This window comes from Acidovorax bellezanensis (genome assembly GCF_025421555.1).
GTDB lineage: Bacteria > Pseudomonadota > Gammaproteobacteria > Burkholderiales > Burkholderiaceae_C > Comamonas > Comamonas bellezanensis.
The window spans coordinates 455,516-510,902 of sequence record NZ_JAODYH010000007.1; the positions used below are offsets into that span (position 1 = coordinate 455,516).

Here is a 55,387-nt window from a genome sequence, read left to right on the forward strand (position 1 = left end):
TGGCCGGCGATGCCGCGCTGTTCGCCCGCTTGACGACCATGGTCGACGTACAGGCGGCACTCGCCAGCAGCGGCGCCGAGGAATTCATCGCCGCGGATCAGGCCTTCCATCGCGCCATGTACGAAGCCGCGGGCGTGCCCGACCTGTACGAGCTGGTGCAGCGGCGCAGCGGCCATCTGGACCGACTGCGCCGGCTGGACCTGCCCTCGCCCGGCAACGCGGAGCGCGTGGTGCGCGACCACCGGCGTATCGTCCAAGCGCTGGCCAGCGGTGCGCCCGACGCGGCGCAGGCCGCACTGCGCACGCATCTCTCAGGCACCTTGAGCCGCGTTGCGGACATCCGGTTGCGGCACCCGGAATACATCACGCCGTGACGCGGCGGGTGATGGATGGGGAACAGCGACTCGGCTAGCCAGCCGCGGGCGCGCCGCCCCCTGGCCGCCCCTCAGTCCATTGCCAGGCCCACATAGTTCTCGGCCAGGGCGGTCGATGCGGCGCGCGAGTGCACCAGGTAGTCGAGCTCGGCCTCCTGCATCTTGTGCTCGAACGCGCCCGCCTCGGGGAACCTGTGCATCAGCGAGGTCATCCACCACGAGAAGCGCTCGGCTTTCCAGACACGGCGCAGGCTGACTTCCGAGTAGCGGTCTATGCCTTCGCTGCTGCGCTCCTGGTAGTACTGGGCAAAGGCACGCGACAGATAGCCCACGTCCGAAGCCGCGAGGTTCAGCCCCTTGGCGCCCGTGGGCGGAACGATATGGGCCGCATCGCCGGCGAGGAACATGCGGCCGAAGCGCATGGGCTCGGAGACAAAGCTGCGCAGCGGCGCAATGCTTTTTTCCAGCGACGCGCCAGTGACCAGATGGGCACGCGCCTCGGGGTCCAGGCGCACGCGCAGCTCGTCCCAGAACGCTTCGTCGCTCCAGTTTTCCACCTTGTCGGTCAAGGGCACTTGCAGGTAATAGCGGCTGCGCGTGGCGCTGCGCTGGCTGCACAGCGCAAAACCGCGCTCGGTATGGGCGTAGATCAGTTCGGGCGACACTGGCGGCACGTCGGCCAGCAGGCCCAGCCAACCAAAGGGATAGACTTTTTCGTAGTTGCGGATGCTGCCTTCGGGGATGCTGGCCCGGCAGGCGCCATGGAAGCCGTCGCAGCCGGCGATGAAGTCGCAGGCCAGCTCATACTGCTCGCCGTCCTTGACGTAGCGCACGCGCGGGCGCTCGCCGCCGAAGTCCAGCGGCGTCACGTCCACGGCGTTGTACACGGTGAGCAGGCCCGCGCGTTCGCGCGCCGCCATCAGGTCGCGCGTGACTTCGGTCTGGCCGTAGACCATCACGCGCTTGCCGCCCGTGAGTTCGTGCAAGTCGATGCGGTGGCGCCGGCCGCCAAACAGCAGCTCGATGCCGTCGTGCGGCAGGCCTTCGGCGCGCATGCGCTCACCGGCCTGGGCCTGCTCCAGCAAATCCACCGTGACCTGCTCGAGCACGCCGGCGCGGATGCGGCCCAGCACATAGTCGGCGCTTTGGCGCTCGAAAATGACGTTGTCTATGCCCGCCTGGTACAGCAGTTGTCCCAACAGCAGGCCTGCGGGGCCCGCGCCAATGATTGCCACTTGTGTGCGCATTTGTCTCTCCACTTTGGTTTTATTGACCGCAAGCGTAGAAGCCGAAGGCGCTGCGCGGTCAGGCGGCCCTCGACTTTTGCGCGATGATCGCGCAAACTGCGCGGTGATCGCACAAAATCGGGTGGATGAAAAAATGACGACTTCCGCAGCCGGGGCCTCGGCTCCACGCAGCATCGCTTCGGCGGACTACATCGCCGGCCTGGGCAAGGGCCTGGCCGTGCTGGAATGCTTCGACACCGAACGCCAGCGGCTCAACGCCACGCTGGCCGCGGCCCGCGCCGGCCTCACGCGGGCCGCGGCGCGCCGCCACCTGCTGACCCTGGCCTACCTGGGTTATCTGGAATCCGACGGCCAGCATTTCTGGCTCACGCCCAAAGTGCTGCGCCTGTCGGGCTGCTACCTGGCCAGCGCACGCCTGCCGCGCACCGTGCAACCCGTGCTCAACCGGCTCAGTGCCATGGCAGCGTTTTCGTTCTCCGCCGCCGTGCTGGAAGGCAGCGAAACCGTGATCGTCGCCCGCAGCACGGCCCACGACCACGCCCAGCAGCTGTTCGCCCACGGCCTGCACCTGGGCAGCCGCCTGCCCGCCCACGCCACCTCCACGGGACGCGTGCTGCTGGCCGACCTGCCCATCGAGGAGCTGGACGCCTGGCTGGCCTGCCGCACGTTGCACCGGCTGACGCTGCACACCGCCACCCAGCCCGACGAGCTGCGCGCGCGCATCGCCCAGGTGCGCGCACAGGACTATTGCATTGCCCAGGAAGAGCATGAACTGGGCGTGCAGGCGATTGCCGTGCCGCTGCGCAACAGCGCCGGACGCTGCGTGGCCGCGCTCAACGCCGTGACTTCGTCCCAGCGCCTGTCAGCCCAGGCGCTGGAGCGCAACCTGCTGCCGCTGCTGCGCGACGCGGCCCAGGAGCTGCGCCCCCTACTCTGACCGTTGCAGGGGCCGATCAAAACGACGTTTACCGCGGCGCGGCACGCAAATGTCAGCCGCCCGCCGCCGTGGGTTGGCGCAGGCCCGCTTCCAGACACAGGCCGCGCAGCAGCTCGGAGGTACGGCGGATCAGCGGCGTGCTTTTTTTCTTGGCCGACTGGGCCAGGCACAGGGTGCTGACGATGCCGGGCGATTCGATGGGGATGCAGGCCAGTTCGTCCTGGCTGTCCTGGCTGCTCAAGGCGCTGGCGGTGAGCGCGGCGTAGCCATAGCCGCCACGCACCAGGTCCAGAATGGCCGGCACGCTGGAGACTTCCCAGACCACGTTCAGCTTGACCTGCGACAGCGTGGCCTGGGCTTCCATCAGCTTGCGAAAGATCTGACCGCGCTGGGGCATGATCAATGGGTAGTCCGACAGCTCGTCGAAACGCACGGACGTCCGGCCTTGCAGGCTCGCCGGCCCGATCAGGCACAGCTGCTCTTCCAGCACCGGCGTGACTTCCACATGCGGCTGGGGCTCGGGGGTGTAGACCAGGGCCAGGTCCATGCGCCCCGTGGTCAGCCACTCGGCCATGTTGACCGAAAAGCCTTCGACCACCGCCAGCCCGGCTTTGGGCATCTCATGGCTGAACGCATCGATCAGCGGCAGCGTGAGCCGCCGCGCCAGGCTGGGCGGCAGGCCGACGACGATGCGCCCCACGGGCTCGTCGCGCTGGCTGCCCAGGTCTTCCTTGGCCAGGGCCACGCGCTGCAGGATGGCGTGGCCGTGCTCCAGCATGCGGCGCCCGGCGTCCGTCAGCGTCACGCCGCGGCCGGTGCGCAGCAGCAATGTTTCGCGCAGCTCCGTCTCCAGGGTGCGCACCTGGCGGCTCAACGCGGGCTGGGCAATGTCCAGAAGCAACGCGGCCTTGCTGAAGCTGCCGGTCTCGGCCACGTGCACAAAAGTTTCTATCTGCTGAAGATTCATGGAAAGTGCATGGTGTTGCCATGCTTTTTTGCTATAGCTGCTAGCGACGCACTAGTCTAGGCCAAGCCGGCAGCCCTGCCCACAATACTTGCAGAATCGACCTGCGCTGGGTGCGAAAAAATGGTCAGCGCGCAAGCCCGACCATAGGCCGCCCCCAGAATGCGGAACTACAGCGCCAGCAAGACGCGATACGCCGAATATCAGGAGACAACATGAGCAACGACATCCGCCACATGAACCGCCGCAACGCCGGCCTCGCCCTGGGCGCACTGGCGCTGGGTGCCATGGCCCCAGCCCGCGCACAGACGCCCGCGCCCTCCACCTGGCCCACCCGCCAAGTGCGCATCATCAACCCCTTCCCCGTCGGCGGCGGCCCGGATGGCACGTCGCGCCTCGTGGCCGACAAGCTTTCGCGCCTGTGGAACCAGCCGGTGATCGTGGAAAACCGTCCCGGTGGCAACGGCTTCATCGCCATCGACGCCTTCAAGCGCGGCGCCACGGACGGCACGGACATCATCCAGCTCGACAACGTCCACCTCGCGGCCTACCCGCATTTGTTCAAGAAGCTGCCCTACAACATCGACAAGGACTTCGAAGTCGTACTGCCGCTGTTCCGCACCTACTTCTTTGTCTGCGTGGCCACCGACAGCCCCTACAAGAACATGGCCGACCTGATCGCCGACGCCAAGGCGCGCCCGGGCAAGCTCAACTACGGCTCCTGGTCGGTGGGCAACCCCGTGCACCTGGGCTCGGCCCTGCTGGAATCGCTCACGGGCACCAAGATGGAACACGTGATCTACAAGGAAACCAGCCAGCTCTACACCAGCGTGGCCACGGGCGAGCTGTCGTTCGCACTGGGCTCCTCGGGCACGGCCGGGCCTCTGGCGCGCTCGGGCAAGGTGCGTTTTCTGGCCGTTCTGGCCCCCCAGCGCCTCAAAGGCTATGAGGACGTGCCCACGGTGGCCGAGTCGGGTGGCCCGGCCAACGCCCTGGTCACAGGCTGGAACGCCTTTGCCGTGCCCAAGAGCACGCCCGCGGCCGTGGTGGAAAAAATCCGCCGCGACACCATGAAAGTGCTGGCCGAGCCCGATGTGCAGCCCAAGTTCCAGACTTTCGGCTACGAGAACTACTTCCCCAACCCGCAGGAATTCAAGACCTTCATGGTCGAGGAAAACAAGCGCTTTGGCGATGTGATCCGCCGCGCGCATCTGGAGCTGTAAGCCCGAGCCGCGCAAAAAGCCGCTGCAGGTGACTGCAGCGGCTTTTTCACATGCCGCACAGCGCGCGTCTCACTGCAAGTAGTCAAGGGTGTAGTTGAAGCCGTCCGCGAAATGCTCGCCCAGCGTCAGGCCTATAGGGACAAGCTGCTGGCCCGTCGACTGCAAAACGGCTAGCTGCATCACATATTGCGCATCCGAGTAAGTGGTGCTTGTCGGGTCCTGTGGCACCTCATCAGTCCCCGGCACAGGCGAGTCACGCTCCTGCGTCGCACCACCGAACGAAATGCTGCCGTCACTCTCCTGATAAATGTTGGCGCGCTCATCGATGCTCAACGACCGCATTTCACTGGCGTCAGGCCTTTCTGAAGCAGCGGTCGTGGTGCGCACGGCGCCGCTGCGTGGCGCTTGGGCGAAATCCAGAAGCTCCGCACAGGCGTCATAGGTCTGATCCAGCGCCGAATCGACTATCTGGGTGGCCTGCAGCAAGGACTGTCGCAGGGCTTCGATATCGATGGTGATGCGCGTGGCATGCAAGGCCTCCGTGGCGGCCGCGAGTTCATACCTGGCGGAGTAGCTCGACCGCATACAGCTGTAGTAATGCTGGTTGGCAACCAGGCAAGCCATTTGCGATTCGAAGAGCTGCGCGGCCAGCGTGGCAGCCTCTTGCGGATCCCTGTCGACCGGGTGGGCATTGACAAAGGCATGCCAGGCACTGAAAGCGGAACCCTGGGCCAGCGTCCGTTCATTGAATGCTTCTTCTGCCTGGTAGACGGCCTCATACGCCCCAGTAGCCGCCGACGCCCGGTTGAGCGCAAACTGCATCGCCTCATCCAGATCGCTGCGTGCCGCATTCCAAGCGCCATGGGCATCCTCCAGCCCTGCTTCGGCATACCCTTGCTGGATAAGGTGAGCATGAAAGACTTGGCATGCGGATTCAATCGAATTGACAGCGGGCTTGACGACGGGATGGACGTGGGTGTTGACGGCGGTGGAGTTCATCGGTTCCTGTGACTCGAGGCATGGTGAATGGAAAAGCAGCGGGAATTCTTCGTTTCGGGCTGCTCGCTGGCAGCAGTTGCCTTGCTGCGCAGAAAACATCACCAAAACAAATGAAATCCATCTATCGATAGTTTTTGACTATTATACAGAAAACTGTTCCACACTGCCTTCACCTCACCAGCCCGCCCGGTCAAGCCGCGACGGTGAATTCCTCGGTATCGACTTCCTTTTGCCCCTGCAGCGCATAGCGGTGGCCGGCGATGGCCGAAGGCTGGAACAGGCGGTCCAGCGCTTCGAGCTGCTCAGCGGTCAGCTTCACCGACGCGCCGCGCAGGTCCTCGTCCAGATGCTTGCGCTGCGTGGTGCCCGGCAAGGCGATCACATGCTCGCCCTGGCGCAAGACCCAGGCGATGGCCAGCGTGGCCAGGCTGCAATCGGCCTGCTCGGCGATCTCGCGCATGGGGGCCAGCAGCCGCACATTGCGCGCGTAGTTCTCGGCCGAGAAACGCGGCATGGCCGAGCGCACGTCCTTTTCGCCCAGCGTGGCCGCATCCAGGATGCCGCCCAGAAAGCCGCGCCCCAGCGGGCTGAATGCCACGTAGGCGATGCCCAGCTCGGCGCAGCGCTGCAAGGTGCCCAGCTCGGCATTGCGCGACCACAGCGAATACTCGCTTTGCAGCGCCGTGATCGGGTGCTCGCGGTGCGCGCGGTCCAGCGTTTCGACCGAGACTTCCGACAGGCCCAGCGCGCGCACCTTGCCCTCCTGCAGCAGACGACCCATCTCGCCCACCGATTCCTCGATGGGCACGGACTTGTCCCAGCGGTGCAGGTAGTAGAGGTCGATCACGTCGGTGCCCAGGCGCTTGAGGCTGTCCTCGCAATTGCGCCGCAGCGTGGCAGGACGGCCGTCGATCACGCGGCGCGTCACGCCGTCGTCACCGACCACGCCCGCCATGCCGCCCTTGCTGCACAGCGTGATGCGATCACGGTGCGGGGCCAGCACCGGGCCGACCAGGCTTTCGTTGGCGCCGAAACCGTAGAGCGCGGCCGTGTCGAACAGCGTCACGCCCCGGTCCAGGGCATGGGCCAGCAACTCGCGGCCCTGCTCGGCGCTGGGCGGCGTGCCGTAGGCGTGGTTGAGGTTCATACAGCCCAGGCCGACGGAAGTCACGTCGAAAGAGCCGATTTTGCGTGTCTGCATGGGTCAATCCTTGAAAAGGCAAAGCCAGCGCATGCTGTTTCACATGCGCTGGCCATGGGGTGGCGGGGTCAGGCAAGCTTGCCCGAAACTTTAGCTCAATTGCTGTTCAAGTTGATGCAGCACCTGGTAGCAAGGCAGGACCTGGGCCACGCTGGCATTGGGCTCGCGGCCTTCGCGGATGGCGGCGAAGAATTCGCGGTCCTGCAGCTCGATGCCGTTCATGGACACCGCGACCTGGGACACGTCGATCTTCTCTTCCTTGCCCGTGAACAAGTCATCGTAGCGTGCCAGATAGGTGCCGGTGTCGCCGATGTAGCGGAAATAAGTGCCCAGAGGGCCGTCGTTGTTGAACGACAGGCTCAGCGTGCAGATCGCGCCGTTCGCGGCCTTGAGCTGGATGCTCATGTCCATGGCAATGCCCAGCACCGGATGGATAGGCCCCTGGATGGCATTGGCCTGCACGATGGGGCTGCCGGCCTGATAGGCGAACAGGTCCACGGTGTGGGCTGCGTGGTGCCACAGCAGGTGGTCGGTCCAGCTGCGTGCCTGGCCCAGGGCGTTGGTGTTGGTGCGGCGGAAGAAATAGGTCTGCACATCCATCTGCTGCAGATTCAGCTCGCCCGCGGCGATCTTGTGGTGCACCCACTGGTGGCTGGGGTTGAAACGGCGCGTGTGGCCGCACATCGCGACCAGGCCCGAGGCCTTCTGGACAGCGACCACGGCTTCGGCGTCGGCCAGGCTGTCGGCCATGGGGATCTCGACCTGCACATGCTTGCCGGCCTTGAGACACGCAATCGCCTGCGAGGCATGCATCTGCGTGGGCGTGCACAGGATCACGGCATCGACTTCCGGCAGCGCCAGGCTGTCAGCGAGGTCGGTGGTGACATGGGCTATGCCGTATTTGGCGGCGACTTCGCGCGTCTTTTCCAGGTCGCGGCTCACCAGGGAGACGACTTCCACGCCGTCAATGTTCTTGATGCCGTCGAGGTGCTTGATTCCGAAGGCGCCGGCGCCGGCCAGCGCCACTTTGATGGTCTTGCTCATTGGTTCTCCAGGATCAGGTGGCCCACGGCCGTGTTCGAAGCGGGCACATGGTAGAAGCGGTGCGCTACCTTGGGCACGGGTGCGGGGCTGTCGATGTCGCTCATCGCACCGCGCGCGATCAGCCACATCACCAGCTCTATGCCTTCCGAGCCGGCTTCGCGCACGTAGTCGATGTGGGGCATCGTGGCCAGGCCGTGGGGGTTGTCGACCAGGCGGTCGAGGAAGTTCAGGTCCCATTCCTGGTTGATCAGGCCGGCGCGCGCGCCCTGGAGCTGGTGGCTCATGCCGCCCGTGCCCCAGATGTGCACGTTCAGGTCTTTGTCATAGCTTTCCACGGCCTTGCGGATGGCGCGGCCCAGGTTGAAGCAGCGCTGGCCCGAAGGCACGGGGTATTGCACGACATTGACGGCAAACGGAATCACCGGACAGGGCCAGCCTTCCTCGGCCGTGGGCTGGCCGCACATCAGCGACAGCGGCACGGTGAGGCCGTGGTCCACATCCATCTTATTGACGATGGTCAGGTCGAAATCCTGCTGGATCACCGAATGGGCGATGTGCGAAGCCAGGTCCGGGTGGCCGATCACGGTGGGCACGGGGCGCGGGCCCCAGCCTTCGTCGGCCGGCGTGAAGCGATCCGCCGTGCCGATGGCGAAAGTCGGAATCATGTCCAGGCTGAACGCCGTCGCGTGGTCGTTGTAGACCAGGAAAATCACGTCGGGCTTGTTGTCCTTCATCCACTGCTTGGAAGGCTCATAGCCCTTGAACAGCGGCTGCCAGTATTCCTCCTGGGTCTTGCCCAGATCCAGGGCCGCGCCGATGGCGGGCACGTGCGAGGTGTAGACGGATGCGGTGATGCGGGCCATTCAGTTGCCCTCCTTCTTGGCGGAATTTCCTTGGGGCTGGCGGTGGGCCTGGGCGTCGCCGTCTTCACCGACGAAGCGGTTGCCGTTGGCCGAGCGGCCGCCGGCGAGCATCATGGCGCGGTACTCGTCTTCGCTCATGCCGGTCATGGAGCCGGCCATCTGCTGGAAGCTCTTGCCGTCGGTCGCGCCTATCTTGGCCAGGAAATAGATGTTGCCGCCTGTGCGCATGCACCAGTTGAGATCGCGGGCCAGCACGGCCTGCTTTTGCTCTTCGCTCATCGCCCACTCGTCGAGGTAGGCGCGTTCGTCGGCCTTGAAGCGCGCGCGGTTGTCGGCCTTCATCAACGACATGCAGAACTGGTTGAGCCAGTAGCCCTTGCGGGACTGCTCGGCGTCAAAAATGATGGTGCCGGGCACATCGGTATAGGGTTTGTCCAAAGCCATGATCAGGCCTCCTTGCGAGCTTCTTCGGGCCAATAGAGGCGCATGGGATTGTCCACCAGCATCTTGCGCTGCAGCTCGGCCGTGGGCGCGATGTGCGGGATGAAGTCCACCAGCAGGCCGTCGTCGGGCATATGGTCCTTGAGGTTGGGGTGGGGCCAGTCGGTGCCCCACAGCACGCGGTCCGGGAACTCCTCGACCACGCGGCGCGCGAACGGCACTACATCGCGGTAAGCGGCCTGCTCGCCGTTCAGCGCCTTGGGGCCGGTGACCGACAGGCGCTCGGGGCAGGACACCTTGCTCCAGACATTCGGGTGCTCACGCATGAACTGCAGGAACAGCTCGAACTCGGGGCCGTCAACCGGCTTGCTCACATCGGGCCGACCCATGTGGTCGACCACCACCGTGGTCGGCAGGCTGCTGAAGAAGTCCCACAGCTCGGGCAGGTCCACGGCCTCGAAATAAATCACCACGTGCCAGCCCAGCTTCTGGATGCGGCCGGCGATTTCCATCAGCTCGTCCTTGGGCGTGAAGTCCACCAGGCGCTTGACGAAATTAAAGCGCACGCCGCGCACACCGGCGGCATGCAAGGCCTGCAATTCCTCGTCGCTGACGCTGCGCTTGACGGTGGCCACGCCGCGCGCCTTGCCGCCCGCGGCCTGGCAGGCATCGACCATGGCGCTGTTGTCCGCGCCGTGGCAGGTGGCCTGCACGATCACGTTGCGGGCAAAGCCCAGGTGGTCGCGCAGGGCGAACAGCTGCTGCTTGCTGGCGTCGCACGGCGTGTACTTGCGTTCGGGCGCGAACGGGAACTCGTTGCCCGGGCCGAACACATGGCAGTGGGCATCGACGGCGCCCGCGGGCAGCTGGAATTGGGGCTTGGCCGGGCCGGTGTACCAGTCGAGCCAGCCCGGGGTCTTTTCAAAATTTGCCATCTTGTTCAGTCTTCTCAGTCGATATACCGCAGACCGGCTTTTTCCAGCGGTTCGCGCATCTTGTACATGTCCAGGCCCAGCACGCCCGAAGCCAGCTTAGCGCGCTTTTCGCCTTCGAAGCTTTCGCGCTTTTGCGCGGCGTCCAGCGTGACGGCTGCCTTGGCGCGCGGCACGCAGACCACGCCGTCGTCATCGGCGACGATCACATCGCCAGGCGTGACCCACATGCCCGCGCAGACCACGGGAATGTTGACCGAGCCCAGCGTGGCCTTGATCGTGCCCTTGGAGGAAATCGCGCGGCTCCAGACCGGGAAGTTCATTTCCTGCAGCGTCTTCACATCGCGCACGCCGGCGTCGATGATCAGCGCGCGTGCGCCCCGGGCCTGGAAGCTGGTCGCCAGCAGGTCGCCGAAGTAGCCGTCCGTGCACTCGGAAGTCACGGCCGCGACCACCACGTCGCCCGGCTGGATCTGCTCGGCCGCGACATGCATCATCCAGTTGTCGCCAGGCTGCAGCAGCACGGTGACCGCCGTGCCCGAGACCTGCTGGCCCGCATAGATGGGCCGCATATAGGGCTTGAGCAGGCCTACGCGGCCCATGGCTTCGTGCACCGTGGCCGAGCCCAAGGCTGCCAGCGCGTCGGCCACAGCCTTGTCGGCACGTTGAATATTGCGGTAAACCACACCGAGTTCGTACATAGGAATCTCCTGTTCGCTGGTGGCCTGCTTACAGGCCTTTTTTCTTGAGCGCGGCGTCCATGCGCGAGAACACGCGGCGGGCATTGCCTTCGTAGACCTGGAAACGCTCTTCGGCGTTCAGGTTGACCGTGTCTTCGATGTAGCGCTTGGTGTCGTCGTAGTAATGGCCCGTGGTCGGGTCGATGCCGCGCACGGCGCCAATCATCTCGCTGGCAAACAGAATGTTCTTGACCGGGATCACCTTGGTCAGCAAATCAATGCCTGGCTGGTGGTAGACGCAGGTGTCGAAGAAGATGTTGTTGAGCAGGTGCTCGTCGAGCAGCGGCTTCTTCAGCTCCTGCGCAAGGCCGCGGAAACGTCCCCAGTGGTAAGGCACGGCGCCGCCGCCATGGGGGATCAGAAACTTGAGCGTGGGGAAATCCTTGAACAGGTCGCTGGTCAGGCACTGCATGAAGGCCGTGGTGTCGGCGTTCAGGTAGTGCGCGCCCGTGGTGTGGAAGCAGCTGTTGCAGCTGGTGCTCACGTGGACCATGGCCGGAATGTCGTACTCGACCATCTTCTCGTAGATCGGGTACCAGCTGCGGTCGGACAGCGGCGGCGACGTCCAGTGGCCGCCCGATGGATCGGGGTTGAGGTTGATGCCCACGTTGCCGTATTGCTCGACGCACTTGACCAGCTCGGGAATGCAGGTCGCAGGGTCGACGCCCGGCGACTGGGGCAGCATGGCTGCGGGAATGAAGTGGTCGGGGAACAGTTCGCTGACGCGATAGCACAGCTCGTTGCAGATCGCGGCCCAGGTGGCCGAAGTCTCGAAGTCGCCGATGTGGTGGGCCATGAAGCTCGCGCGCGGGCTGAAGATGGTCAGGTCCGAGCCGCGTTCCTTCATCAGCTTGAGCTGGTTGTTCTCGATGGTGTCGCGGATCTCGTCGTCGCTGATCTTCAGCGCGCTGGCCGAAGGGGCCTGGCTCGGATCCTTGAGACCGGCGATCTGCAGGTCGCGCCAGGCGCCAAGAGCCGCCGGAGCCGTGGTGTAGTGGCCGTGTACGTCGATGATCATTGCGGTGCTTTCCTGAAAGTCACAAAAATTGAAAAGTGGGCGGCTATCGAAAAGATACGCTCAAGAACCGTCCCGGACTGCGTTCGGCAGCATCACTTCGCCGCGCCTCTACCACCGCACCGTGCGCAGCAGCGCGGCCTTGGTCACGGCGGCAGGCTGGGCCTGGGTCGAATGACCATTTGCATTGTCTCGTTCGGTGATTACTGCCTGATTTTCAACAATTGCGTGCCGCTGCACTAGGCGCATGGCCTGCTAGCAGCTATAGCCATCAGGCATAACCCGCAAGGCCCAGCCGTTGCATGTCATGGGCATCTTGCGCGGTATTTCCTACGCCATTTTTCTGGCGGCTCCCGCCGGACTTCCGAACCTGCGCGACCCGCTGCCCTCGCAACATGGTCTGCATGGGTGCGAGGTGCATCAAGCCAACGTGTGCGCAAGACCTGAAGACTGATCGGCTTGTCTGCTTCAGGCTGACTCCGGTCCTTCACGGTTTTTTCTCTGCAGGCAGCTTCCGACCCTAAGCAGAAATGCGGATGTGCATTAGAGACGTCTGCTTTACAGCGGATTGCAGCCGTTCATCAAGACCTGGCGGAGCCAAGCTAACGCAGGATCACGGTCTTTTCGAGCATGCCAAGCCTGTTGGTATGCCATCTTCGGCAGTTGCAGCTGACGAGGTGGGGCAAACTGCCGCAGATCTCTAAATGAGCGTACAGGCCCGACCGCTCGACGAGCAATGGTCAAAACCAGATCGGTTCCTGGCAGCAACTCTACCGCAGCGCTCCAGTGCGGCAGGGTCACGGCAATTCGCCTTTTCAGCCCCTTGGCCGCAAGTGCTCGTTCAATTTCATCGTTGGCATCAGGCTTCAACGCGAGCATGACATGAGGTCGCGCCAGCCATTCCTCTAGTGACAGGCTACCTTTTTCCCGAATGGTGGCTTTATCTGCGAGGCAGATGAAATCTTCTTCAAACAGTGTTTCAACCCGGATGTCCTGAGGAAGCTCAGGAAAGATGCCCAGCGCCAAGTCCAGTTCGCCATCGGCGAGCTGAACCAGCATCGCATCGCGGCTGGCCTGACTGATGGCGAAGTCAAACCCAGGCGCATGTTGGCGGGCATATCGCATCAGATCCGGCATCACCAAACGAGCGGCATAGTCAGATAGCGACAACCGGAACCGCCGCTGTGCATGCAGCGGATCGAACTGCGGTGTTCCCAGCAAGGTATTGAGGTTGGTCAATGCCTCGGAGAGTGGCTGCAACAGCGCATTGCCGCGTGTCGTTAGTTCCAGCTTTCCCTGCTTGCGCACTAGCAATGGGTCGTTGAAATGTTCACGCAGTTGAGCCAACGAATGGCTCACAGCTGGCTGGCTCTTATGCAGTCGCAGTGCTGCCCGAGTCACGTGCTTTTCCGTCAGCAAAGCATGCAGTGCCAGCAGGAGATTGAGGTCGATTCGGCGCAGCTCATCCATGCGACGAATAGTACACGTGCATACAAACGATTTCCATAATTAATTCATATGCGAGACCATTCAGGCATTGGTTTTTAACGCTTGAAGGAGTCGCAGATATGAACAGCAAGATGGCTTTGATGACGGTCGCCTCACTGGGCATAGCCTTGCTCGCAGGGGCCGTCCTGCCCTTTCAGGCCGCCGCAAATGCAAACGTGGGCAGAGCCCTTGGTCACCCATTTTGGGGTGCAACGACATCGTTGCTGATCAGCCTGGCCGTGATGGTGCCTTTGTTGGTTCTGGCTAAAGCACCTATGCCGAATTTCGCCAATGCGTTTCACGGTCCCTGGTGGCTGTGGATCGGCGGTGTCCTGGGTGCCATTTACGTGGCCAGCGCTACAGCGCTGATACCCAAGCTCGGTGCCGGCGGCTTTTTGGTGGCCGTGGTTGCAGGACAGATGGTTGCAGCCGTACTGGTGGACCACTTCGGCGTGATGGGACTTGAGCCCAAGCCCATCAACTTGATGCGCGTGCTGGGTGTGCTGCTGATTCTGGGTGGCGTGTTTCTGATCCAGGGCGGCGGAGCGAAGAAGCAAGTCGCCGCACCGATCCCCGTCACCTCCAGCGTGAGCCTGTCGTAAACACAACTATTGATTTACCCCCTGGCGCTTCTGCGCTGAACACTCCTCGAAAGGAAATGAAAATGCAAGAAAGCAATGCAAACAAACTGGGTCTGACTGCTGTGGTAGCGGCTGCCGCAATGAGTCTGGCACCTGCGGCCCACGCAGCGGACTTCGTCAAACTCCAGTTCAGCGATGGCCGTCCTGACGTACATGGTTTGGAGAACGTCAACGCAGTTCTGCGAGCAGTGGGCGTCCGCGCCAGCACCGTGGCCATCCCTGATGCAGTCAAGCCGATCTTGAAGGCCTCGCAAACTCTCGCCACCAGCGAAGCAGATCAAAAGACGCTGCTCAAAACCTTTCAGCTGAATCGTGCAGAGCTGTTGGAGCAGATCCGCCTGGCCGGACGTACCCCTGAGGTGGCCCGTGGCGGCCTGCTCGGCACCCGTGAAGGCGACACTGCGCCTTACCCCAAGGTCTATGACATGAAGGCCTTGACCCCAGACATGCAAACCTGGGCACTGAACCGCTACGGTCGTCTGCATGTGAATTCCTCTGACGCGGGTCCAGGCATCGATGAAGTCATGACGGTCGTCTCTGGTGGTCCCTTCACCTGGATGTACATCCTGCCCGATGCAACGGTGGCACGCCTGACCGTAGACCGCATCGCAGAAAACGGACCCGCTGTGCGCTTGAGCTACCCCGGCATGGGAACCCACGCAGGCTATATGGACCCAAAGGACGGTCTGATCGTGGCCTACGCCCATGGTCCTGAGAGCTTTGTGATTCGCTTTGACGAATCTACTGCGCCTCACGCCGAACTGCTCAACACCAACCCTTGGGTGGATTTCACTGGCCCTGTTCCCACGTTGCGTAAAAAGGTCAACTAATTCGACTCCAATCTGACGCGCTGCGATCCAGTGCGTCTTTTTTCTTTGGGAGACAGAAAATGATGAGACTCAAATCCTTGCTTGCAACTGCTCTTGCAGCATTTGCGTTTGTGGCCAGTGGCATGGCCCCTGCCTATGCAGCCGACGTGGTGCGAATGAAATTCAGCGATGGGCGTAGCGATTTGGTCGGCATTGAAAACGTCAATGCGGTTCTTCGAACCGTAGGCGTAAGGGCCAGCCAAGTAGACATTCCGCAGGAAGCAAAGCCTGTGCTGCGTGCCATCAAAGGCCGCACCTTTACTGACCAGGAAAAAGCACAGCTTTTAAAGAGCTTCTCGCTCAACCGAGCACAGCTATTGGAGCAGGTGCGTCTGGCAGGCCGGCAGCCCGCTGCTCCACGCGGGGGATACCTGGAGATTGAGGCGGTGGATGCGGGCATGTACCCGAACGTGAATGACCTGAAGACCTTGACCCCTTCGGTTCTGGCCCAAGTGAATCAGCGATTTGGCCGGCTTCATGTGAACACCTGGGAAGATGGGATGGGTATTGACGAGACCATGACAGTGATCGCCGGCGGTCCCTTCACCTGGTTCTTCGCCCTGCCAAATGGCGTGGTGACCCGGGTAACGGCTGACGCCGTTGGGCCGGATGACAAAGCGTTTCGAATCAGCTACCCCGGCCTGACGATTCATGGCGGCTTCATGCCTGTGGACGGTGTGGCAGTGGGTATTGCACATGGTCCCAAGAAATTCGTGATTCGCCACGAGGAGTCGAGTGTGTCGAACGCTCAGCTCCTGGGCACCAATCCATGGATTGACTACCGAGGCGACATGCCTCGCCTAAACGACAAAGTGAAGTAATCGACGCGCATGCAGCCCAGAAATCAGAGAAAGCGGCTTTCATGAGCACGCTATTCACCCCAATCCAAATTTGCCGCAATGAAGTGAAAAACCGTTTGGCCATGGCTCCCATGGCTCCCATGGCTCCCATGACTCGCAGCCGTGCGAACCGTGACGGTACTCAAACCTAATTGATGGGCCAGGAATACTTCCAACGTGCAGGCATCGGCTTAATCCGAACTTGATGGCTGCTCTCCGCCTTGAAGCGGTCAGTCTCAGAATTACACTGACTGGCCTTTTCTGGCCGAAAACGCCAGTTCGTGGCTCGGCCAGGAAGCAGCCACCCGGCGAGCGAGTCGTTGCTACCCAAGGTCAGTTTCCGAGGAGCATGCCGAAGTCACACTATCGGCGGCGGAAGCGGAAGTTCAATGCGGGCCGTTCTGAGATGGCCGGGACGAAGTAACTGAATCCAGCAGGCTGCGCACCGCCCTCCGCCGAGCTTCAGGACATGAATGTAGATCATGGCAGTGGCCGTGTTGGCTCGTACCAGCAGCTCTTACTGCATGCGAATGTCGCGACCTTTCAGGGGCGCACCGTCCACATGCTCAGGTCAGTTCAGAATGAGCACCTCTATCTGCTCGATGGTCGGCATGGTCGCCTTGCCGTCATCCGTGAGTTTCAGACGCAACACCCGGGTTCCAGCCGGATTGCCACTGCTGCTGGTCACCAGTGCCTCGTAGGCGCTGCTAGCCTCGGGGACGGTGGTGTGGGCGAACACCTGGTGCACGTCGCCTCCCAGCGCGGCACGCAACTGCCCGTCTGACACTGCGATACCGCCGAGTGCGGCATACACCAGCGTCAGTACGCGGTTGGTCGCCCAGGATGTCTCGTAGTCGGTCCGGGTATTGCCCAGGATAGGCGTCTTGTCGAGCGTGATGAACCGCGCGCCATCCGGGGTGAATTCGATCCGTGTCTGGTAGCTAATGATCGATCCGTGTACGCCCGATTCGACCGGTGATTGGTAGGCCACGACCATGTTCAGCAAGCCGTCACCATCACTGTTGTCATCAATGGCGGTTGAATACGTGGAATGCACGATGTGGTGTGAACTGATCTCATCGGGCACGGTGGCGAACCAGGCCTTGAGGCTTTCGTGGTCGCGCGCAAACAGGTGGTTCCCCCGGCTGCCGGAGAGCCGTACCTGCGGATGGAACATCGTCAGATGAGTGTCGATATCGCCTCCTGGTGCTTCCAGAAAGGCGAACCATCTGTGCGCGAGGTGCAGTGCGACATGGTGCCGGCTGAGCATCGGCACCTTTTCGTTGATTTGTGCCGCCATCATGCGTATGCGCTCTCTTTAGTTGGCTCGGCGCCAGCGCTTTGCGCAGGCGCCGCGTTCATCGCTGCAATGATGGTGTCAATGGCGCTCAGCCGTGCCGATTCTCCCGGCATCATGAGGTTGATCATGACTTCCTCGGTGCCGTAGGCGCTTGCGAGGTCGCGCAGTTGCTCCACGACCTCGGGGGCAGTTCCGGAGATCAATCGGCCTTGGTTGCGCTCACGCACCGCCCTTTCATTGGGCGTCCAAAGGTGAGCGCGTGTGGTCGCAAGCGAGGGGACCCGGTTAAATGGCTTCCCGCTCTCGGCGTACATGAGCCAAAGATGGAAGGCGTCAGAAAATTCCATGGCTTCTTCCTCTGTATCGCCGACCGCTACGAAGATGGACACAATCACCGACGGTTTTGCAGAAAAATCCGTGGGCTCGAACGCGGCGCGGTATGCCTTGGCGGCTTGTGGCCCATCGCTGCCTGGATTGATGAAGTGTGCAAATGTGAAGCCAAGACCTTCCTTCGCGGCGAACTCCGCTGTGGAGCCGGAAGCCCCCAGCACGAAGGGTTGAGGCTTTTCGCGTGTCTCGGGGTGCGCGCGCATCTCGGTGTACCGTGAATCGGGCATGTGGCGCCCTGTCAGGAAGCCCAGCAGGTCTGCGACCTTCTGAGGGTAGGGGATGGTCCCTCTCTTTTCATCATTGAGCGCGGCTCCAGTGCGCTGATCGGCGCCGGGTGCGCGGCCGAAGCCTAGATCGACCCGGTTCGGAAACAGCGCCTCAAGCAGCTGGAAGTTTTCGGCAATTTTCAGGCTGCTGTAGTTGGGCAACAGCACAGCGCCAGAGCCTACGCGGATGGTCTTGGTCGCCGATGCTATGCGCGCCATGAGGATCTCGGGCGAGTTGCTGGCGGCGGCGGGCATTCCGTGGTGTTCGGATACCCAGTACCGGCTGAAGCCCTTGTTTTCGGCGTGCTGTGCTAGCCGCACGGTTGCCGCCAGTGCATCGCTCGCGAGAAGTCCTTCATCAACGGGCGAATAATCCAGAATGCTCAGTTTCATAGAGTTGGACATGGCTTACACCTCTCTCGTTTGGTTAGCAGGTTGTGCGCTGGCGTCATTGCGTTCTGGCCACACGACTTCCAGGTGGGTGCTGGTGATGCGCCATTGACCATCGATACGTCGGTACTCGTCGGCATAGAGGCCGAGAAGTAGCAACGGATTCGGGTCGGGCTTGGATGCAGTCTCAAAATCGATCAGGTAACAGCGGCCTTGCGCGGTATCCGGCCCGGTCAGCTTCACCCAGTGGTTGGTGATCGCGTGCACAAAGGGATAGCGGCCGCGGTGATCGCGATCAAATAGTTTGAAGGCATCGCTCAGGCCAGCCTGTATGGCGGCGATGCCTTCCATCTTGCCGACGGTGACCTCCACCACCGCATCGATCGAAAAGACTTGATCGAGCGCGGCAATGTTGTTGCTGTCCAGGTGTTGTGCGTAGAGGATTCGCAGATCGCGAATTGCTTCGCGGTCAAGCAATGCTTTGATTTCTGAGTTCATTTCTGTGTTCATTCATTTGTCCTTGGTATCAGGCGCGGACGACACCGATATCGAACGCTGGTGCGTCGGCGTCGGTGAACCAGCCTGGGCGGTAGTCAAACCAGCAAATGCGCCATTGGCCATCGTCCTCGCGCCGCGCGCGGATCTGGTAGTGGGCGCCGTAGAGCGTGTGCCCGGCTTCATCGACGGGGCGCTCCGGGACAATGCGTGCCACGATCATTCGTGCATGGCGGCCATCGGCTTCGAGCTCCAGCCGCACCACGTCGGCAAAGTGCTGCATCCACGGCCAATGCCGGCGGAAGCTCTTTTGCTGGCCGATGATGGCGTGCCGTCCTTGCAACGGCCCCATCGGCGTGAACCCGCCGGCCGCGTCATCGGTATAGCTGTCACTCAACAGCGCAATATCGTTTTGGTCGATGGCCCATGAATACTTGCTGTAGAGCTGTCGTACGGCGTCTTCGGCGCTGGCTTGTGGTAGTGCGTCGCCGATCAAGGCCCAGGGTGAATCCAGCTCGCTGACGATCGTCGGCGGGGCGTCACCCAGCTCCCAACCGGCGTCGCTCGGCGGTAGCCGCCAATGCGTTGCCAAGGACGGCTCACCTTTGCTCCAGTTCACGTGGATGCGGGCGCCGAACAGCGACCAGTCACTTTCCGGTCCATGAGGCCGGAACCGGAGTACCACACTGGCACCGAATAGCAGATGCTGCTGTCCATGGCGAAACAAGCCGATGACGTAGGCGCTGGAGGCGGCTTGCCCGTTCTTGCCGACGAGGTTGGCGTGATTGCTGGTACGCATCCACACCAAGGCGCGGGCATCGGCCGCCAGCAAGCGTTGCCAGTCGGCCTCGCCTCGGCCTTCGCCATGTTGGCTGCTGGTCAGCACGGCATCCTCGCCCAGACTCGGTGCAAGGGCCTGCCATTCGCCGCGCGACCAGGCTGCGAAGAATGCGTCCCGCAAGGCGGCCAGCTCCGGGCGGGCGTTGATTTCACTCATTGCCGCTCCAATGCCGAAACGACATTGGCTCGATCCGCATAGCGGGGGTAGTCGGTGTAGCCGCGCGCGCCATGCAGGCCGTAGAGAGTGTCGCGCTGCGCCTGGGCCAGCGGCCAACCATTGGCCATGCGCTCCACCAAATCCGGATTGGCGATGAAGGGCTGTCCGAAACCAATCAGATCCGCTTTGCCGGCCTTCAATGCCGCCTCTGCACTGTCCTGGTCGAAGCCGCCTGCCACGATCAGCGTACCGGGATAGGCCGTGCGGAAATCAACAAAGAAAGCTGCCTCGCAATCGGCACCGATCGTGCGCTGATCGCTCAGGTGCACGTACGCCAGGTCACGCTGGCCCAGCTCGGCCGCGAGCGCTAGCCAGGTCTGCTTCTCGTCGTCGAACGGGTGCATGTCGTACAGCCGGCCAAACGGCGAAATGCGAACGCCGACGCGACTCGAACCAATCGCCGCAATCAGTCCGTCGATGGTTTCAAGCAGCAGTCGCAGACGATTTTCAATGCTGCCGCCGTAGCGGTCCTGGCGGGTGTTGAGTTCGCCATTGATGAACTGCTCGAACAGGTAGCCGTTGGCACCGTGAATCTCCACACCGTCGAATCCGACCTCCATGGCCCGCCGCCCCGCGGCGACGAAATCACCAACGACAGCCGCCACTTCGTCGGTTCCCAGTGCGCGCGGTTCGCTGGTCGGGATGTGGCCCGGCAAGCCAGGCGCGGCCCAGGCATAGGCATTCACATCGCGGGGGCGGCGCGCCACCGAGGACACGGGTGCGCTACCGTCCTTCTGCAATGACACATGGGAGTTACGGCCTACGTGCCACAGCTGGGCGTAGATGCGTCCGCCTTGGGCGTGAACAGCGTCGGTCACGCGCTGCCAGGCCTCGCCTTGCTCTTCGGTGTACAGACCCGGCGTGAACAGATAGCCGGTACCTTCCTGCGAGACAACAACGCCTTCGCTGATGATCAAGCCAGCCGAGGCGCGCTGGCTGTAGTAGCGTTCAGTCAGCACATCTGGCACACCGTTGGCGGCACGAGAGCGCGTCATGGGCGCCATCACGACACGGTTTGACAGGCTCAAACCTGCCAGGTCGTAAGAGGTGAAAAGTTGGTTCATGGTTTTCCTGATGAGATACGTGGCGACGGGGCGTCATGCCGGGGCCGGAACTGTGGACTGCCACTGCTCGGTGGCCCGATCTGCGGCACGCCCGGTGAGAGATGCCGGCTTGGCCTTTACTTCCAGAGAGAACACGGCAGTCCCAGATCACTGAAGCGTTGACTTTAATGCTCTTCAAATGAAAGATAATCTAGGCTTTAGTTCAATCATTTGAGACTGGGAGGACGAAATGGAAGCTGCCGTTGATCGCTTCGCTGGAATCGATGCGTTTGTTGCCACGGCCAAGGCGGGCAGCTTCACTGCGGCAGCTCAGGTGCTGGGCATGACGCCTTCCGGGGTGGCCAAGAGCGTGACCCGGCTGGAAGCCCGGACCTGCCTGAAGCTGCTGCACAGAACCACCCGCAGGATCACCCTCACACCGGAGGGGGAGGCCTACTTGGCCGCATGCTTGCGTGCCATCGACGAACTAGATGTGGCCGAGACCGGCCTCGCCCCCAAAGACTGGGTTCCACAAGGGCGCATCCACGTCGGCCTTCCGGGCGCCTTCGGCCGTCGCCACGTCTTGCCGGGATTACTGGCGATGGCCTCCCGATTCGATAAGCTCGATCTGTCTGTCTCATTCACCGAACGCACGGTGGACTTGGTCCAAGAGGGCCATGACCTTTCGGTCCGGATCGGCGAGCTGGCGGATGACGGCAATTTGGTGGCCAAACGGCTCGGCACCCAGCGCTTGGTGATTTGCGCTGCCCCTGCCTATCTCGAACGACATGGTCCAATCCGCACGCCAGAGGAGCTGCGGCGGCGTGATTGCATCATTGGCTCGCGCCGTCAGCAGAAGCAAACATGGCTGCTACGCACCTTGGAAGGCCGTTTGGTCCAGCAGGAAATCCACGCCCGCCATGAGTTCAGTGACGGAGAAGCCATGCTCGCCGCCGGGCTGGCAGGCTGCGGCATCATGCAGATGCCGACTTGGTTGGTCGACGATGACTTGAACCGGGGGAGGCTGGTGCCGCTATTGGAAGATTTCGCGGGCGGCGAAATGCCCATCCACGTGGTCTGGCCCAAGTCTCATTATTTGCAGCCCAAAGTCCGAGCCGTCATCGACATGCTTCAGGTCCTGGCGGCCAAAGAGGACTCAGGCTTCGAGCCATAGACGAATTTCCCGGGGCCGCAAATTTTGTTCGCTGAATGCGAAGCCACTGGACGAACTGCTGCTCGGCAACAGTGCGCGCGTGGTACGGGCCGAAGGGTCTGTCAATGTGCTGATCCGCTACTACCGGGCGGAATTGACGTGCATTGAGCGTTGAACGATTGCTCTCCGGCAACGGGATCCGGCGCGGCGATCGGCTGCAGAGGGACCAGAGCACCAGTTCGCAATCGGAGACAGCGGACATTCAAAATGAAGTCTCGCAGCGGCGGGTTCCCGACGTCGGCTGTACACCTGAAACCGGCCGAAGGGCCTGCGGGGATCGCCGGCTCTCCGATGACCGCTGCTGGACGCAGACCGTGAGGTCACGGTGCGGCCATGGACGGCAGCTCCCGCTGCACAGCAGACATTGGGCAATGAAGCTCGAACGACAGCAACGGGTCGCGAGTGACAGTGCCAGATCTCACTCTGGACTACCCCCATTCCAGTAGACAAATCCCAGCCTCCCACCGCTTGCCACTCCCGCAGACGTCTCCAGCACGCCATGCCACCGCCATCGCTTCAAACTGCCATCCTCTGCCCCCCCCTCTCCTTGACCACCCCCTGCGCGCAATCCACCAGCAACCGAATCAAATGCAACTGCGGCGACGAGCGCAGCCACAGGGTCCCGAAACGCCGTGACTCGGTCTGGCCGGGCAGCGCCAGGCGCACGACGTTGTGCCCATCGGGCCAGTTGAGGGCGGTGTCCGGCACCACGGCCACGCCCAGGCCGCGGTCCACCATCATGGAGATGGCCACCAGCGAGCTGAGCTCGAAACGCTCGCGCGGCGTGATGTGGGCTGCGCGCAGATAGCGCTCCACCATCTGGCCGCCGCCCAGGCTGCGGTCGTAGCGGATCAGCGGCTCGGAGCGCAGCAGGGCCAGCGGGTCCTGGTCGGCCAGATGGCGGGGCACCAGCAGAAGCAGCGACTCCTCGCGCAGCGGCGACCAGTCGAATGCCTTGGACAGCGCAAACGACGGGTACAGGCACACAGCAGCATCCAAAGCGCCCTCCTGCACGCCCTCGTACAACTGGCGCGTGGTGCCCGATTGCAGAAACACTTTGACTTCGGGGCGCTGGGCGACGAAGCGCGCCAGGATGTCGGGCAGCAGGCTGTGCAGCGCGGTGTTGATGCTGCCTATGGTCAGCTCGCCCACCAGGCTTTCCGCGTTCACATGGGTCTTGGCGTGGGCCAGTTCGCGCAGCAGCTGGGGCACGGTCGCGGCCAGGCGGTGGCCGGCGGGCGTGGGGGCGACGGTGCGCCCAGCCCGCGCCAGCAAAGGCGTGCCGAACTCGCGCTCCAGGGTGCGCATCTGCTGCGCCACGGCGGCGGCGGTGAGGTTGATGCGGCGTGCGGCCTCGGCCAGGGAGCCGGTCTCGATCACCAGAAGAAAGCTGCGCAGGTATTGGGTTTCCATCACCACATTATTTCTTTCTTTTGAAGAAAGATTGCATGTGTGTTTTTTGTTTTTAACGCGCTCCACAATCGGCGCATGAGAAGCAAACTGTTTGTCCCCGCATCCCGCCCCGAGTTGTTCGCCAAAGCGCTGCTCAGCGCGGCCGACAGCATTTCGTTCGACCTGGAAGACGCCGTCGCCGAAGCCCGCAAGGACGAGGCCCGCGCGCTGCTGCGGGATTTCCTGCGCAGCCCCGAAGCGCTTGCCGGCCACGGCAAGACGCTGATCGTGCGCATCAACGCCATGGACACGCCCCACTTCGAGCGCGACGTGGCCGACATCGTCTGCCCCGCCGTGCACTGGATCAACCTGCCCAAACCCGAAAGCGCGGACGACGTGCGCGCCGCGGCCCAGGCCGTGGAGCGTGCGGCGCGTGCCGCGGGCATGGCCCAGGCCCCCCGGCTGCTGCTGAACATCGAAACGCCGCGCGCCCTGCGCCTGGCCCACGAGATTGCCAGCGCCCACCCCCTGGCCATAGGCCTGCAAGTGGGGCTGGGCGATCTGTTCGAGCCCTATGGCGTGAACCGCCGCGAGCCCGCCGCGATTGCCCAGGTCCTGATGAGCGTGCGCATGGCCGCGGCCGAAGCCGGCATTGCGGCCTACGACGGCGCATTCGCCAACATCCAGGACGCCGAAGGCTTTCGCGCCGAAGCCGAGCTGGCCTGCCGCCTGGGCTTTACGGGCAAGACCTGCATCCACCCCAGCCAGGTTGCCACGGCCAACGCCGTGTTCCAGCCCAGCGCCGCCGACCTGGCCAGTGCGCTCAAAGTGGTCAGCGCCGCGGCCCAGGCCGATGCGGATGGCGTGGGCGCTTACGTGGTGGACGGCAAGATGGTCGATCGCCCCTTCGTGCTGCGGGCCCAGGCCATCGTTGCCCAGGCCAAAGCCCTGGGCCTGACGGTCGGCAACAGCTGATCGCGCGGGGCTTTCACGCCCACATACCTATTACAACAAGGAGACAAGCATGCAAATTTCCAACCCCAAGCCACAGCTGCGCCGCGGCTTCATCCTGACGGCCGCCGCCCTGGGCGTGGCCAGCCTGGCCTCGCTGGCCCAGGCCCAGGCGCAACCCGCCTATCCGACCAAGCCCATCACCATGGTCGTGCCCTACCCGCCTGGCGGCTCCAACGATTCGTTTGCCCGCCAGATCGCCAGAGAGCTGGGCGAAGTGCTCAAGCAGTCGGTGATCGTGGAAAACCGCCCCGGCGCCAGCGGCAACACCGGCACGGGCCAGGTCGCCAAGGCCCCGGCCGATGGCTACACCCTGGTCGCCGTCTCGTCGAGCATGACGACCAACTCCGCCGTGCAGCCCAAGATGCCTTTTGACCCGGTCAAGAGCTTTGCGCCCGTGGCCATGTTTGCGCGCGGCCCGTTCGTGGTGGCGGTGAACAACGACTTCGCGGCACGCACGCCCGCCGAGCTGCTCAGCGCCGTCAAGGCCAACCCCGGCAAGTTCAACTACGCCACGTCGGGCACGGGCAGCGTGAACCACTTCGCCACCGAGCTGCTGCGCTCCATGGCGCCCGGTTTCGACATCACCCATGTCCCCTACAAGGGCCAGGGCCCTGCGCTCACCGACGTGATCGGCAACCAGGTGCAGCTGATGATTTCCAGCGGCCCGTCCATCCTGCCCATGGTGCGCAACGGCAAGCTGCGCGCCATCGGCATCACCAGCCTGCAAGCCAGCCCCATCGCACCCGATCTGATCCCCATGGCCACGGCCGTGCCTGGCTACGAGTTCGATCTGTGGTGGGGTCTGCTCGCGCCCGCCGGCACGCCCGCCCTCATCGTCAGCAAGCTGAACCAGGCCGTGAATCAGATCCTGGCCACCCCGCAGGTCAAGGCCAACTTCCTGCGCGAAGGTGCGCTGACTTCGGCGGTGACGCCCCAGCAGTTCGCCGAAGTGATCCAGAAGGACGTGGTGCGCTGGAAGAAGCTCGCCCAAGACCGCAACATCGTGGTCGACTGAACGGTCGCCACCTTTCCCCCTGGCAGTGCGCAGCCCTCGGGGCCGTGCACTGCCGCCATGGGCCCAGGCCCATGGGATTTCCGCAAGAGACGAGACACCATGCAGCAAGACCTGTCAGAACAACGGCCCGGCCCGCGCGGCCCACTCAGCGGCATTCGCGTGCTGGACCTGAGTGCCTATATCGCCGGACCTTATGGCTGCTCCCTGCTCGCCGATCAGGGCGCCGAAGTCATCAAGATCGAACCGCCCGTTGGCGACAACCTGCGCAAGTACCCTTCGACGCTCGAAGCCGAAAGCCGCGCCTTCGTGGGCGTGAACCGCAGCAAATGGGGCATGGTGCTGGACTTGAAACAGCCCGAGCAACTGGCCACGCTGATGCGCCTGGTGCGCGACGCCGACGTACTGGTACACAACTTCCGCCCCGGCGTGCCCGAACGCCTGGGCATCGCTTTCGAACAACTGACGCAAATCAATCCACGCCTGGTCTACTGCAGCGTCACGGGCTATGGCGCCACGGGACCGCTGCGCGCCAAGGCCGGCTACGACCAGGTGCTGCAGACCATGACCGGCATGTGTGCCATGCAGGCCAAGGCCGACGGCCCGCCCGAAATCCTCTACGGCTCGGTGGTCGACTACTACGCCTCGGCGCTGGTCGCAGCGGGCGTGTCCTCGGCCCTGTACGAGCGTGCGCAAAGCGGTCTGGGCCAGCATGTGGGCGTCTCGCTGCTGCGCGCGGCGCTGACCATGCAGTCGGCACGCCTGGTCTGGGCCGAAGGCGAGCCGCGCGACATAGGCCGCGACATGCGCTCGGGCGGCATCACCGGCATCCACCCCACGCGCGAAGGCCATATCTACATCTCGGCCAACACCGCGCATTTCTGGAAAGCCCTGTGCGAGAAGATCGGTCTGCCCGAGCTGGCCGACAACCCGCGTTACGCCAGCGTGCGCCTGCGCGCCCAGCACCATGCTGAACTCGTGCCCTTGCTGCGCCAGGCACTGTCGGCGCGCTCGGCGCTCGAATGGGAAACGCTGTTTGGCGAAGCCGTGCCCTGCGCGGCAGCGCGCGCGGTGGAAGACATGTTCGACCACCCCCAGGTCGCCGCCGAAGACATGATTGCCGAGTTCCAGCACCCTACCCTGGGCAGCTACCGCGGCTTCACGCGCGCCATCGCTTTCGACCGCACGCCCGGCCCGCAGCCGTTTGCCGCGCCTACCCTGGGCCAGCACACGCAGATGCTGCTCGACACGCTGGACCGCTAACTCAATCCTCCTGCAGCGCCGCGAAGCGCTCGGCCAGGAAATCCAGCAAGGCCCGGACCGAAGGCAGCAGGCCGCGCCGCGAAGCGAACACCGCGTGGATGATTTCGCGTCGCGGCGCCCAGCCGGGCAGCACCTCGACCAGTTCACCGCGCTGGCAATGCTCCGCGACCATCATCCGCGGCAACTGCACGATGCCCACGCCGGCCACGGCCGCCGTGCGCAGCGCCAACATGCCTTGGGTGATGAAGCGCGGCTGGTGGTGGATGCTGGCCTGCGCGCCGTCCGGGCCGATCAGAGCCCACTGGTGGTCGTTCTGCGGCCGGCCCAGATCCATGCTGGGCAGGCCCGCCAGGTCGGCTGGGTACTGCGGCATGCCGGTTCTCTCCAGCAACTGCGGGCTGGCCACCAGGCACTGGTCACGCTCGCCCAGCACGCGCATCACCAGATCGCTGTCGTCTATCGGCGGCGGCCGCACGCGGATGGCCAGGTCCATGCCCTCCCCCACCACGTCCACCCGGCGATTGGTCTCTTCGAGGTGGATCTGCACCCGCGGATGCTGGGCCATGAAAGCCGACACCATGGCCCCCACGCGGGCATCCAGCAGCGCGCCCGGACAGCTCATGCGCACAATGCCGCAAGGCTCGGCCTGGGTCAGTGCAATCGCTTCCTCGGCCGCATCGGCCTCGACCAGCATGGCCTTGCAGTGCGCGTAATAGGTCTGACCGATCTCGGTCACGGCGAAGCTGCGTGTGGAGCGCTGGATCAGGCGCACGCCCAGGCGCTCTTCGAGCAGCGCAATGCGCCGGCTGAGCTTGGACTTGGGAACGCCCAGCGCGCGGCCGGCGGGCGCGAAGCCGCCGTGCTCCACCACCTGCACGTAGTAATAAAGGTCGTTGAGGTCTCTCATGGTCACCATTGTTCATGAAATAGAACGATGAAGGCAAATATTGGGGTCTACCGCCTGGTTCGTTCTGGAATTATTCTTACTACATGCATTCGAGGCACCGCCTCGTGCCACAGGAGAAAACACCATGAAGAACATCGTCGGAACCTACAGCGCCCCCCGCTCGCATTGGGTGGGCGATGGCTTTCCCGTGCGCTCGCTGTTCAGCTACGGCAGCCACGGAGCCCATTTGAGCCCCTTCCTGCTGCTGGACTACGCCGGCCCGGCCAACTTCCCTCCGGCCAGGAAGCCGCGCGGCGTGGGTCAGCACCCGCACCGCGGCTTCGAGACCGTGACCATCGTCTACCAGGGCGAAGTCGAGCACCGCGACTCCACGGGCGCCGGCGGCCTCATCGGCCCGGGCGACGTGCAGTGGATGACGGCCGCTGGCGGCATCCTGCATGAAGAGTTTCACTCGCAGGCCTTCACCGAGCGCGGCGGCGTGCTGGAAATGGTGCAGCTGTGGGTCAACCTGCCCGCCAAGGACAAGCTGGCCCAGCCGCGCTACCAGACGCTGGTCGATGCGCAGATCCCTGCGGTGGCGTTGCCCGATGGCGCCGGCCAGGTGCGCGTGATCGCCGGTACGTTCGACGGCCACCAGGGCCCGGCGCAGACGTTCACGCCGGTTGACGTCTGGGATGTGCGACTCACGCAAGGCCATGCCGCGCGTTTCGACACGCCCGACGGGCATACGCTGGCCATGGTCGTGCTGCACGGCACGGTGCTGGTCAACGGCAAGGAAGTCGTGCGCGAAGGCCAATTGGTGCAGTTCGACCGCATGGGCAGCGGCGTGGAGATCGAAGCCAACAGCGACGCGACCCTGTTGCTGCTGGGCGGCGAGCCGATCGACGAGCCCATCGTGGGCCACGGGCCGTTCGTGATGAACACCGAAGCCGAGATCGTGGAAGCGATCAACGACTTCAACAGCGGCCGCTTCGGCCAGATGCACGCCTGATGCCGCCAGCGACCCGGGCTTCACCGCCTGGGTCGCTGGCGGCATCAGATCCACGCCCTGACGGGCATTCATCGGTAGTTTCAAGGAAAAACAGCATGTCCAAACCCTACACCCGCCTCGACAAGAACGACGTCGCCGTGCTGCTGGTCGACCACCAGACCGGCCTGCTGTCCCTGGTGCGCGACATCGACCCCGACAAGTTCAAGAACAACGTGCTGGCACTGGCCGACATCGCCAGCTACTTCAAGCTGCCGACCGTTCTCACCACCAGCTTCGAGGACGGCCCGAACGGCCCGCTGGTGCCCGAACTCAAGGCCCAGTTCCCCGACGCACCCTACATCGCCCGCCCCGGCCAGATCAATGCCTGGGACAACGAAGACTTCGTCAAGGCCATCAAGGCCACGGGCAAGAAGCAGTTGCTGATCGCCGGCGTCGTCACCGAAGTCTGCGTGGCCTTCCCCACCCTGTCGGCCTTGGCCGAAGGCTTCGAAGTCTTCGTGGTCACCGACGCTTCGGGTACTTTCAACGAAATGACGCGCCAGGCCGCCTGGGACCGCATGTCGGCCGCGGGCGCCCAGATGATGAGCTGGTTCGGCGTGGCCTGCGAGCTGCACCGCGACTGGCGCAATGACGTCGAAGGCCTGGGCACGCTGTTCGCCAACCACATTCCCGACTACCGCAATCTGATGAACAGCTATGCGCAGCTGACGCGCGCCAAGTAAGCGCAAGTCTGGGTCCGGGCGGTTTCTCCCGGACACAGGCCCGGCACTTTCCCGGCCATGTCGCAGAGCTCCCGCTACAGGCTCAAGGCTGCGGGCGGATCACCTTGTCCGGCGATTCGCCGTAAGGCGGGCTGTAGATCACCAACAGCTTCACCGGGGTGTCGCTGGTCACCGTGAAGACATGCATCTGGTCGGCCGGAAAAAAGCAGGTGTCGCCAGGCACCATCTCGAAAGACTGTCCGGCCACCTCGACATGGGCCGTGCCCTCGAGCAGGTAGCAGGCCTGTTCGATCCCTGGATGGGCATGGGGCAAGGCGCCGCCGCCCTTGTGCAGCGTTCCCATCAACACTTCCATCTGCTGGGCGCCCACGGTTTCGGGGCCGATCAGCCGCTGGTTGAACGTGTGGTGGTGGTTGGCGGGCTGATAGGCCGGTACATCGGCGATGCGGACCAGGTAATTCGGATGCATGGGGATCTTTCTTTCAGGTATCGGTGCGGCAGGCGCCCTGCGCCAGCAGCGCGGCGATGCGCTCGTGGGTGTAGCCGGCTTCTTCCAGGAGTTGCAATGTGTGCTCGCCCAAGCGTGGCGCGGGGGACAGATTCCGCGCGGGCGGCGTGGCCGACCACTTCGTGGGATGGGCCAGCGTGTGCATGGGCCCTTCCGTCGGGTGCACCGTGTCGCTGACAAAGCCCGTGGCGCGCAGCTGTGGGTTGGCCAGCAGGTCCTCCGGGCTGTTCATCGGCATATTGGGTACGTCGGCGGCGTCCAGCAGCGCGCGCCATTGGGCCGTGGTGCGGGTGCGCATCAGGCGAGCGACTGCTGCGTATACCGCGTCGATATTGGCGGCGCGCGCGCTGTGGCTTGCAAACCGCGGATCGCGCGCCAGGCCTTCGGTCTCGCCGATGGCGGCAAAAAAGCGCTTCCAATGCAGGTCGTTGTAGATCAGCACGCACAACATGCCGTCGTTGGTGACATAGGGCTTGCGGTGCGGCGTCAGCAGCCGGGCGTAGCCGGGTTTGCCGATCGGGGGCTGAAAAGTCAGGCCTGCCATGTGATCGCCGAGGATGAACTGCGCCATGGCCTCGAACATCGGCACCACCACAGCCTGCCCCACGCCGGACTGGCTGCGCGCGTAAAGCGCCGCCGTGACCGCGTACACCGTGTGCAGGCCCGTCACGCGGTCGGCCAGCGTGGTGGGCATGTAGGCAGGCTCGGGTGAGCCGTATTGCCCCATCAGCCATGGCACACCGGTCGCGCCCTGGATCAGGTCGTCGTAGGCGGGCCGCGCGGCATCGGGGCCGTCCTGGTCGAAGCCGCAACAGCTCACATGGATGATGCGCGGGCTGCGCTGGCGCACGGCCTCGTAGTCCAGGCCCAGCCGGGCCAGCGCCTGGGGCCGCACATTGCTGACGAACACATCGCAGCTTTCGGCCAGCTTCAGCGCGGCCTCGCGGCCTTCGGCGTGCTTGAGGTCCAGCACGATGCTTTTCTTGCCCGCATTGGCATGCAGGAAGATAGGCCCCATGCCCGCATGCTGCATGGGCCCGACGTGGCGCATGTTGTCGCCTTCCGGGGTCTCCACCTTGATGATCTCGGCGCCCAGCTGCGCCAGAATCTGGGTCGCGAACGGCCCCATGACGACCGATGTCAGGTCGAGCACCTTGACGCCCGCGAGCGGGCCGGCGGCGGCGGAATGGGACGCGGCCGAGCTCATTCGGGACGAATGCCGGCCTGCTTGACGAGCCCACCCCAGTGCGCCAGTTGGTCCGCCACGTATTGGGTGAACTCCTCCGGCGTCTTGGTCGGCCAGGTTTCAAAGCCCAGCTGGCTCAGCGATTTCTGCACGCCCTTGTCGGCCAGCACTTCCTGCAATTCCTGGTTCAGTTTGTCCACCACAGGCCGGGGCATGCCCGCGGGTCCGAAGATTCCGTTCCAGGAGGTCAGATCGAACCCCGGGACTTCCTTGACGATGGGCACCGCGTCGGGCATGGACTTCAGCGGCTCTTTCGTGGTCACGCCCAGCACCCGGACGCTGCCCGCATTGATCATGCCCATGCCCGAACCCAGATCGACGACATACATCTGCACCGAGCCACCGATCAGATCGGTCAGGGCCTGCGGGCTCGATTTGTAGGGGATGGCCACCACATCCAGGCCGGCAATCCGCTTGATGGTTTCAGACGCCACCAGCGAGGTGCTGTTCGGCGTGGCGTAGGAGAATTTTCCGGGCTGGGCCTTGGCCTGCGCTATCCACTCCTTGAGCGTCTTGGCGGGGTCGTTCTTGCCCACCACCAGGGCGAACGGCAGTTCGCCCACGCGCGCAACCGGCGTGAAATCCTTGATAGGGTCGTACTTGAGATTGAGGACCAGGCTGGGATTGGCGGAATGCGAGGTATTGGTCGTCATGAACAAGGTGTAGCCGTCGGGCTTGGCCTTGGCCACGAATTGCGCGGCAATCTGTGCGTTCGCGCCTGCGCGATTGTCGATCAGCACCGGCTGCTTCAGACGCTCACCGAGCTTTCTGGCGACGATGCGCGCCACGGCATCGGTGCCGCTGCCGGCCGCAAACGGCACGACCATGGTGACCGGCGCAGAAGGATAGGTCTGGCTGATCGCCGCCGAAGCCGCCAGCAAGCTGGCCGCCAGGCTCAAGGCCCGAGGAAAGATTTTCATGCCATGTCTCCGGTTGTAGTTGGTATGGGCACCGTCTTGTGAAGCGGTGCACCCCCATCTTCCATGGCACAACCATTCGCGTCCAATCCTCATTTTGGTTAGAGTGATTCTTTTTGAGAATCGTTGAAGGCGAATGCACCTTCGACCGCCCGCCCCATGAAGCTTCACTTTCTGCGCTATTTCGTCATCCTGGCCGAAGAGCTGCATTTCGGGCGCGCAGCAGGCAAGCTCGCGATCACGCAGCCGCCCTTGAGCAGCGCCATCAAGTCACTGGAGGAGGAGTTGGAGGTCAAGCTGCTGATCCGCGACAGCAAGCATGTGGAGCTGACCCAGGCCGGCGAGGCCTTTCTGGAGGAAGCACGACAGATTCTGGAACAGGTGGCCCGGGCGTCGAACGTGGCCAAGATCGTCGGCGGGGGCATGCGCGGCAGGCTGGAGATAGGCATGACCGGCTCGCAGGTCTACCGCGAAGTGCCGGAGATCGTCCGGCAGTTCAATGCACAAACGCCTGACGTGGATGTGGTGCTGCGCGAAATGTCCAGCGCGGATCAGGTCAACGACCTGCTGCGCGGTCAGATCCATGCGGGCTTTGTGAATGCCTCCACCGTTCCCCCGCAACTGGCGTTCCTGCCCATGGCGGAAGACGAGTTTCTGATCTGTCTGCCCGCAGACCATCCGCAAGCCCGGTGCGATTCCATGGAGCTGAGACAGCTGGCCGATGCCCGTTTTGTGATGTTCTCGCGCGATGTCGCGCCCGCAAACTATGACAACGTGATCGCCATCTTCTCGCGCGCCGGCATCCACCCGCGCATTGCCCATGCAGCGCGCCAATGGCTGACCATCGTGGCCATGGTCGCCAATGGGCTGGGTGTTTCGGTGGTCCCGCGCTCCTTGGCCCGTTCGCGGGTTCACGGCGTCAGCTTCGTGAAAATCAAGGGTGAACAGGTGCTGGCACCGGCCATGCTGGTCTGGAATCCGGCCTATTCCCCGCCCACGCTGCGCAGCTTCATCGAGTGCGCGGGAAGAATTCTGGTGCGCGACTAGCGCCTGCGCCGCCGTGGTTGGCGCGCAGGCGCGGCCGCTTACTTCAGCTTGCCGCTGGACAAGTCCATGACCATGCGCGTGGCCAGGTACAGGCGCGGCACGATGGTGCTGATGAGCACATATTCAGCGTCGTTGGAATGGGCGCCGAAGCCGCTCAGACCCATGCCTTCCACCACGGCGCCCTTGGTCTTGAGCCCCGCGAAGGCCGCGTCGGTGCCGCCGCCTGTGGCCTGCTCCACCACGGTGAGCGGCAGACCGATTTCCTGGTAGATCACCTTGCCGTGCTCGGCGACGCGCCGCGAGGCCTCTGTGGCTTCCAGCGGTGGGCGGCGCACTTCAAACTTCACCTGCACCTTGGATTCGGGCAGCAGCTTGTTCTGCACCTTGGCCTGCAGCGACTTTTCGAGGCCGTCGAAGTCGGACACCTTCAGCGCCCGGGCGTCGGCCTGCGCCTTGGCCTGCGCGGGAATCACGTTGCGGTTGGTGCCGGCGCTGGCCACCGTCCAGTTCAGCTTCAGGCCCTGCTCGGGCTTGGAAAGCTCCTTCATCTGCAGCAACTGGTGCGACAGCTCGTACAGCGCGTTCACGCCCTTTTCAGGCGCTGCGCCGGCGTGCGAGGCCTTGCCGTCCACGGTGAGGTAGGCCGCGCCGATGCCGCTGGTGGCCAGGCGCAGCGCGCCGGTCGCACCACCGCCTTCAAACGAGAACACCGCGTCCTGGTCGGCAGCCATGCGGGTGATGGTGTTGCGTGCGCCGGGCGAGCTGATTTCCTCGTCGCCATTGATCAGCACCGTGAGCGTGCCGTAGTCCTTGAAACCCAGCTTTTGCAGTATGTCCACGGTATGGATGATGGCGGCCACGCCCTGCTTGTCGTCGCCAATGCCCAGGCCGTAGGCCTTGTCGCCGTCAATGCGGAAAGGCTGATCCTTGAGCATGCCCTTGAGGTAGACGGTATCCATGTGCGCGATGAACATGATCTTTTTCGTGCCCTTGCCCTGGAACTTGGCATGCACCACGGGGCCCACCTTCTCTGGCGTGTCGTCCAGGCGGTAGATGTCGCTGGGCTGCAGGATCTCGACCGTGCCGCCGCGCTGCTGCAGCTGGCTGGCGATCAAGGCCGCGATCTTGGCCAGGCCTTCCAGGTCCTTGCTGCCCGACTCGATGTGCACCAGATCGCGCAGCGTGTTGAGCAACGGTTGCTGCTCTTTCTGCGCCAGCTCGTGCACAGAGGCATAGGACGCAGGCTGCAACTGGGCCTGCGCCAGCGTGGCGACAAAGGCCAACGACAGGGACGCAACCAGGGGCCGCATGACGGAAGGTGCAAGCAAACGAATGGACATGGATCAAACCCTTACGCAATCAATGACGAGGAACGGACGTTCATTATGGACATCACCCCCCGGAAAATTGGTAAAAACTTCATCCGCCATTTTTATGCTAGGACGACCACCAGCCTAGTTCCATCCTATGCATGCCGCTATTGAAGCAATAGCAAATCGGTCGCCACAGCGACACCGTGCCGGCAATGGCTACCGGACCGCGGCCTGGATACCTGCGTACTGCGCCGGCAGCAGTTTGCCCAGATCATCCTGGCTTTGGGCCAGGAAGGCCTTGGCCGCGGGGTTGGTCGGGGCGAGACGCGTCAGGCGCTCTATGGACTGCGCAAACCACTGCGGGCGGTTTTGCGCTTGCATGGCCAGCACGTCACCGGAGGAGACCGAGTGCACCTTGTCAACGAAAGGCTTGCCGTCAAAACCCATGCCAAGGATCGCGCGACCGGTGAACTGTTCCCCGACGAGGAAAATCTTCTGCGGCACGGCCGATCCACAACGCTTTTCATTCACCAGCGCGACATAGCCGGCGCGGACACCGGGCTCGGGCGGCAAGGCGGTGGTATTGCCATCGTGGTTGATCTCCGCGACCCACGTCCGCTCCCACGGAACGATGACGCCAGCGAACACACATTTCCCGGAGCCATCCTCTCGCCAGAACTCCCGCGTGTACGTCATGGGCGTCGCCGTCTCCAATTCCTCCGGGATCTTCACCCGGCCTCCCGCTGGATAAAGCTTGGTCGACAAGGTCGTATCCATGGTCGCATAGGCCAGATGGGCCAGCTCCGCTCCCGCGCAGCCGGTCAGCAGGAGGGTGGCAGCCAGCAAAGGGGCAGCGAGCAGGCGTCTCTTGGCGTTCTTTTTAGAGCTCATAAAATCACTATATGTAACAAATTGCATCTTATACCATGTGATATTTGGTTTTGCCCCTCTGCCCCCCAAGGCGCGCAATGGGTGAGGAAGGAGTCCGCTGACAACGCCGGCGTTCTGTCACCTGCGTGCACGCTACCAGCGCGGCGCTACCCGCACGGCGCCCAACCCATCCGCACAAACACATACGTGCCATACTGGCGCAACCAAAAACCGCTGGCCATGGCCTGCTCAATGATTGAGGGCATGCGCTGTCGATTCATTCACGAGAGTTGCAATGAATATGTCTGTGCCCGAGGCTGGCGAAGTCCGTGACAATGACAACAAGGGCGTGCCCGCCCAGCATGGAACAAGCCGTCAGAGTGCGCTCACCCTGGCGGCGCTGGGTGTGGTGTTTGGCGACATAGGCACCAGCCCGCTTTACGCCTTCAAGGAAGCTTTTTCGGGCTCGCACGGCATGGCGGCGACGCCGGAAAATGTGCTGGCAACCTTGTCGGCCCTGTTCTGGGCCCTGATCATCATCGTGGCGATCAAGTACGTGTGGATCGTGCTGAGCTACGACAACGATGGTGAAGGTGGCGTGCTCTCGCTGACGGCATTGGCGCACCGCATCACTGGTGATCGCTCGCGCCGCTCCCACTGGGTCGTGGGCCTCGGTATCTTTGCCGCCGCCCTGTTTTATGGCGATGCCATCATTACGCCCGCGATTTCCGTGCTCTCGGCGGTAGAGGGCATCAGCATCGCCACCCCCAACTTCGAGCACTTCATTGTGCCCATCACCATAGGCATTCTGATCGGTCTGTTTTCCATACAGATGAAGGGCACGGGCAGCGTGGGCCGTCTGTTCGGGCCCATCACCATCCTGTGGTTCATCTGCCTGGCCTGGCTGGGGGCGCACAGCGTCATCCAGACGCCCATGGTCTTGCAGGCGGTGAATCCCTTGCATGCCTTGCGGTTTGCCGTCGATCACCCGGGCATGGCCTTCTTCCTGTTGTCGGCCGTGTTTCTGGCCATGACAGGGGCCGAGGCCTTGTACGCCGACATGGGGCACTTCGGCAGTCGCGCCGTGCGGCTGAGCTGGTTCGGACTGGTGTTTCCCAGCCTGATCATCAATTACTTCGGCCAGGGAGCCCTGATCCTGCGGGATGCCTCCGCGGCCAGCAATCCCTTCTTTCTGCTGGCGACGTCGTCGCTGTTGATTCCCTTGGTCGTGCTGGCCACGGCGGCGACCGTGATTGCATCGCAGGCCACGATTTCAGGGGCATATTCCATGACGCTGCAGGCCAGCCGTCTGGGTTATCTGCCCCGCGTGCGGGTGCTGCATACCTCGGACCATGAGCAGGGACAGATCTATATTCCCAGCGTGAACTGGCTGATGCTGCTGGCGGTGATTGCACTGGTGCTGGCCTTCCAATCCTCGGGCGCGCTGGCAGCGGCTTATGGCATTGCGGTTTCCGGCACCATGCTCATCACCACGGTGCTGGTGTTCTATGTGGTGCGCCTGGGCACGCGGCGCTGGAAAAGCATTACCCTGCTGGCACTGGTCTGTTTTGCAGTGCTGGAATTCGCTTTCTTTGCCTCCAACCTGACCAAGCTGGGGCACGGCGGCTGGTTTCCGCTCACGATGGGCGCCTTGATCTTCATTGCGCTGACGACCTGGCGTGACGGAAGTGTGCTGGTGGCGGCGCACAGGCGCAAGATCGACATTCCCATGAGTGTCTTGCTGGCCTCGCCCATGCCTGACGTGCCTGTGGTGTCCGGTACGGCGGTGTATCTGACTTCCGATATCAGCCTGGTGCCCAGTGCGCTGTTTCACAACCTCAAACACTTCAAGGTGGTGCACGAGAACACGGTGTTCCTGCATGTAGTCGATGAAAACACGCCTTATGTGCCCAACGCGGATCGCCTGGAACTCAATCGCCTGACCGAAGGCTTCTGGGCGCTGAACGTGCATTTCGGCTTTCGCGAGCAGCCCGACATCCCCTCCGCCTTGCGGCTGTTGAAGCCTGACGAGTTCGGCGAAAAGCCCAATATCGACCCCATGGTGACCAGCTACTTCGTGGCGCGCGCCCAGATTGTGGACGGCCCCGGCGGCCTGTCTGCCTGGCGTTGCGCCCTTTATGGCTGGATGACACGACAGGCGGCGGGTGCTTCCACCTACTACAAGCTGCCGGCCAATCAGGTCGTGGAACTGGGTACGCAAATCGTGCTGTAGCGTGGCCCAGCGCCAGGCACCCGCGCAGGTCAGGCCGCTTCGGCCATGACCAGGGACGCCACCAGTCGGCCGACTTCCGCCAGCGCCCGGTCGCGCACCGCCTGATCCGCTGCGGTTTGCGTGAGATAGCTGGTCACCAGCACCGGCGCCCGGCCCGGCGGCCACAGCACGCCGACGTCGTTGTTGGTGCCGTACGCGCCGCCACCGGTCTTGTCGCCCACGCGCCAGCCCGCTGGCAGCTGGGCCCGCAGTTTCCGGCCCCCGGTCTTGTTGTCCAGCAACCATTGCGTCATCTGATCGCGTGAGGCCGGCGACAAGGCATCGCCCAGCACCACTTTCTGCAACGTCCGCAGCATGGCTTGCGGCGTGGTCGTGTCCCGTGGGTCTCCGGGCGTGGCCTGGTTGAGATCGGGCTCCATGCGGTCGAGCCGCGTGAATTCGTCACCCAAGGTGCGGGCATAAGCCGTCAGTGCCTGGGGCCCACCGAAGCTCTGGAGCAGCAGATTGGCCGCCGTGTTGTCGCTGCGGGTCACCGCGGCGTCACAGAGCTCGGCCATGGACATGGGATGGCCACCGACCCGCGGCTGGGTCACCGGCGAGTACTCGACGAGGTCGGCCGCCTGCACGGCCACACGCCGGCTCAGTTGCTCCTGCCCCCGGTCTACCCGGGACAGCACCAAGCCAGCCGCCAGAAACTTGAAAGTGCTGCACATGGGAAAGCGCTCTGTGCCCCGGTGGGCCAAGGCCAGGCCCGAATGGGTATCGAGCACGGCCACGCCCAGCCGGCCACCGCTGTCGATCTCGATCTGCCGCACCGCCTGCTGAAAACGGTCGGCTTGCGCCGCCGACGGAAGGCCCCGGTTCCGTGTGGCACAGCCGGCCGTGAGAAAGGTGGCTGCGGCCAGGCCGGCCGCGCGAATGAATGGGCGTCGCTCCATGTTTTCCTTGTGTATGGGGTTTGAACAAATGCCATGGTGCCTGGCTTGATCCACAAGGACAAACAGTAATAATCGGGCTTTGCCCCAAGAAAAACTGGGCCTTATTCGGTGTCACCCATGCATTTGCCCTTGAACGCATTGCGCGCCTTCGAAGTGTCCGCGCGCCACCTCAGCTTTACGCGGGCGGCGGCCGAGTTGCATGTCACCCAGACCGCCGTCAGCCAGCATGTGAAGAACCTGGAGGAGCGCCTGCAGGTGCCGCTTTTCCGCCGGCTTCCGCGGGGCCTGGCGTTGACGGATGAAGGCATGGCGCTGCTGCCGGTGCTGGCCCAGTCGTTCGAGCGCATAGGTCAGTTGCTGGACCAGTTTGGTGACGGCCGCGCACGCGAAGCGCTGACCGTGGGCGTGGTCGGCACTTTCGCCGTCGGCTGGCTGATTCCGCGGCTGCGCGACTTTCAGCAACTGCACCCTTTCGTCGACTTCCGCCTGTTCACCCACAACAACCGGGTGGACATGGCGGGCGAAGGGCTGGATTACGCGATCCGCTTCGGCGACGGCGCCTGGCACGGCACCGAAGCGCAAGCCCTGCTGGCCGCGCCCCTCTCGCCCATGTGCACGCCGGCCTTGGGCGCGGCATTGCATACGCCTGCCGACCTGGCGGGGCAGGTGCTGCTGCGCTCCTACCGGGCGGACGAATGGGTGGACTGGTTTGCCGCGGCGGCCACGCCCTGCCCCATGCTGCGTGGCGCCGTGTTCGATTCCTCGCTGACCATGGCCGAGGCCGCTGCGCAGGGCGCGGGCATTGCGCTGCTGCCGGTGCGCATGTTTGCCCGGGAACTGCAGCAGGGCCGGTTGGTGCGGCCGTTCGAGGCCGAGATCAGCAACGGCCGCTACTGGCTGACGCGGCTCAAGTCACGCCCGGTGACCCCGGCCATGCAGGCCTTCAACGCCTGGCTGGTGCAGGCAGCGCCGATGTGACGGCCGGCCAGGCCGATGGACTAGTCAATCGCTCTGGTAGCCCGTCGCCTTGACGATGGGCGCCCAGTGCGCGCTGAGCCGCTGGCGCATCTGGGTCACCTCCTCGGGCGTGGTTCCCGCCGACGGCTGGTAGCCAATGGTCTGAATTTTCTGGCGCACCTCCGGCCGCGCGAGCACTTTGCGCATGGCTGCGTTCCAGCGCGCGATGTGCTGGCCTGGCGTGTGGGCCGGCGCGTAAAGCGAATAGCCGGAATCGACCACCAGCGAGGGATAGCCCAGCTCGGTGAAAGTCGGAACGTCGGGCAATTGGCCCACGCGCTGCTTGCTGGATACGGCCAGAATGCGCAGCTTGCGACTGCGATGGTGTTCGAGAAACACGCCTATGCCGTCGATGGCAGAGCCGATCTGGTTACCCATGAGGTTGGTGACCATCACCGGCCCGCCCTGGAACGGAATGATGGAAAGGTCCGCACCCGATTGGCGCGTGAAGTCGTAGGCCAGAAAGTGCAGCACCGAGCCCAGCCCCGACACCCCGAGCGCCGACACCTGGCGATCGCCCTTCGCCGCCTTCAGATAGTCCGCCAGCGTCTTGAAGGGCGCGTTGGCGTTGACCGCGATGCCGTAGGTCAATTCGGCCACCGAGGTGATGGGCGCGAAGTCCTTTTCCGGGTTGTAGCGCAGGTTGCTGTAGACCAGCGGCGCCAGCACCATGGTGTCCATCAGCGTCATCAGCACGGTGTTGCCGTCGGGCGCGGCATTCTTCAAGGCCTCGGCCGCAACGCGCGTGCTGGCACCCGGGCGGTTCTCGACGATCACCGGCTGGCTGATCTCGTCCTTGAGTCCATCGACGATCACCCGCGCCATCACGTCGGCCGCGCCACCCGCGGGAAACGGCACGATGAATCGCACCGGTGCGTTCGATGCCCAGGTCTGCGGAGCATGGGCCGCGGCAAGCGCTGCCGCACCGAAGGCCATGGCCTGGCGGCGATTCACGGAGGGGGAAAAATCTGACATGGTGTCTCCAGGACGGGCTCTGTCCGGCGCGGGCCGGCCGCGATCGGACAGGGGGATGAATGGACTGGTCGAAGCTGCAATGCAAGCTGCAGGCCGATCATCTGCACCGCGCACGGGCTTGTCGAATCACGTTTGCAAATAGCCTATCAACAAATCGAATTGGCGCGCGCGGCAGGTGCTGGGCAAGATGGCCTGCAAACACCAGCCCACCCATTCCATGCTCCGCACCTCCTTGCCCACTGAACTGATCGCACCGGCCAGCGCCCCCTCCCCCACCGCCGACATCGCCGTGCTCGGCGCCGGCATCGTCGGGCTCTGCAGCGCGCTGGCGCTGCAGCAAAAAGGCCTCCAGGTCACGCTGTACGACGCCACCGGCGCCGGCAGCGGCGCATCGTTCGGCAACGCCGGGCTGATCAGCACGGGCAGCTGCATTCCCATTTCGCTGCCCGGCATGGCCTGGCAGGTGCCGCGCTGGCTGCTGGACCCGGACGGCCCGCTCGCCCTGCGCCCCGGCTATGCGCTCCAGGCCCTTCCCTGGGTCGTGCAATGGCTGCTGGCCTCCTCGACCGCCCGCGTCACCCGCGCGAGCGCAGCGCTCAGCGCCTTGCACGCCCCAGCGCTGGAGTGCTACCGGGCGCTGCTTGGCGCACAGCAGTTCAGCGCGCTGATCCGCCAGCAAGGCCAGTTGCACATCTGGTCGCAAGTCGACAAGCCCAGCCGCGCGGACCGCCTGGTCGCCGCCCTGCGCCGCCAGCACCAGGTGCCCACCACGCCGCTCGATCAGCAGGAGTTGCGCACCCGCATGCCGGAGATTGCCAGCCACGTTCAATCCGGCATCTGCTTTACCGAACACGCCAACACCATCAGCCCGCATGGGCTGACACAGGCCTTGCTGCAGCGCTTTCTGGAGCATGGCGGAGCGCTGCAGCTGCGCAGCATCCAGAGAATCGAGCGCATGCCGCACGGCTACCGCCTGTGGACCAGCGCGGGGGATGTGAACGTGCCGCGCATCGTGGTGGCCGCGGGGGCGCACACGGCCGAGCTCCTGCGGCCGCTGGGCATCCGCATCCCGCTGGAATTCGAGCGTGGCTACCATGTCGAGCTGCCCAACGCGGGCGTTACTGTGCCGCAACCCTTCATTTACAAGGACAAGGCCGTGGCCGTCACACCCATGCGCCAGGGACTGCGGTTTGCCGGCACGGTGGAAATCGCCGGCCTGCGGCATGCACCCAATCCGCGCCGTGCCGCATCGCTGCTGAACACCGCGCGCGAGCTGTTCCCGGGCATCAACACCGAGGGCGCGACCAGCTGGTTCGGCCTGCGTCCCTCCACGCCCGACAGCGTGCCGGTGATCGACGAACTGCCCCATCTTCCGGGCCTGTATCTGGCCTGCGGCCATGGCCACACCGGCATGACCGGCGCGCCCATGACCGGAGAGCTGATCGCCAGCCTGGTCACGCGCGGCAGCCATCCCCTGGACCCGCAGGCCTATGCGCTGAGCCGCTTCAGCTGACAGCGCCGGAATGCAGTGCTTGCACGCGCTGCATGGCGGCCCGCGCGAGTTCCACCATGTGATCGAGCTCCGGAGTCACCGTCTTGCCCTTGAGGCGGTAAGCGCAGTAAGTGAGCTTGCTGTCGGTCTGGAACGGCTTCACCACCAGCCGCGCGGGATCGAAGATCAGCGACGGCAGCGCGTCGAACAGCGCGAACCCCAGCCCCTGGGCCACCATCGCACAGGCCGCGATCGCAGCCGGGCACTCGATCACCGACTCAGGCATGCGCTCGCAGCCGGCAAACGCCGCCGTGGCGAGCGCATCGACGCCTTCCACGCTGCTGTGCGAAATCATGGGCTCGTCCAGCAACTGCCAGGGATGGATCACGGCCTCGCCGGCCAGCCGGTGCCCGCGCGGCAAATAGCACATGATGGGCAGCGTGCCTATCACTTCGCAGTCCACGCCCGGCACCGCCGGCACTTGCAGCCCCAGCCCGAGATCGCATTTGCCGGAGCTGACCAGCGCCGCCACATGGTGGGCCATGCGCGAATGGACCGTCAGCAGCGTCTGCGGGGAACGCCCCGTGATGCTGGGCAGTATGGCCGCGCAGAACGCAGGCGTGCACACCACCGACAGCATGCGATGCTGGTCCTTGTGCAGCCCCGATGCGAAGGAGTTGATCGACTCCAGCCCGATGAAGGAGCGCTCGATTTCGGTGAACAGCGCTTCCGCATGGGCCGTAGGAATCAAGCGCCCGCCGCGCCGCTCGAACAAGGTCAGCTCCAGCCGCTCTTCCGCATCGCGCAACACGTTGCTGACGGCCGGCTGCGTGACATGCAGGCGCGTCGCGGCGCCCGTCACCGAGCCGGTCAGCACGATGGCGTGAATGGTTTCAATATGCCGAAATCCGAGTTGTCGTCGCATGGTGTGAATGGTCCAGGTCTGTCCGCAAGCCAGCCACCATTCTCACGTCAATGCACGCAGCTCAGGGCATGAAGCCGCGCGCGCCGCACTATGCGTGTGATGCATATGCCTCACGCAGATCCCGCTTGAGCACCTTGCCTATGGCGCTGCGCGGCAACTCGTCTATCCACCGCAGATCGCTCAGGCGCTGGGTCTTGCCGGCCTGCTGGTTGTACCAGGCCATGATTTCCTCGGGCTGGGCGGCATGGCCCGGGCTTCGCACCACATAGGCCACGGGCGTCTCGCCCCACTGCTCGGAAGGCACGCCCACCACGGCGACATCGTCCACGGCCGGATGCGCGCGCAATTGCGCTTCCAGATCACTGGGGTAGATGTTGAAACCGCCGCTGATGATCATGTCCTTGCGGCGATCGAACAGCACCAGGAAGCCGTCGGCGTCGAAGCGCCCCACATCGCCCGTGCGGATGAAGCGTTTGCCGGCGGCATCGAACCATTCGGCCTCGCGCGTCTTTTCCGGCTGGCGGTGATAGCCCGTCATCATTCCCGGCGAATGGCCGACCACTTCACCCGCTTCGCCCGGACCGACTTCCCGCCCCTCTTCATCGATCAGGCGAATGTCATGGCCCTCGGCGGCCTGGCCCACGGTGTGCAGCTTCTCGGGGTGCAGGTGGGCATCCAGAATGCAGGAGCCGCCGCCTTCGGTCATGCCGTAGAACTCGGTCAGGCAGCCAGGCCAGCGCGCCAGCACATCGGCTTTGAGCTCGGCGCGAAACGGCGCGCTGGTACAGAACTTGAACCGGAAGCTGGAAAGATCGTAGTCGCCGAACTGCGGCAGCGCCATGATGCGCTGGTACTGCACGGGCACCAGCATGGTGTGCGTCACGCGGTGCTGCTGGGCCAGTTGCAGATAACGCTGCGCATCGAACTTGGCCATCAGCTGCACGCAGCCGCCGAATCCCAGCGTGGGGAAGAACACCACCAGCGTGGTGTTGGAGTACAGCGGCGTCGCCAGCAGCGTGGTGTTCTTCGGCCCGTAGCCGTAGAGCACGCCACGGCTCACGTGCGCGCTGCGCATGCCGTGCGACTGCACTATGCCTTTGGGCGTGCCGGTGGTGCCCGAGGAGTAGATGATGTTGAACGGCGCCTCCGGGGCCAGCGTCACCGGCTGAGGCCGTGCCTCTTGCGGGGCCAGCCAGTCCGCGAAGCCCAGGCCGGGCGCCACGCCATCGAGCGAGATGCATTGCAAGACCGCGTTGCCTTCGGGCACCAGGTCCTGGGCCGCCTGGTCCAGGAACAGATGGCGCACCTGGGCGTCGCCGAGCATGGAGGCCAGGCTCTGCGCCGTCGACGAAGGCGCCAGCGGGGCCACCACCACGCCGGCCCGCAATGCGCCCAGGAACAGCGCGGCATAGCGGGTCGAGTTCAGCCCGCAGATGGCGATGGCTTCGCCGGGCTGCAGCCCATCGCGCTGCAGCGAGGCCGCGACCCGGTCCATGAGCCGGTCCAGGTCCCGGTAGCTGAGCGTCTGCTGCTCATCACGCAGCGCGGGTTCGTCAGGCTGCTGCTGGGCATGGCCCCGGATCAGATCGGACAGTGACTGCAGCGATGGTTCGAACGACATAAAAAGACTCCATTGGGAAAATTAACGAAGATGCGTCAATCCAGCTTCACGTCCGCCGCGGCGATCAAGGCCTTCCAGATCGGCGTATCCCGCTTGTAGACCTCCTGGAAAGCGGCCGGAGTGCCCATCACCGCCACGCCACCGGTATTCATGATCTGTTCCTGCATCTTGGAATCCTTCGCGATCTCCTGCATCATGCTGTACAGCTGGGCGATCACTTCACTGGGGAGACCCGCGGGCGCGCCCATGCCGATCCAGCCCACGACGGAATAGGCCTCATCGGTCAAGCCCTGCTCATGCAAGGTCGGCACCTTGGGCAAGGTAGGCGCGCGCAGACGCCCCATCAGACCGATGGCCTTGAGCCGCCCCGTATCGACAAAAGGCTTGGCCCCGGCAACACCGGCGAAACACATCTGCAGCTGCCCGCCCAGCAGATTCTGCAGCATGGGCGCTTCGCCCTTGTACGCGACATGGGTCATGTCCGCACCCGTGACCTTGCTCAGATAGGCGCCCGCAAGATGCGCCTGCGATCCCTGACCCCATGAGCCATAGGAGAGCTTGCCCTTGTTGGCCTTCATGTATTCCAGCAGCTCCACCATGTTGTTGGCCGGCACCGATGGGTGCACGACCATCACCACCGGTGCGGTGGAAATCTGCGTGATGAGGTCAAAGTCCTTGTCGGGGTTGTAAGGCAGCTTGGTGTAGAGCAGCTGATTGACCATCATGGACGTCGACAGCGAGACCAGCAGCGTATGGCCGTCGGCGGGGGACTTGGCGACCGCATCCATGCCCAGAATGCCGGACGCGCCGCCCCGGTTTTCCACCACCACGGGCTTGCCCAGGCGTTTGCCCATGGCATCGGCGATGGTGCGCGCGATGACATCGGTGCTGCCGCCGGCGTTGTAGGGCACGATGATGCGGATGGGTTTGGACGGCCAGGCCGACTTGCCGGTCTGCGCCTGCGCCTGCGCAGCCCCCAGAACACCGGCACCGGCCCATGCGGCTGCGCCTTGCAGCACGCTGCGGCGCTTCAGCGCGGGAACGTTGATGGGGAATTTTTGCGGGTCGAAAGTCATGCGGAAAGCCTCGAAATCCAGGGTTTAAGAATATCGGCCGGCGCTGCGCCCAGCCCGCGGCCATGCGCGCGCGGCTGGACTGAAAACGCAAAGGCCCGAAGAGAAAGCCGTCGGGCGCCGGGTGCGCCGCCCGGCTTCAAGCCGCTGCTTCGCTTTCCTGCAGCAGCCGCCACATCACCTTGCCGCTGCCGCTCTTGGGCAGGGCATCGACAAACACCAGTTGGCGTGGCGCCTTGTAGCTGGCCATGTGTTCACGGCACCAGTCGAGAATGTCCTGGGCGCTGACCTGGCCCTTGTGCGAAGCGCGCACCACCACCACGGCCTTGACGGTCTCGCCACGGTAGCTGTCGCGGGCCGAGATGATGCAGGCTTCCTGCACGGCCGGGTGCTTGAACATCAGGGCTTCGACTTCCGCCGGCCAGACCTTGAAGCCGCTGGCATTGATCATGCGCTTGAGGCGGTCGGTGATGAAGAAGTAGCCTTCCTCGTCGACCCGGCCCAGGTCGCCCGAGCGGAAAAAGCGCTTGCCTTCGATCTCGATGAAGGCCGCTGCCGTGGCTTCGGGGCATTTCCAGTAGCCGGCAAACACTTCGGGGCCGTGGATCACTATTTCGCCCTGCTCGCCCTGGGGCACTTCCAGCAGCGTCTCGGGGTCGATGACGCGCGCGTCGGTGCTCATGAAGGGAATGCCCAGGCATTGCTGCTTGGGCCGGTCGGGCGGGTTGTTGTGCGAGGGCGCGGCGGTTTCGGTCAGGCCGTAGCCTTCGACGTAGCGCAGGCCGAACTGCTCCAGCAGGCGCTGGGCCACGGCCTGGGGCATGGCCGCACCGCCGCCGCCGATGTAGCGCAGGCTGGTGAGGTCGTAGCTGTCGAAATTCGGGCTGCCCATCAGGTCGATGACCATGGTCGGGATATTGGTCCAGGTCGTGACCTGGTAGCGCGAAATCAGGCGGCCGGCCAGCTCGCGATCCCAGCGCGGCATGATGACCAGGGTCGCGCCCAGATAGACGCAGGCGTGCAGCATGGACACCAGACCGGTGATGTGGAACATGGGCACCACGGCCAGCGTGACCTGCTCGCAGTTGCCGTTGCTCCACATGGCGGACGCGACGGCGTTGTGCATCACGCTGCGATGGTTGTGCATGCAGCCCTTGGGCAGGCCCGTGGTGCCGCTGGTATAGGGCAGCACGCACAAGTCGTTGCTGCCCACGGTGTGCGCTGGCGGCGTGTCCGTGCAGGCCAGCGCTTCGCCCCAGGCATGGACCTGGCCCTGGGCCAGCTCGGGCAAAGGGTGGCGCGTGCAAAGCCAGTCACGCCATTGCTCGGGCGGGGCATCGGGGCCTTGCACGTCGGTATCGAAGGCGTCGCTGAACTGCGTCACCAGCATATGCTGCAGGCCCGATCCCGGCGGCAAGGCGTTGCTGGCCTTGGCCAGTTCGGCGGCCAGATCGCCCGTGGTGAGGGCCACTTTGGCATCCGGGTCGGTGATGTAGTGCTGCAGCTCCTCGGCCCGGTTCATGGGGTTCACCGGCACCACCACGGCGTTGGCGCGCATGATGGCGTAGTGCGCCAGCGCCAGCTGCGGCGAGTTCTGCATCAACACGATCACGCGGTCGCCGGCCCGCACGCCCAGCCCATGCAGATAGGCGGCCATGCGCTCGACGGCGGCGGCCAGTTCGCCATAGCTTTGGCGCCGGCCGAAGAACACCAGCGCCGTCTTGTCCGGATAACGGCGGGCACTGACCGCCAGATTGTCCCAGACCGATGTGGCCGGAACGGTGATCGAATGGGGCAGCCGATTGGGCCAGAAAGCGTGGTGAGGGCGCATGGATTCTCGGGAGTCAGGTTGCAAGGCGGGAACACCTTCCAGCCTAGGCCAGCCCGGCCGCCTTGGCACTAGGAGCGGCCCTAATTTCGTCACCTGCGCGACCCGTCGGGCCGCGGCTCAGGCGCTGCGACCGCTCACCTGCGCCGCAATCAGCGCGAATTCCTCGGCCGGCCGGCCCGCGACGCAGGCGCGCACATGGTCTTCCCAGATCTGGCCCTGCTGCTCGACCTGGGCCTGGGCAAAGCAGTCGCACATGGCCTGGGCGTCGTCGCAGCGCGTGTAGGCATAGGGGTTGCGCCCGCCCAGCAGGTAGCGCAGCTGCAGCCACAGCGCCTGGCGCGTCACGGCCACGCCTTGGGCGCGTTGCCATTGGTGCAGCAGTTCATGCGCAAACCAGCCCGCGATCTGCGGGTGGGTCAGCCGCAGCGGCTGGCGCGGGTCGCCCTGCGTGAAGCAGATGCGCGGCATGGAGATGCGCCCGCCGTTGACCGACAGCGCGCGCCGCGTATCGCCCACGCGGCGCAGGTAAAGGTGCATGCCGGGCAGCAAGGCGTCGAGCGCCGGGCCGAAATACTGCCGGGCAAAGTCGCGCTCCTGCGGCAGCAGCGGGCGGCGCCAGAACCAATCAAGCATTGCGCTCATTGTCCAGGGTGCAGCGCGCAGCCCATAGCCCATGAAACTGGCGCGCACCAGCATGGGGACACCGAGCAAGGGCCGCCCCGCAGCGATGGTGTCGTGCCTGGGCGGCCCCCCCGCCTCCACCGAAGGTTGAGAGGGGGAAGCCGCGTCAGCGGCTCAGGGGGTGCGTTCATTTCAACAATTGTGCCCAGAGCTTGTCCAGGCGCTTGACGCTCACCGGGTACGGCGTGCGCAGCTCCTGGGCGAAAAAGCCCACGCGCAACTCTTCGAGCATCCAGCGGTATTCCTGCATGCGCGCATCGACCTGGCCCTTGCGGTCGGCCACCAGGCGCCAGTAGCGCTGCTCGTGCGGGCGCAGCTCGGCGAGCCGGGCGGCATCACGCGCGGGGTCGGCACGCCACTTTTCCAGGCGCAGCGTGATGGCCTTGAGGTAGCGCGGGAAGTGCGCCAGTTGCACCCAGGGCGCGGCGGCGATGAACTGCTTGGGCATGAGCTTTTGCAGTTGCTGCTGCGCGTCGGCCGTGGCTTCGGGCGCGTTCTTCGTGTCCTTGATCTTGCGCGCCGCGGCCGAATACTCGACCAGGATGGAGCCGGCCAGACGCGCGACTTCGTTGGCGATCAGCGTCAACCGGCCGCGCCCGTCCTGCACCCGCTGGATGAATTCGGCGGCGTTGGTCGGCAGCGGATCGAGCACGAAGGCCCGGTCCAGCGCCACGTCGATGATCTGCTGGCGCAGCTCTTCCTGCGTGCCCAGGGGCATATAGGCCACGGCCATTTTCTGCAGGTCGGGAATGTTCTTTTCCAGGTACTTGAGCGCGTCCTTGATCTGCAATGCGAACAGGCGCCGCAGACCGGCGCGGTGCTTGGCGGCCGCGACTTCGGGCTCGTCGAAGACTTCGATGCCCACGGCATCGCCCTGGTCGATCAGCGCCGGAAAGCCCACCAGCGACTGCGAGCCCTGGCGGATTTCCATCAGCTCGGGCAAGCTGCCAAAGCTCCACTGGGTGTAGCGCTGGCCGGCCGCCGGCGCATCGTTGGCCGGTTTGGCCGCGGACTGGGCCTTGGCGGGCGCCTGGGCCTTGCCCGCGGGCTGCGGGGCGGCAGCGGCGGCCGGGGCCTTGTCTTCCAGCACGGTGGCCAGCTTCATGCCGGCCAGCGCCTGGAACGCACCGCGCGCCTTGGCGCCAAGCTGGGCCTTGAGCGCGCCCAGGTTGCGGCCCTGGCCCAACTGGCGGCCGTGCTCGTCGGTCACGCGGAAGTTCATGAACAAGTGCGGGCTCAGCATGTCGAGCTTGAAGTCGGCGCGCTTGACGTCCAGCGAAGTCTCGTCGCGCACCTGCTTGAGCAGTGCGTCGATCAAGCCGCCCTGCACATAGCGCTCGGGCTCGCACAACAGCGCCGCCAGGCGCGCGGCGTTTTCGGGCAACGGCACGAAGCGGCTGCGCGGGCGCTGGGGCAGGCTTTTGAGCAGGGCCTGGATCTTGTCCTTGAGCATGCCCGGCACCAGCCACTCGGCGCGCTCTTCGCTGACCTGGTTGAGCACGAACAGCGGCACGGTGACCGTGACGCCATCGCGCGGGTCGCCGGGCGAATGCAGGTACTGGGCTTCGCAGTCCACGCCGCCGAGCTTGATCACCTTGGGGAAGGCCTGGGTGGTGATGCCCGCGGCCTCGTGGCGCATCAGCTCGTCGCGCGTGAGGCGCAGCAGGTCGGGATTCTCGCGGCTGGCCGGTTGGTACCAGCGCTCGAAGGTCGCGCCGCTGAACACGTCCTGGGGCAGTTGCTGGTCGTAGAAGGCGTAGATCAGCTCGTCGTCGACCAGCACGTCCTGGCGGCGCGACTTGTGCTCCATCTCCTCGATCTTGGCGACCAGCTTGCGATTGGCCTGCAGGAACGGCAGGCGCGTGTCCCAGCCGCCGTCGACCAATGCCTGGCGGATGAACAGCTCGCGCGCCGACTGCGGGTCGACCTTGCCAAAGCTGGTGCGCCGGCCGTTGTAGACCACCAGACCGTAGAGCGTGGCGCGCTCCAGCGCCACCACATCGGCACTCTTCTTTTCCCAATGCGGGTCCAGCAGTTGCTTCTTCAGCAGGTGGGCGCCGACTTCTTCCAGCCACACCGGCTCGATGGCTGCAATGCCCCGGCCGTAGAGCCGCGACGTCTCGACCAGCTCGGCGGCAACGATCCAGCGGCCGGGCTTCTTGGACAAATGCGCGCCCGGATGCGGGTGGAAACGGATGCCGCGCGCGCCCAGGTAGCTGTCGCTTTCGTCGCCCTTGTAGCCGAGGTTGCCCAGCAGGCCCGACAGCATGGACAGGTGCAGCGCCTCGTAGCCCGCGGGCTGGGTGTTGATCTGCCAGCGGTGCTCTTTCACCACAGTGAGCAGCTGCGAATAGATATCGCGCCACTCGCGCACGCGGCGGATGTTGATGAAGTTCTGGCGCAGCAGCTGTTCCCACTGGCGGTTGCTGATCTTGTGCGAAGCATCGCTGGCCGGCACGGGCACGCCCACATCGGGCTTCCAGGCCGCCGCGGCAGCGTCCACCGGGGCCTGCGCGCCCGTGCTGCGCTGGGCCACGGGCAGGAAGGCCGCATTGCGCGCCGAAACCTTGGGCGCGGGCGCGGCCTGGGCGCTCATTTCACGCCGGCTTTGCGCCACCACCTTGCCGCCGCGCGCATCTTCCAGCCACTTCCACAGGCGCAGATAGCCGCTGAACTCGCTTTTCTCGTCGTCGAACTTGGCGTGCTGCTGGTCGGCCTGCTGCTGGGCGTCGATGGGCCGGTCGCGCACGTCCTGCACCGACAGCGCCGAAGCGATCACCAGCACTTCAGCCACGGCGCCGCGCGCACGCGCTTCCAGAATCATGCGGCCCACGCGCGGATCCAGCGGCAGGCGCGACAACTCCTGGCCCATGGGCGTGATGTCGCCATGGTCGGTGACCGCGCCCAGCTCGGCCAGCAGCTGGTAGCCGTCGGCGATGGCGCGGCCCGAAGGCGCTTCGAGGAAGGGGAAGTTGACCACGTCGCCCAGGCCCAGCGACTTCATGCGCAAAATCACGCCGGCCAGGGAGCTGCGCAGGATTTCAGGGTCGGTGAACGCGGGGCGCGCAATGAAGTCGGCCTCGTCATACAGGCGTATGCAGATACCGTCGGCCACGCGGCCGCAGCGGCCGGCGCGCTGGTTGGCCGCGGCCTGGCTGATGGGCTCGACCAGCAGCTGCTCGACCTTACTGCGGAAGCTGTAGCGCTTGACGCGGGCCGTGCCGGCGTCGATCACATAGCGGATGCCGGGCACGGTGAGCGAAGTTTCGGCGACGTTGGTGGCCAGCACGATGCGCCGGCCCGTGTGGCCTTCGAAAATGCGGTCCTGCTCGGCCTGCGACAGGCGCGAGAACAGCGGCAGCACTTCGGCGCCGCGCAGCACGGGCTGGTGCTGCAAATGCTTGCGCAAATGGTCGGCGGCCTCGCGGATTTCACGCTCGCCCGGCAGGAACACCAGGATGTCGCCGCCCCGCCCGCCGGCCCACAGCTCGTCCACGCCGTCGGCAATGGCTTCGTTCAGACCGTAGTCGCGGCTTTCCTCGAACGGACGGTAGCGCTGCTCGACCGGGAAGGTCCGGCCCGAGACCATGATCACGGGCGCCGGACCGTCGGCCGAGGCGAAGTGACGCGCGAAGCGGTCGGCGTCGATGGTGGCCGAAGTGACCACGACCTTGAGGTCGGGGCGCTTGGGCAGGATCTGGCGCAGATAGCCCAGCAAAAAGTCGATGTTGAGGCTGCGTTCGTGCGCCTCGTCGATGATCAGCGTGTCGTAGGCCTTGAGCAGCGGATCGGTCTGGGTCTCGGCCAGCAGGATACCGTCGGTCATCAGCTTGATCGTGGTGTCCTTGGACAGCCGATCCTGAAAACGCACCTTGTAGCCGACCACGCCGCCCAACGGCGTCTTGAGTTCTTCGGCGATGCGCTTGGCCACCGAGCTGGCGGCGATACGCCGCGGCTGGGTATGGCCTATCAGCTTGCCCTGGCTGCCGGCCGGGGCATTGCACTTGCCGCGCCCCAGCGCCAGCGCTACCTTGGGCAGCTGCGTGGTCTTGCCGGAGCCGGTCTCGCCACAGACGATGATGACCTGATGATCCTGCATGGCGCGCATGATCTCCTCACGCCGTGTGGAGACGGGCAAGGAGGCAGGAAAGTCAAGGGTGTAGGCGCGCGGCGCTGCAGCGGGCTGCGGATCGGAAAAAGGCATAGCCCGCCATTATCCGCAGGCCGGGGCCCCAGTGCTGGCCGGGCCTGATTTCTTCACGGCCGGCGCGGGACTCTGACCAGACCGGGGCGGCTGGCCGTGACGCCATGACAACTTCTTTGCAATCGGCCGGGCAAGCGCCCTCAGCGTGCTTATGATGCGACTTTTGTCGCGCAAGGCTTTTTGCCCCATGCGGCGCCCACCCGCCCGCACCCGCCGCCCATGTCCACCGTTTTCAACTTCACTTTTGTTCCCTGGTTTCGCTCGGTCGCGCCCTATATCCACAAATTCCGCAACCAGACCTTCGTCGTCGGCATCACGGGCGAAGCCATTGCCGCGGGCAAGCTCACCAGCATTGCCCAGGACCTGGCCATGATCCAGGCCATGGGCGTGCGCATCGTGCTGGTTCACGGCTTTCGCCCCCAGGTCAACGAGCAGTTGCAGGCCAAGGGCCATGCAGCCCAGTACTCGCACGGCATCCGCGTCACCGACTCGGTGGCCCTGGACTGCGCCCAGGAGGCCGCGGGCCAGTTGCGCTACGAAATCGAAGCCGCGTTCAGCCAGGGTCTGCCCAACACCCCCATGGCCGGCGCGACGGTGCGCGTGCTCTCGGGCAACTTCATCACCGCGCGCCCCGTGGGCATCGTGGACGGCGTGGATTTCAAGCACTCGGGCCTGGTGCGCAAGGTCGACGTGAACGCCATCCGCCAGACGCTGGACATGGACGCCATGGTGCTGCTGTCGCCGTTCGGCTTTTCGCCCACGGGCGAGGCCTTCAACCTCAACATGGAAGAAGTCGCAACCAGCGTGGCCATCGAGCTCAAGGCCGACAAGCTGATCTTCATGACCGAAGTGCCCGGCATTCGCCAGCATCCGCTGGAGCCCGCGGGCGACGACAACCCCATAGACACCGAGCTGCCGCTGGCCACGGCCCAGGCCTTGCTGGCCCAGCTGCCGCCGCCGCAACTGCCCACCGACACGGCTTTCTACCTGCAGCACTGCGTCAAGGCCTGTCAGGCCGGCGTCGAGCGCAGCCACATCCTGCCGTTTGCCGTGGACGGTTCGCTGCTGCTGGAAATCTATGTGCACGACGGCATAGGCACCATGGTCATCGACGAAAAGCTCGAAGAGCTGCGCGAAGCCACGCCCGACGACGTGGCCGGCATCGTGCAATTGATAGAGCCGTTCGAGAACGACGGCACGCTGGTCAAGCGCAGCCGCACCGAGATCGAGCGCGACATCACCAACTACACGCTGATCGAACACGACGGCGTGATCTTCGGCTGTGCCGCGCTCTACCCCTATCCCAAGGAAAAGACCGCCGAAATGGCGGCTGTGACGGTCTCGCCCAAGAGCCAGGGCACGGGCGATGGCGAGAAGCTGCTCAAGCGCATTGAGCAGCGCGCGCGCAACCAGGGACTGGAGAGCCTGTTCGTGCTCACCACGCGCACCATGCACTGGTTCATCAAGCGCGGCTTCCAGCCCGTGGACCCGAGCTGGCTGCCCGAAGCGCGCAAGGCCAAGTACAACTGGGACCGCAAAAGCCAGGTACTGGTGAAAAAGCTCTGACGCATGTAATGGCCTCGCGCCCGCTGTTGCTGCGACGCGGGGCTATCATCGGCACACTTTTTTCTCGGCCCCATTCACCCCAGTCCATGACCCTGCCCGTCCTCTACTCCTTCCGCCGCTGCCCCTACGCCATCCGCGCCCGCCTGGCGCTGGCCCATGCAGGCATTGCCTGCGAGCTGCGCGAAGTCAATCTGCGCGCCAAGCCCGCGGCCCTGCTGCAGGTTTCGCCCAAAGGCACGGTGCCGGTGCTGGTGACCAAGGACGGCGTGATCGAGCAAAGCCTGGAAATCATGCTCTGGGCCTTGCGCCAGAACGATCCGGACGGCTGGCTGACCCCGACCGAAGGCAACGAAGCCGAGATGCTGGCCCTGATCCATGACCTGGACACGCGCTTCAAGCCCGCACTGGACCGCTGCAAGTACCCCGAGCGCTACAGCGCCGCCGAAGTCAACGACGCCCAGGCCGAAGCCCTGACCTGGCTGGCCGCGCTTGACGACCAGTTGGCGGATACCGGCTACCTGTTTGGCCTGCACCCAAGTCTCGCCGACATGGCGCTGCGCCCCTTCGTGCGCCAGTTCGCACGCATCGACGAAGCCCAGTGGGCCGAACAACCCTGGCCAGCGCTGCAGGCCTGGCTGCAGCGCTGGATAGACTCCGCACTGTTCGCCGAAGTGATGGAAACCTACCCCGGCTGGCGCGACGGCGAGGCCGGACCGACCTTCATGGCCCAGGTATCGGGCGCGCAGTAAAGAACTGCCGGGCTCAAGGAGAAGGCAACTGGACCTTCTCAAAACCGCTCTGTCCTTGCAGCGTGGTCGTCGTCAGGTTATGGGGTCTGACTGCCTGCGAAACGTCATCGTCATCAGCCACCGTCGGGCGTTGCTTTCGGACTTTGCCAGCCGATGGGGCCGCGCCCGCCTCGCCGTCTTGAATCGGTTCCCTTGACGCAATGGATGCGCTCGGGGCGCTGTTCGCCAAATTGGGACCAGGATGATTGGCGACAAGCATGGTCATATTGGCATCTTGACCGGGCGAAGCGAAACTCTCAGGCTCAATGATCCTGCGCACTGCTTCAGGTATGACCGACGCCACGCCAATATCAATGAATTTTTGAGGGTGATTCTGAATCTCGCCCCACAACTTCAAGAAAAGCGAAATGTTTTTCTGCTTGAGAGCCAGATCCACAGCGTCCCACATCTGGTTTATGGCCAGCATGGGCTTTTGCTTGAGTAAGAAATTGATGGTCGACAAATCCGAGATCATCGCGGCATAAGTCAGTGCAGAGTACCCACTCGCATTCAATTTGTTGACATCTGCACCGGCAGCCATCAGCTTCAGTGAGATAACATCCTTTGCAGCATCCAGGGCAATCATCAACGCGGTAGGGCCACCCGAAGGGGCGAGATAATCCACATAACTGGTGCCGACGTCGCTTTCAAGCAGGATATCAACCATCTTGGCGTCGCGATCTCCCTCGAGACGAGCATTGACCGCAATCATCAAGGCGGTATACCCCTCTGCTGTGCTTGTGACTCTAAGATCCGCGCCCCAGTTTTTCAGATTTCTTACCGAATCAACATCTCCATTTGTCACGCAAATCATCAATGCCGTATATCCATCGGCGTCTTTCACATTGATATCTGCGCCTGAACGTACGG

General features: G+C 64.3%; 50 protein-coding genes (2 of these 50 cut by a window edge). 18 read left to right on the forward strand and 32 right to left on the reverse strand.

The genetic code is table 11. The features are described 5' to 3' along the window. On the forward strand, window positions 1-374 hold the 3' portion of the coding sequence (locus N0K08_RS16065) for a GntR family transcriptional regulator (protein WP_261501399.1). Its footprint begins 307 nt before the window's first position; 374 of the gene's 681 nt are visible here — the last part of the coding sequence; its start codon lies off the left edge, out of view; the stop codon is at window positions 372-374. 71 nt (window positions 375-445) lie between these two features. Here the strand turns inward: N0K08_RS16065 and pobA are convergent, their stop codons facing one another. Continuing rightward, window positions 446-1,621, reverse strand: a complete 1,176-nt coding sequence (gene pobA / locus N0K08_RS16070) for a 4-hydroxybenzoate 3-monooxygenase (protein ID WP_261501400.1) — start codon at window positions 1,619-1,621, stop codon at window positions 446-448. A gap of 133 nt (window positions 1,622-1,754) precedes the next feature. Between pobA and N0K08_RS16075 the strand changes: the two genes are divergently transcribed. Continuing rightward, window positions 1,755-2,558 carry an IclR family transcriptional regulator domain-containing protein gene (locus N0K08_RS16075; RefSeq protein ID WP_261501401.1) on the forward strand — a complete coding sequence of 268 codons (804 nt, stop codon included), beginning with the start codon at window positions 1,755-1,757 and terminating at the stop codon, window positions 2,556-2,558. A 52-nt stretch (window positions 2,559-2,610) separates the two neighbouring features. Here N0K08_RS16075 and N0K08_RS16080 read toward each other — a convergent pair whose 3' ends face one another. Then, window positions 2,611-3,525, reverse strand: a complete 915-nt coding sequence (locus N0K08_RS16080; RefSeq protein WP_261501402.1) for a LysR family transcriptional regulator — start codon at window positions 3,523-3,525, stop codon at window positions 2,611-2,613. A gap of 212 nt (window positions 3,526-3,737) precedes the next feature. Between N0K08_RS16080 and N0K08_RS16085 the strand changes: the two genes are divergently transcribed. Beyond that, a complete protein-coding gene (locus tag N0K08_RS16085; protein WP_261501403.1) occupies window positions 3,738-4,745 on the forward strand; it encodes a Bug family tripartite tricarboxylate transporter substrate binding protein in 1,008 nt (335 codons plus the stop codon). 69 nt (window positions 4,746-4,814) lie between these two features. Here the strand turns inward: N0K08_RS16085 and N0K08_RS16090 are convergent, their stop codons facing one another. The 9 genes from N0K08_RS16090 to N0K08_RS16130 form a co-directional block, all read right to left on the reverse strand. Further along, the gene (locus N0K08_RS16090; RefSeq protein WP_261501404.1) at window positions 4,815-5,744 is read right to left on the reverse strand and encodes a hypothetical protein; all 930 of its coding nucleotides are present in this window, start codon (window positions 5,742-5,744) and stop codon (window positions 4,815-4,817) included. Between the two features lie 190 nt (window positions 5,745-5,934). Continuing rightward, complete coding sequence (locus tag N0K08_RS16095) at window positions 5,935-6,945, reverse strand: aldo/keto reductase (RefSeq protein WP_261501405.1); 1,011 nt, start codon at window positions 6,943-6,945, stop codon at window positions 5,935-5,937. A gap of 90 nt (window positions 6,946-7,035) precedes the next feature. Next, window positions 7,036-7,989, reverse strand: coding sequence for a Gfo/Idh/MocA family oxidoreductase (locus N0K08_RS16100; RefSeq protein WP_261501406.1), 954 nt, complete (start codon window positions 7,987-7,989; stop codon window positions 7,036-7,038). Further along, on the reverse strand, window positions 7,986-8,852 hold the full coding sequence (locus N0K08_RS16105) for a class III extradiol dioxygenase subunit beta (protein ID WP_261501407.1): 867 nt from the start codon (window positions 8,850-8,852) through the stop codon (window positions 7,986-7,988). Before N0K08_RS16105 ends, N0K08_RS16100 begins: the two co-directional genes overlap by 4 nt. Beyond that, window positions 8,853-9,296 (reverse strand): protocatechuate 4,5-dioxygenase subunit alpha, encoded by a 444-nt coding sequence (gene ligA / locus N0K08_RS16110; RefSeq protein WP_261501408.1) that lies wholly within the window; start codon window positions 9,294-9,296, stop codon window positions 8,853-8,855. 2 nt (window positions 9,297-9,298) lie between these two features. Next, window positions 9,299-10,228, reverse strand: a complete 930-nt coding sequence (locus tag N0K08_RS16115; protein ID WP_261501409.1) for an amidohydrolase family protein — start codon at window positions 10,226-10,228, stop codon at window positions 9,299-9,301. Between the two features lie 14 nt (window positions 10,229-10,242). Beyond that, window positions 10,243-10,926, reverse strand: a complete 684-nt coding sequence (gene ligK / locus N0K08_RS16120) for a 4-carboxy-4-hydroxy-2-oxoadipate aldolase/oxaloacetate decarboxylase (protein ID WP_261501410.1) — start codon at window positions 10,924-10,926, stop codon at window positions 10,243-10,245. Window positions 10,927-10,954: 28 nt separating this feature from the next. Beyond that, the gene (locus tag N0K08_RS16125) at window positions 10,955-11,983 is read right to left on the reverse strand and encodes an amidohydrolase family protein (RefSeq protein WP_261501411.1); all 1,029 of its coding nucleotides are present in this window, start codon (window positions 11,981-11,983) and stop codon (window positions 10,955-10,957) included. Between the two features lie 555 nt (window positions 11,984-12,538). Further along, a complete protein-coding gene (locus tag N0K08_RS16130; RefSeq protein ID WP_261501412.1) occupies window positions 12,539-13,450 on the reverse strand; it encodes a LysR family transcriptional regulator in 912 nt (303 codons plus the stop codon). Between the two features lie 98 nt (window positions 13,451-13,548). Between N0K08_RS16130 and N0K08_RS16135 the strand changes: the two genes are divergently transcribed. The 3 genes from N0K08_RS16135 to N0K08_RS16145 are packed head-to-tail and all read left to right on the forward strand — an operon-like array spanning window position 13,549 to window position 15,799. Then, window positions 13,549-14,070: a DMT family transporter gene (locus tag N0K08_RS16135; RefSeq protein WP_261501413.1), complete on the forward strand. Its 522-nt coding sequence runs from the start codon at window positions 13,549-13,551 to the stop codon at window positions 14,068-14,070. 56 nt (window positions 14,071-14,126) lie between these two features. Then, window positions 14,127-14,939 (forward strand): hypothetical protein, encoded by an 813-nt coding sequence (locus N0K08_RS16140; RefSeq protein ID WP_261501414.1) that lies wholly within the window; start codon window positions 14,127-14,129, stop codon window positions 14,937-14,939. 59 nt (window positions 14,940-14,998) lie between these two features. Then, window positions 14,999-15,799: a hypothetical protein gene (locus tag N0K08_RS16145; protein WP_261501415.1), complete on the forward strand. Its 801-nt coding sequence runs from the start codon at window positions 14,999-15,001 to the stop codon at window positions 15,797-15,799. A 589-nt stretch (window positions 15,800-16,388) separates the two neighbouring features. Here N0K08_RS16145 and N0K08_RS16150 read toward each other — a convergent pair. Genes N0K08_RS16150 through N0K08_RS16170 form a run of 5 tightly spaced genes read right to left on the reverse strand, consistent with a single transcriptional unit; the run spans window position 16,389 to window position 20,779 of the window. Next, a complete protein-coding gene (locus tag N0K08_RS16150; RefSeq protein ID WP_261501416.1) occupies window positions 16,389-17,120 on the reverse strand; it encodes a hypothetical protein in 732 nt (243 codons plus the stop codon). Continuing rightward, window positions 17,117-18,178, reverse strand: a complete 1,062-nt coding sequence (locus N0K08_RS16155; protein ID WP_261501417.1) for an LLM class flavin-dependent oxidoreductase — start codon at window positions 18,176-18,178, stop codon at window positions 17,117-17,119. The genes N0K08_RS16150 and N0K08_RS16155 overlap by 4 nt, the downstream gene beginning before the upstream one ends. A 3-nt stretch (window positions 18,179-18,181) precedes the next feature. Next, the gene (locus tag N0K08_RS16160) at window positions 18,182-18,673 is read right to left on the reverse strand and encodes a nuclear transport factor 2 family protein (RefSeq protein ID WP_261501418.1); all 492 of its coding nucleotides are present in this window, start codon (window positions 18,671-18,673) and stop codon (window positions 18,182-18,184) included. Window positions 18,674-18,689: 16 nt separating this feature from the next. Then, window positions 18,690-19,655 carry a nuclear transport factor 2 family protein gene (locus N0K08_RS16165; RefSeq protein ID WP_261501419.1) on the reverse strand — a complete coding sequence of 322 codons (966 nt, stop codon included), beginning with the start codon at window positions 19,653-19,655 and terminating at the stop codon, window positions 18,690-18,692. Further along, window positions 19,652-20,779 carry an alkene reductase gene (locus N0K08_RS16170; RefSeq protein WP_261501420.1) on the reverse strand — a complete coding sequence of 376 codons (1,128 nt, stop codon included), beginning with the start codon at window positions 20,777-20,779 and terminating at the stop codon, window positions 19,652-19,654. Before N0K08_RS16170 ends, N0K08_RS16165 begins: the two co-directional genes overlap by 4 nt. A 229-nt stretch (window positions 20,780-21,008) precedes the next feature. On the opposite strand from N0K08_RS16170, the gene N0K08_RS16175 reads away from it, so the two are divergent. After that, window positions 21,009-21,932, forward strand: a complete 924-nt coding sequence (locus tag N0K08_RS16175; RefSeq protein ID WP_261501421.1) for a LysR family transcriptional regulator — start codon at window positions 21,009-21,011, stop codon at window positions 21,930-21,932. A 555-nt stretch (window positions 21,933-22,487) separates the two neighbouring features. Here the strand turns inward: N0K08_RS16175 and N0K08_RS16180 are convergent. After that, a complete protein-coding gene (locus N0K08_RS16180; protein WP_261501422.1) occupies window positions 22,488-23,384 on the reverse strand; it encodes a LysR family transcriptional regulator in 897 nt (298 codons plus the stop codon). A 75-nt stretch (window positions 23,385-23,459) separates the two neighbouring features. Here N0K08_RS16180 and N0K08_RS16185 point away from each other — a divergent pair, with 75 nt between their 5' ends. The 3 genes from N0K08_RS16185 (at window position 23,460) to N0K08_RS16195 (ending at window position 26,652) form a co-directional block, all read left to right on the forward strand. Then, window positions 23,460-24,338, forward strand: coding sequence for an HpcH/HpaI aldolase/citrate lyase family protein (locus N0K08_RS16185; protein ID WP_261501423.1), 879 nt, complete (start codon window positions 23,460-23,462; stop codon window positions 24,336-24,338). Between the two features lie 49 nt (window positions 24,339-24,387). Next, window positions 24,388-25,392, forward strand: a complete 1,005-nt coding sequence (locus N0K08_RS16190; RefSeq protein WP_261501424.1) for a tripartite tricarboxylate transporter substrate binding protein — start codon at window positions 24,388-24,390, stop codon at window positions 25,390-25,392. A 99-nt stretch (window positions 25,393-25,491) separates the two neighbouring features. After that, window positions 25,492-26,652, forward strand: a complete 1,161-nt coding sequence (locus N0K08_RS16195; protein WP_261501425.1) for a CoA transferase — start codon at window positions 25,492-25,494, stop codon at window positions 26,650-26,652. Window position 26,653: 1 nt separating this feature from the next. Here the strand turns inward: N0K08_RS16195 and N0K08_RS16200 are convergent, their stop codons facing one another. Continuing rightward, entirely contained in the window at window positions 26,654-27,559 is a 906-nt protein-coding gene (locus tag N0K08_RS16200; protein WP_261501426.1) for a LysR family transcriptional regulator, read from the reverse strand. A 124-nt stretch (window positions 27,560-27,683) separates the two neighbouring features. Here N0K08_RS16200 and N0K08_RS16205 point away from each other — a divergent pair, with 124 nt between their 5' ends. Beyond that, window positions 27,684-28,550 carry a pirin family protein gene (locus N0K08_RS16205; protein ID WP_261501427.1) on the forward strand — a complete coding sequence of 289 codons (867 nt, stop codon included), beginning with the start codon at window positions 27,684-27,686 and terminating at the stop codon, window positions 28,548-28,550. A gap of 95 nt (window positions 28,551-28,645) precedes the next feature. Then, window positions 28,646-29,272, forward strand: a complete 627-nt coding sequence (gene ycaC / locus N0K08_RS16210) for an isochorismate family cysteine hydrolase YcaC (protein WP_261501428.1) — start codon at window positions 28,646-28,648, stop codon at window positions 29,270-29,272. An 82-nt stretch (window positions 29,273-29,354) separates the two neighbouring features. Here the strand turns inward: ycaC and N0K08_RS16215 are convergent, their stop codons facing one another. From N0K08_RS16215 to N0K08_RS16225, 3 genes are read right to left on the reverse strand one after another with little or no spacing between them, the layout of a single operon-like run. Next, entirely contained in the window at window positions 29,355-29,741 is a 387-nt protein-coding gene (locus tag N0K08_RS16215; RefSeq protein WP_261501429.1) for a cupin domain-containing protein, read from the reverse strand. Window positions 29,742-29,754: 13 nt separating this feature from the next. Further along, complete coding sequence (locus N0K08_RS16220; protein WP_261501430.1) at window positions 29,755-30,987, reverse strand: CaiB/BaiF CoA transferase family protein; 1,233 nt, start codon at window positions 30,985-30,987, stop codon at window positions 29,755-29,757. Beyond that, the gene (locus N0K08_RS16225) at window positions 30,984-31,946 is read right to left on the reverse strand and encodes a Bug family tripartite tricarboxylate transporter substrate binding protein (protein ID WP_261501431.1); all 963 of its coding nucleotides are present in this window, start codon (window positions 31,944-31,946) and stop codon (window positions 30,984-30,986) included. The genes N0K08_RS16220 and N0K08_RS16225 overlap by 4 nt, the downstream gene beginning before the upstream one ends. 156 nt (window positions 31,947-32,102) lie before the next feature. On the opposite strand from N0K08_RS16225, the gene N0K08_RS16230 reads away from it, so the two are divergent. Continuing rightward, window positions 32,103-32,990, forward strand: coding sequence for a LysR family transcriptional regulator (locus tag N0K08_RS16230; protein WP_261501432.1), 888 nt, complete (start codon window positions 32,103-32,105; stop codon window positions 32,988-32,990). A gap of 38 nt (window positions 32,991-33,028) precedes the next feature. Here the strand turns inward: N0K08_RS16230 and N0K08_RS16235 are convergent, their stop codons facing one another. Together N0K08_RS16235 and N0K08_RS16240 are read right to left on the reverse strand one after the other, a co-directional pair. Beyond that, window positions 33,029-34,330 carry a M20/M25/M40 family metallo-hydrolase gene (locus N0K08_RS16235; protein WP_408642961.1) on the reverse strand — a complete coding sequence of 434 codons (1,302 nt, stop codon included), beginning with the start codon at window positions 34,328-34,330 and terminating at the stop codon, window positions 33,029-33,031. A 189-nt stretch (window positions 34,331-34,519) separates the two neighbouring features. Continuing rightward, on the reverse strand, window positions 34,520-35,194 hold the full coding sequence (locus tag N0K08_RS16240; RefSeq protein ID WP_261501433.1) for a hypothetical protein: 675 nt from the start codon (window positions 35,192-35,194) through the stop codon (window positions 34,520-34,522). A 280-nt stretch (window positions 35,195-35,474) separates the two neighbouring features. On the opposite strand from N0K08_RS16240, the gene N0K08_RS16245 reads away from it, so the two are divergent. Beyond that, complete coding sequence (locus N0K08_RS16245) at window positions 35,475-37,406, forward strand: potassium transporter Kup (protein WP_408642966.1); 1,932 nt, start codon at window positions 35,475-35,477, stop codon at window positions 37,404-37,406. Between the two features lie 29 nt (window positions 37,407-37,435). Here N0K08_RS16245 and bla read toward each other — a convergent pair whose 3' ends face one another. Continuing rightward, a complete protein-coding gene (bla, locus tag N0K08_RS16250; protein ID WP_261501434.1) occupies window positions 37,436-38,344 on the reverse strand; it encodes a class A beta-lactamase in 909 nt (302 codons plus the stop codon). Window positions 38,345-38,461: 117 nt separating this feature from the next. Here bla and N0K08_RS16255 point away from each other — a divergent pair, with 117 nt between their 5' ends. Then, complete coding sequence (locus tag N0K08_RS16255; RefSeq protein WP_261501435.1) at window positions 38,462-39,322, forward strand: LysR family transcriptional regulator; 861 nt, start codon at window positions 38,462-38,464, stop codon at window positions 39,320-39,322. Between the two features lie 24 nt (window positions 39,323-39,346). Here N0K08_RS16255 and N0K08_RS16260 read toward each other — a convergent pair whose 3' ends face one another. Further along, window positions 39,347-40,336, reverse strand: a complete 990-nt coding sequence (locus tag N0K08_RS16260) for a tripartite tricarboxylate transporter substrate-binding protein (protein ID WP_261501436.1) — start codon at window positions 40,334-40,336, stop codon at window positions 39,347-39,349. A gap of 217 nt (window positions 40,337-40,553) precedes the next feature. Here N0K08_RS16260 and N0K08_RS16265 point away from each other — a divergent pair, with 217 nt between their 5' ends. Continuing rightward, window positions 40,554-41,849 carry an NAD(P)/FAD-dependent oxidoreductase gene (locus N0K08_RS16265; protein ID WP_261501437.1) on the forward strand — a complete coding sequence of 432 codons (1,296 nt, stop codon included), beginning with the start codon at window positions 40,554-40,556 and terminating at the stop codon, window positions 41,847-41,849. Here the strand turns inward: N0K08_RS16265 and N0K08_RS16270 are convergent. From N0K08_RS16270 to hrpA, 6 genes are all read right to left on the reverse strand, one after another. Then, window positions 41,842-42,753, reverse strand: coding sequence for a LysR substrate-binding domain-containing protein (locus tag N0K08_RS16270; protein ID WP_261501438.1), 912 nt, complete (start codon window positions 42,751-42,753; stop codon window positions 41,842-41,844). The two genes, N0K08_RS16265 and N0K08_RS16270, sit on opposite strands and share 8 nt — an antisense overlap. Window positions 42,754-42,841: 88 nt before the next feature. Then, on the reverse strand, window positions 42,842-44,374 hold the full coding sequence (locus N0K08_RS16275) for a class I adenylate-forming enzyme family protein (RefSeq protein ID WP_261501439.1): 1,533 nt from the start codon (window positions 44,372-44,374) through the stop codon (window positions 42,842-42,844). A gap of 35 nt (window positions 44,375-44,409) precedes the next feature. Further along, window positions 44,410-45,450, reverse strand: coding sequence for a Bug family tripartite tricarboxylate transporter substrate binding protein (locus N0K08_RS16280; RefSeq protein WP_261501440.1), 1,041 nt, complete (start codon window positions 45,448-45,450; stop codon window positions 44,410-44,412). 136 nt (window positions 45,451-45,586) lie between these two features. Next, a complete protein-coding gene (locus tag N0K08_RS16285) occupies window positions 45,587-47,278 on the reverse strand; it encodes a long-chain fatty acid--CoA ligase (protein WP_261501441.1) in 1,692 nt (563 codons plus the stop codon). A 117-nt stretch (window positions 47,279-47,395) separates the two neighbouring features. Continuing rightward, on the reverse strand, window positions 47,396-47,911 hold the full coding sequence (locus N0K08_RS16290) for a hypothetical protein (protein ID WP_261501442.1): 516 nt from the start codon (window positions 47,909-47,911) through the stop codon (window positions 47,396-47,398). Between the two features lie 175 nt (window positions 47,912-48,086). Further along, window positions 48,087-52,067, reverse strand: coding sequence for an ATP-dependent RNA helicase HrpA (gene hrpA / locus N0K08_RS16295; protein WP_408642967.1), 3,981 nt, complete (start codon window positions 52,065-52,067; stop codon window positions 48,087-48,089). A 315-nt stretch (window positions 52,068-52,382) separates the two neighbouring features. Here hrpA and argA point away from each other — a divergent pair, with 315 nt between their 5' ends. Further along, a complete protein-coding gene (argA, locus tag N0K08_RS16300) occupies window positions 52,383-53,729 on the forward strand; it encodes an amino-acid N-acetyltransferase (RefSeq protein WP_261501444.1) in 1,347 nt (448 codons plus the stop codon). A gap of 86 nt (window positions 53,730-53,815) precedes the next feature. Further along, complete coding sequence (locus N0K08_RS16305; RefSeq protein WP_261501445.1) at window positions 53,816-54,478, forward strand: glutathione S-transferase; 663 nt, start codon at window positions 53,816-53,818, stop codon at window positions 54,476-54,478. A gap of 13 nt (window positions 54,479-54,491) precedes the next feature. Here N0K08_RS16305 and N0K08_RS16310 read toward each other — a convergent pair whose 3' ends face one another. Then, a protein-coding gene (locus tag N0K08_RS16310; RefSeq protein WP_261501446.1) for an ankyrin repeat domain-containing protein crosses the window boundary here: on the reverse strand, window positions 54,492-55,387 show its 3' portion. The gene runs 127 nt beyond the window's last position; the window shows 896 of its 1,023 coding nt (coding positions 128-1,023); the start codon falls outside the window, past its right edge; its stop codon occupies window positions 54,492-54,494.

What these genes read in the sequence shown, in the direction of transcription:
- N0K08_RS16270 (WP_261501438.1), bottom strand. Translation starts at nt 42,753, where the DNA reads ATGCGACGACAACTCGGATTTCGGCATATTGAAACCATTCACGCCATC.
- N0K08_RS16260 (WP_261501436.1), bottom strand. Translation starts at nt 40,336, where the DNA reads ATGTCAGATTTTTCCCCCTCCGTGAATCGCCGCCAGGCCATGGCCTTC.
- N0K08_RS16105 (WP_261501407.1), bottom strand. Translation starts at nt 8,852, where the DNA reads ATGGCCCGCATCACCGCATCCGTCTACACCTCGCACGTGCCCGCCATC.
- N0K08_RS16280 (WP_261501440.1), bottom strand. Translation starts at nt 45,450, where the DNA reads ATGACTTTCGACCCGCAAAAATTCCCCATCAACGTTCCCGCGCTGAAG.
- N0K08_RS16160 (WP_261501418.1), bottom strand. Translation starts at nt 18,673, where the DNA reads ATGAACACAGAAATGAACTCAGAAATCAAAGCATTGCTTGACCGCGAA.
- N0K08_RS16125 (WP_261501411.1), bottom strand. Translation starts at nt 11,983, where the DNA reads ATGATCATCGACGTACACGGCCACTACACCACGGCTCCGGCGGCTCTT.
- N0K08_RS16145 (WP_261501415.1), top strand. Translation starts at nt 14,999, where the DNA reads ATGATGAGACTCAAATCCTTGCTTGCAACTGCTCTTGCAGCATTTGCG.
- N0K08_RS16150 (WP_261501416.1), bottom strand. Translation starts at nt 17,120, where the DNA reads ATGATGGCGGCACAAATCAACGAAAAGGTGCCGATGCTCAGCCGGCAC.
- N0K08_RS16130 (WP_261501412.1), bottom strand. Translation starts at nt 13,450, where the DNA reads ATGGATGAGCTGCGCCGAATCGACCTCAATCTCCTGCTGGCACTGCAT.
- N0K08_RS16200 (WP_261501426.1), bottom strand. Translation starts at nt 27,559, where the DNA reads ATGAGAGACCTCAACGACCTTTATTACTACGTGCAGGTGGTGGAGCAC.
- N0K08_RS16290 (WP_261501442.1), bottom strand. Translation starts at nt 47,911, where the DNA reads ATGCTTGATTGGTTCTGGCGCCGCCCGCTGCTGCCGCAGGAGCGCGAC.
- N0K08_RS16140 (WP_261501414.1), top strand. Translation starts at nt 14,127, where the DNA reads ATGAAAATGCAAGAAAGCAATGCAAACAAACTGGGTCTGACTGCTGTG.
- N0K08_RS16135 (WP_261501413.1), top strand. Translation starts at nt 13,549, where the DNA reads ATGAACAGCAAGATGGCTTTGATGACGGTCGCCTCACTGGGCATAGCC.
- hrpA (WP_408642967.1), bottom strand. Translation starts at nt 52,067, where the DNA reads ATGCGCGCCATGCAGGATCATCAGGTCATCATCGTCTGTGGCGAGACC.
- N0K08_RS16195 (WP_261501425.1), top strand. Translation starts at nt 25,492, where the DNA reads ATGCAGCAAGACCTGTCAGAACAACGGCCCGGCCCGCGCGGCCCACTC.
- N0K08_RS16215 (WP_261501429.1), bottom strand. Translation starts at nt 29,741, where the DNA reads ATGCATCCGAATTACCTGGTCCGCATCGCCGATGTACCGGCCTATCAG.
- N0K08_RS16095 (WP_261501405.1), bottom strand. Translation starts at nt 6,945, where the DNA reads ATGCAGACACGCAAAATCGGCTCTTTCGACGTGACTTCCGTCGGCCTG.
- N0K08_RS16245 (WP_408642966.1), top strand. Translation starts at nt 35,475, where the DNA reads ATGTCTGTGCCCGAGGCTGGCGAAGTCCGTGACAATGACAACAAGGGC.
- N0K08_RS16075 (WP_261501401.1), top strand. Translation starts at nt 1,755, where the DNA reads ATGACGACTTCCGCAGCCGGGGCCTCGGCTCCACGCAGCATCGCTTCG.
- N0K08_RS16100 (WP_261501406.1), bottom strand. Translation starts at nt 7,989, where the DNA reads ATGAGCAAGACCATCAAAGTGGCGCTGGCCGGCGCCGGCGCCTTCGGA.
- N0K08_RS16205 (WP_261501427.1), top strand. Translation starts at nt 27,684, where the DNA reads ATGAAGAACATCGTCGGAACCTACAGCGCCCCCCGCTCGCATTGGGTG.
- N0K08_RS16170 (WP_261501420.1), bottom strand. Translation starts at nt 20,779, where the DNA reads ATGAACCAACTTTTCACCTCTTACGACCTGGCAGGTTTGAGCCTGTCA.
- N0K08_RS16155 (WP_261501417.1), bottom strand. Translation starts at nt 18,178, where the DNA reads ATGTCCAACTCTATGAAACTGAGCATTCTGGATTATTCGCCCGTTGAT.
- ycaC (WP_261501428.1), top strand. Translation starts at nt 28,646, where the DNA reads ATGTCCAAACCCTACACCCGCCTCGACAAGAACGACGTCGCCGTGCTG.
- N0K08_RS16230 (WP_261501432.1), top strand. Translation starts at nt 32,103, where the DNA reads ATGAAGCTTCACTTTCTGCGCTATTTCGTCATCCTGGCCGAAGAGCTG.
- N0K08_RS16090 (WP_261501404.1), bottom strand. Translation starts at nt 5,744, where the DNA reads ATGAACTCCACCGCCGTCAACACCCACGTCCATCCCGTCGTCAAGCCC.
- N0K08_RS16175 (WP_261501421.1), top strand. Translation starts at nt 21,009, where the DNA reads ATGGAAGCTGCCGTTGATCGCTTCGCTGGAATCGATGCGTTTGTTGCC.
- N0K08_RS16240 (WP_261501433.1), bottom strand. Translation starts at nt 35,194, where the DNA reads ATGAGCTCTAAAAAGAACGCCAAGAGACGCCTGCTCGCTGCCCCTTTG.
- N0K08_RS16225 (WP_261501431.1), bottom strand. Translation starts at nt 31,946, where the DNA reads ATGAAAATCTTTCCTCGGGCCTTGAGCCTGGCGGCCAGCTTGCTGGCG.
- argA (WP_261501444.1), top strand. Translation starts at nt 52,383, where the DNA reads ATGTCCACCGTTTTCAACTTCACTTTTGTTCCCTGGTTTCGCTCGGTC.
- N0K08_RS16285 (WP_261501441.1), bottom strand. Translation starts at nt 47,278, where the DNA reads ATGCGCCCTCACCACGCTTTCTGGCCCAATCGGCTGCCCCATTCGATC.
- N0K08_RS16185 (WP_261501423.1), top strand. Translation starts at nt 23,460, where the DNA reads ATGAGAAGCAAACTGTTTGTCCCCGCATCCCGCCCCGAGTTGTTCGCC.
- ligK (WP_261501410.1), bottom strand. Translation starts at nt 10,926, where the DNA reads ATGTACGAACTCGGTGTGGTTTACCGCAATATTCAACGTGCCGACAAG.
- bla (WP_261501434.1), bottom strand. Translation starts at nt 38,344, where the DNA reads ATGGAGCGACGCCCATTCATTCGCGCGGCCGGCCTGGCCGCAGCCACC.
- N0K08_RS16255 (WP_261501435.1), top strand. Translation starts at nt 38,462, where the DNA reads ATGCATTTGCCCTTGAACGCATTGCGCGCCTTCGAAGTGTCCGCGCGC.
- N0K08_RS16080 (WP_261501402.1), bottom strand. Translation starts at nt 3,525, where the DNA reads ATGAATCTTCAGCAGATAGAAACTTTTGTGCACGTGGCCGAGACCGGC.
- N0K08_RS16180 (WP_261501422.1), bottom strand. Translation starts at nt 23,384, where the DNA reads ATGGAAACCCAATACCTGCGCAGCTTTCTTCTGGTGATCGAGACCGGC.
- N0K08_RS16190 (WP_261501424.1), top strand. Translation starts at nt 24,388, where the DNA reads ATGCAAATTTCCAACCCCAAGCCACAGCTGCGCCGCGGCTTCATCCTG.
- N0K08_RS16220 (WP_261501430.1), bottom strand. Translation starts at nt 30,987, where the DNA reads ATGAGCTCGGCCGCGTCCCATTCCGCCGCCGCCGGCCCGCTCGCGGGC.
- N0K08_RS16235 (WP_408642961.1), bottom strand. Translation starts at nt 34,330, where the DNA reads ATGTCCATTCGTTTGCTTGCACCTTCCGTCATGCGGCCCCTGGTTGCG.
- N0K08_RS16085 (WP_261501403.1), top strand. Translation starts at nt 3,738, where the DNA reads ATGAGCAACGACATCCGCCACATGAACCGCCGCAACGCCGGCCTCGCC.
- N0K08_RS16305 (WP_261501445.1), top strand. Translation starts at nt 53,816, where the DNA reads ATGACCCTGCCCGTCCTCTACTCCTTCCGCCGCTGCCCCTACGCCATC.
- ligA (WP_261501408.1), bottom strand. Translation starts at nt 9,296, where the DNA reads ATGGCTTTGGACAAACCCTATACCGATGTGCCCGGCACCATCATTTTT.
- N0K08_RS16165 (WP_261501419.1), bottom strand. Translation starts at nt 19,655, where the DNA reads ATGAGTGAAATCAACGCCCGCCCGGAGCTGGCCGCCTTGCGGGACGCA.
- N0K08_RS16115 (WP_261501409.1), bottom strand. Translation starts at nt 10,228, where the DNA reads ATGGCAAATTTTGAAAAGACCCCGGGCTGGCTCGACTGGTACACCGGC.
- N0K08_RS16275 (WP_261501439.1), bottom strand. Translation starts at nt 44,374, where the DNA reads ATGTCGTTCGAACCATCGCTGCAGTCACTGTCCGATCTGATCCGGGGC.
- pobA (WP_261501400.1), bottom strand. Translation starts at nt 1,621, where the DNA reads ATGCGCACACAAGTGGCAATCATTGGCGCGGGCCCCGCAGGCCTGCTG.
- N0K08_RS16265 (WP_261501437.1), top strand. Translation starts at nt 40,554, where the DNA reads ATGCTCCGCACCTCCTTGCCCACTGAACTGATCGCACCGGCCAGCGCC.